Here is a 56322-nt window from a genome sequence, read left to right on the forward strand (position 1 = left end):
AGCGCGGCGTGGATCCTGCCTGATGTCCTCGCCATGCACCGCGACCTTTGGGGCCGCTACCGCGCCAATATCGAGCGGCGCATCACCGCTGTCGCCCGCGAGAGAGGCATCGTCCTCGATACTCGCCTCGCTGCGATCGCGCTGACCCAGCTTGGTGACGGTCTCTGGTACGGCTGGGTCATGGAAGAGAGCTATACGCGGGAGGACTGCCGCACGATATTGCGGCAGTGGCTGTGTCAACAGTTCGGGGAAGATCCGGCAAAATACCCGCTCACGCCTGATTTCGATCTGGAGCACTACGAAACCTCGGCTCCGCTTCCAAAACCCGAATAGGCCCAACGTCAACGAACCTGGCTCGGTCAAGGTGCTGTGGTCCGCACGCCAGGTGCAAACACGATACGAGAGCATGCAGACTTCCGCGACATCCCCGACCGCCCCGCGCATCAGCCCGGCCTTGAGACGCAATTTCCAGCGACTGCTTGCGCCGGCCACAATGGCCTTCATCGGCGGAACCCAGGCCGAGCGCACGCTGACAACCCTGCGTGCGCAGGATTTCCATGGCGAGGTGTATGCCGTCCATCCCAAGCGAAAGGAGATCGCCGGCTACACCTGTGTTCCAAGAATACAGGACTTGCCCATCCAACCCGATGCCGTTTTCCTGGCGGTCAATGCAGAGGCGTCGATTACGGCTCTCGACGATCTGCGTAAGATGGATGCCGGAGGAGCTGTGTGTTACGCGTCCGGATTCTCCGAGATCGGAGAGGCCGGAGCCGACCGAAACCGTCGGTTTATCGAAGCCGCCGGCGACATGGCCGTTGTCGGACCGAATTGCTACGGTTTGGTCAACTACGTCAACCACGGAAGTATCTGGCCGGGGCTCTATCCGAAGCTGAAGCAGAAACGCGGTGCCGCAGTCGTTTCCCAAAGCGGAAATGTCACCGGCCACTTTGTCTCGAACGATCGGTCCGTACCGTTTTCATATCTGATCAGCGCCGGAAACCAGGCGGTGCTAGGCTTTGAGGATTACATCGATTTCCTGGTCGACGATCCGAACGTCACCTGCCTTGGATTGTTCATGGAGGGCATCCGCAATGTGGCCTCCTTTTCCCAGGCATGCTTGCGCGCGCAGGCAAAGAGCCTGCCGGTGATCGTCTGTCGTTCCGGCCGCTCGGAACTGGGCGCCGCCATGGCGGCCAGCCATACCAGCTCGCTCGCTGGGCAAAATGAATATTACGACGCCCTGTTCGACCGCCTGGGCGTCATCCGCACGGATACGGTTCCACAATTCCTGGAGATGCTGAAGCTGGCATCCCTCGCCGAACCGTTGGCGGGCCCGCGAATTACCGTCTATTCGAGCTCGGGCGGGGACAATGGGTTGGCCGCCGACTATTGCTCTTTTGCGGGGCTTCAACTGCCTCAGCCGTCGGCGGCGCAGATCGGCGTCATCAAGCCGATGCTGCCGCAGTTCGGGCATGTTTCGAACCCGCTCGATTTCACGGCAGGCTACTGGGGCAACGAAGCTCTCCTCACGCCGATGTTCACGACGATGTTGTCGGGAGAGTGCGACGCCGGAATGTTGGTGATCGACTATCCGCCCGAAGGATCGCCCCGCGAAACCAGCGCCCAGGAGGCCATGGATCGCGCCTTGGCGGCGGCCGGCAAGGCGACGGGCAAGCCTGTCTTCCATGCTTCGGTGAACACTGGCGGCATCACGTCGGCAGCCAGCGAGGAGATGATCGCCCAAGGGATCGTGCCACTTCAAGGCTTGCATGACGCCGCCGAGGTCATTTCCAAATGGGCCGGCCACTGCGCGCGCGTCCGCGGCGATGCGACCGCCGATCCCGGCTCGCTCGTCGCCAAGGTTCCTTATCCGGCCAAGCCGCTGTCAGGTGCTGCCCGAACGGTGAACGAGGCCGAGTCCAAACGCCGCCTTGCCGCTCGCGGCCTGCCGATACCGCAAGGCAGCGTCCTTTCGCTGACCGAGATTGCCGATCTGCCGGACCGGTTCAAGGAGCCGATGGTCCTGAAGGTTCTTCACGACGACCTGCCGCATAAGACCGAGGTTGGCGGCGTCGCGCTGAAACTTGGCGGTCGCGACGAAGCGCTCAATGCCGCCAGGCAAATCGTCGCGAATGTGGCGCGGCACGCGCCGTCCGTGCGGCTTGAGAAGTTCCTGCTGGAACCCATGCAGGCGCCGCCGCTGGCTGAACTGATCGTTGGCGTCAAGCGCGACCCGCTCTTCGGGATGGTGCTGGTGATCGGCGCGGGCGGCATTCTTGTGGAGTTGCTCAAGGACGCGACGCCGTTGCTTCTTCCGGTCAGTCGCGCCGACGTCGAAGCCGCGTTGCGCGGTCTGAAGTGCTTTGCGTTGTTGAACGGGTTCCGTGGACGTCCTGCAGCGAACCTTGAACCCGTCATCGATGCCATCATGTCCATCGCGGCATATGCCGGAGACAATCTCGACACGCTATCCGAACTGGACGTCAACCCGCTGATGGTGAGCGAGAACGGTGCGATAGCCGTCGACGCCCTGATTGTCGAAGTTCCCGGCGAATCCAATGCAAGTGCCTCCTCCGGTCCGCAGGCAAGGCAATTCGTCGATGCCACATCATGATTGACAACAAGCAGACCGGAGCCGAAGCGCTCGTCCGCACGCTGATCGCAGGCGGAGTGGATACGTGCTTCGCCAATCCCGGCACGAGCGAGATGCATTTCGTCGCCGCGCTCGATCGGATTGCGGGTATCCGCTGCGTGCTGGGTTTGCAGGAAAACACCGTAACCGGCATGGCGGACGGCTATTTCCGTGTCACCGGCCGTCCGGCGGCAACGCTTCTGCATTGCGGTCCCGGATATGCAAACGGGATTGCGAACATTCACAATGCCCGCCGTGCCGGTAGTGGCATGCTCAATATCGTGGGTGACCACGCCATTTCGCATGTGGCGTTCGACAGTCCGCTGACATCCGATGTCGACGCGCTCGTGGGGTCGACGTCGCAGTGGCATTCTTTCGGAACCGAAGCAGGGCGCATCGGTATCGACGCTTCGCGCGGGCTCGAGGCAGCGGGCTATGCCTATGGGCAGGTCGCATCATTGGTCCTGCCGGCGAACGTCTCATGGAGCGAAGGCGGTGTCGAGGCAACTCCTGCTCCGCCGCGTCCTCCGCTCCAGCCTGACCGAAAGAGCGTCAAAGACGTCGCGCGAGCGCTCCGGTCCGGCCGCAGGGTCGTCATGATCCTCGGGACGCCAGCGGTCGCTGCCGATTTGCATCCGCTTCTTGCCGGCATCGCGCGCGATACTGGAGTTTCGCTCATGGGCAGCTCAACCATTGCCAAGATTCCGCGGGGACGGGGCCGACTTGCGCTGCAGGGCGTTCCGTATCCCGTTGATGATGCTGTCGCCACGCTTGCACCCTACGACATCGTGGTTCTGGTGAACTGCCCCCCACCGACGGGCTTTTTCCTTTACCCCGGTCGCCCGAGCCTCTTGCACCGTCCTGATGCCGATGTTGTCGTCCTCTCACGGGAGGATCAAGACGCGGCTGCCTCGTTGGAGGCCCTCGCCCGGGAGCTTGGAGTTGTCGCAACCGAGATCGCGGATCCAGGAATGAAAGAGGTGGCCAGGCTTTCCGGTCCAATTCATCCGGAGGGCTTCGCTGCCGTGGTGGCGCGGCAACTGCCACGGGACGCAATCGTGGTGAACGAGGCCCTGACCCTTGGCAGGGGATTCGGCGCTGTTATGCCCTATGCCGCTCCATGCGATTGGCTGACAGTAACCGGCGGAGCCATTGGCGGCGGGATGCCGCTGGCGACTGGAGCCGCGATCGGCGCCCGGGCCATGGGCTGCTCGAACCGCCGCGTCATCACCCTTCAGGCGGACGGTTCCGCGGCTTACACTGTTCAGGCCCTTTGGACCCAGGCACGCGAAGGACTGCCCGTAACCACTTTGCTCCTCAACAACCGCTCTTATGCGATCCTGCTGGGGGAGTACGCGAAGGTCGGCGCGCGGCCTGGCAAAACGGCCAGCGACATGATGAGCCTCAATCGGCCTGCCATCGACTGGTGCCAGATCGCGCGTGGCTTTGGTGTCGAGTCGAGGGCAGCGACTACTCTGGAGGAGGTCGACCTTGCATTGTCCGATGCGCTGTCGCTGCAGGGACCGATGCTGATCGACGTTCAATTCGGATAGAGGGCTGGCGCTGCGGCCCCGGGCAGCGGCAGATGTTGCAGGCGCGCATGGCGGACTCAGCGATCTGCTTGACACCCTGACGGCGACCCGATGCATGTCGCCGAAAGGTAGGTGACGAGCAAGGTTCAGTCGAAGAAGCCCGTATCCTCTTCCTTGAGATGCTTCCGGGCTGCTTCGGCATCGATATCGAGGCCGAGCCCCGGCGCTTCCAGCAGGTCCACCATGCTGTCCTTCACGATCTGCTTCGGCAGGCCGATGACAATGTCCTCCCACCAGGGGTCGGAGGCGCTCGGATATTCGAAGGCGATGTAGTTGGCGGGCAAGGTGGCGCAGACATTGATCAGCGCGCCGAGGCCGAGCAGGCCGTTCGCCGTGCCGTGCGGCGCCATCAGGATCGAGTGCATATAGGCGTGCTCCGCGACCCATTTGAGCTCGGCAATGCCGCCGATATCGGCTGGATCGGGGCCGATGACACGCACCGCCTGCATCTCGATCAGCTCCTTGAAATTGTGCCGCAGGTAGATCTGCTCGCCGGTATGGATCGGCGTCGAGGTGGAAGTGGTGAGCTCGCGATAGGCCTGCGGATTGACCCACGGCACATAGTCGCCGGTCAGCATGTCCTCGAGCCACATCAAATTGTACTTCTCGACCGCGCGGGCGAACCTGATCGCATCGGGCAGCATCCAGCCGGGGCCGCAGTCGAGCGCCAGGCTGACCTTGTCGCCCAGCACTTCCTTCATCGCGACCACACAGTCGAGCATGTGGTTGAAGCCGCGCTCGCTGATCACGCCCTGATCCATGGCGCCGTGATAGCCGGCCTTCTTCTGCGTCACGCCGTAGTGGAAGCCCTCGACGCTGTCCTTCATGTTGGAGTGGAACGAGATCCCCTGCTTGACCATGAAGAAGTTCTGCGGCTGCTCCATCATCCATTTGACGTCGGCGGCGTAATCCTCCGGCCGGTCGCCCGTGCGCTTGCGGCGGATCGAGCCGTTATAGACGCGCACCTTGTCGCGCACCTTGCCGCCGAGCAGCTTGTAGGCCGGCACACCCGCGGCCTTGCCGGCAATGTCCCACAGCGCATGCTCGATGGCGCTGACCGCCGCGCCGTAAGGCTTGAACGAGCCGCGCTGGCGGATCTTCAGCATCACCCGCTCGACATCGGTCGGATCCTCGCCGATCAGCGCCTCGCGGAAATGCAACACGAAGGGCTTGAGATAGGTCTTGGTGAACTCGACTTCGCCAAGGCCATAGAGGCCCTCGTCGGTCACGACGCGGACGATCGGGTGCTTGCCGATGACGGCACAGCGCAGGTCGGTGATCTTCATGGCGCAGTCCTATTTCACTGACGAGAAAGCTGTCGGCGTGAGCAGCTGGCTGCTGATATTGGCAACGATCTGCCCGTCGCGCTCAGATTCGTCCCGGGCCTTGTGCCATGACGGATCGGTGACGAAAGCCGCCCATTTCACCTCACGCTCGGCCAGCGATTCCCAGGCGAGGAAATAGGTCAGGCGATTGCTGTTTTCGCCGATCGCCGTGGTGAAAAACCCGGCCTGGCGGATGCCATGCCTCTCCCAGATGGCCAGCGTTTGGTCGGAAAACCGCTTGAGCAAAGCCGGCAGCCTGCCCGGCAGGCAGTCATAGATACGCAGTTCGTAGATCATGGTTTCGTCCGTTTTCTTTCTTCGCCTCTCCCTTGGGAGAGGCACGAATGGGTCGGTCGTTGGCTCTGTGAACCTGGGGGAATGAGGCAGGGGGTCTGGACTAACTCCAGGTCCGGTCCCAGCTATATTCATTGTCCCAATGCTCGGTGGATTGCCATATCCCCGTGACACCGGGCTGCAGATGCTGGCTGATCACCTCGTCGACGACGTCGTCGATCCCCAGGCCCGGCTTGTCGGGAACGGTGATGAAGCCGTCTTTCACCAGCGGCTTGGGAAGGCCTGTGACGATGTCGTCCCACCAGTCGACATCTGCGGAATGGTATTCCAGCGCCATGAAGTTCTCGGTCGCGGTCGCGACATGCGCTGCGGCCATCGCGGCGATAGGGCTTTCGGCCATGTGGATCGCCATGGCGACGCCGCGGTCCTGTGCCATGTCGCCGATCTTCTTGGTCTCGAGAATACCCCCGCTGGTGAGCAGGTCGGGGTGGATGATGGAGAGGCCGCCGCTCGCGAGCAGCGGCTCGAAACCTTCCTTGAGGTAGATGTCCTCGCCGGTGCAGATCGGCACCGAGGTCGCCTGCTGCAGCTGCCGGTATTGCTCGGTGTACTGCCAGGGAATGACATCCTCGAGCCAGGCAGGGACATATTTCTCGATGCGGCGCGCAAGGCGGATGCCGTCCTGCAGGGAGATGTGGCCGACATGATCGATGGCCAAAGGTATCTCGTAGCCGATGACCTCGCGAACCTCGTGGATATACTGCTCGAGCAGGTCGATGCCCTTCTCGGTGAAATGCAGGCCCGTGAACGGGTGCTGCACGTTCTGCGCGTCATAGGCGAGATTGCGGGCCTTGCGTTCCTCGAACGAGCCACCGCGGCCGCGCGGATTGCCGCGGAGCCCTTCGAGCACGCGAGCGGGCGCGACCACCGCGCCCGGGACATGGGCGATCTGCATCAAGCCGAGGTCCATCTTGAGGAAGGTGAACCCGCGCTCCATGCGCCGCTTGAGGCGCTTTCCCGTTTCTGTGCCGCTCGGCTTCTCGGCGTCCGTATCGCAATAGACGCGCACATGGTCGCGAAATTTGCCGCCCAGCATCTGGTAGATCGGCACGCCATAGGCCTTGCCGGCGAGATCCCAAAGCGCGATCTCGACCGCCGACACGCCGCCTCCCTGCCGGCCGTGGCCGCCGAACTGCTTGATGCGGCGAAACAGGCGGTCGACATCGCAGGGATTTTCGCCGAGCAGCCGGCTTTTGAGCATCAGCGCGTAGGTCGCACTGGCGCCGTCGCGCACCTCGCCGAGCCCGACGATGCCCTGATTGGTGTAGATCTTGAGCAGCGCCGAGGTGAACGGCGCGCCGACGATTTCGGCCACCCGCATGTCGGTGATGCGAAGCTCGGACGGCTTGGAATTCGTGTTCACGCGATTGATTGCCTCGTCGGCTCCACCCGTCTTTGGCATGACTTATCCTTGTTCCGGTCGATGGGTTATGCCCCGCGCGCCCGCGGACAGGTCGTTGCTAGCCCAGCTCGATCTCGTGGGCCTGCAGGTAGTCGCGGTTCATCTCGACACCGAGACCCGGCTTCGTCGTCAGCCTGAGGTTGCCGTTCGAGACATCGAGCGGCTTGTCGATGAGATGGTCGTACTTGCCGAGGTTCCACTCCGAGGTCTCAAGCTTGTAGAAGTTGGGAACCGTCATCATCACCTGCGCTCCCGCGACCACGTTGATCGGTCCGGCGGCGTCATGCGGCGAGACGGGAACGTAGTAGGCTTCGCACAGGGCGGAAATCTTCTTGAGCTCGGTGATGCCGCCGGTCCAGGTGACGTCCGGCATGATGTAGTCGGCGAGCTTGGCCTCGAGCACCGGCACGAAATCCCACTTGGTGTGGCCGCGCTCGCCCCAGGAGATGGCGGCGCTGACCTTCTCGCGCACCTGCTTGAGGGCGTTCAGGCTCTCGGGCGGGCAAGGCTCCTCGAACCAGTCGATCTGGCCCGCCTCCTCGAGGCTCCGGCAAAGGCGGATGGCGGTCGGAACATCGAAGCGGCCATGCGCGTCGATGAGGATGTCGACATCGGGCCCCGCCGTCTCGCGGATGAGAGCGGTGAGCTCGGCCGCCTCGCGCTCGTCCTTACGGGTCATGCCGCCGTCGAGATAGCCGTCGCGCCTTTCGCGGGCCACGCCGTCGACGCTGGGCCCCTGATGGGGGAAAGGATCGAACTTGAGGCCGGTGTGGCCGGACTCGACGATGTCCCGGATTTCGCGGACCACCGCCTCCTTGCTGGTGAATTTGGCCTGGTTTGGATGGGTATAGAGCGCGATCTCATCGCGCACCGCTCCGCCCAGCAGCTCGTAGATCGGCTTGCCGAGGACTTTGCCGCGAATGTCCCAAAGCGCAATGTCGATGGCGCTCACGCATTCGACCGCGGCGCCGCGGCTGCCCATATAGGTGAAGCTGCGGAAAATCTTGTGCCACAGATGCTCGATACGCGCCGGATCCTCGCCCGCCACGGCGATGCCGATCTGCCGCAGGATCGTGCAGAGCGCGCGGTTGGCGAGCTTTGTCGTGGTGGTGATCTCCCCCCAACCACTCACCCCCTCGTCGGTCGTCACTTCGACGAACAGGTATTCTCCCCAGTAAGAAGCATCGGACTTGATCAGCCACGGCCGAACGCTCGTGATTTTCATCTCAACTATCCTTGTCTGAATGGGGCCAGGTTGACGATGTCGCGGATCGGAGTTCTATCCGGCCCGTGCGGCGTTGCGGGCACGCATGTGTTCGAGGATGTGCCGGCCGGAGCCCTCGACGTGGCGAGCAACCAGCTCGGCCGCCTCGTCGGCATTTCCCGCTTTTACATGCGCGATGAGCTCGCGATGCTCGCGCATGATCGCGGCGCGGCGCGCGAGGGTGAAATTGAAACGTCGGCTCACGGCTCGCAGCACTTCGCGATGCTTCCACCAAAGCTCGGCGGCATGGCGGTTGTAGTGCCGCTGGTACATCACGGTATGGAAGGCGGTATCCAACTCGCTGTGCCTGAATGTATCGGCAAAGTCGTTCTCTTCGATCAGGCCTTGGATGCGTTCGAGCTCGGCGATGTCCTCCACGGTGGCCATATTGACGAACCATCGCGTCAAGGCCGGCTCGATCAGAACGCCGATCTCGTAGATATCGCGGACAAATTCCTGGTCTATGGGCCGGACGCGCGCCCCGCGGTTAGGGGTAAAGATGACGAAGCCCTCGCCGCGCAGCAGCTGCAGGGCCTCGCGCACGGGATTGGTCGAGGTGCCGTGACGCCGCGCGAGATCGGTGACCACGAGCCGTTCATTGGCGGCCAGCCGTCCCTCGATGATGTCTTCCCGGATCAGTTCGTAAACCGAGGCACCCTCGCTGGAGGCCCCGATCGGGTCGATCCCCACAGGTGGCTTGGCTTTGAAGTCGCTCGTTTCGGCCAAGGCCGGCTCCCCAATTTGTACACACTCCATCCGATTATCACGCAAAGTTTCCTCAAACAATGTACGATTTGGCGCGTTGACAGGAAATCATCGATCTGAAAACGTATAAAGTGATCGAAGGGATACATTAGGGCGGAGAAATATCCCTACGGTCGAACGACCAAGGACCGCTTGCCTCGACGCAGAGCGGCATGGGAGAACCTGGAGGAGACCTATGAGGAGGATCACACTCGGCGGTGCCGTTCTGCGCGGCACTGTCTCCACGGCTCTACTGGCATCGTTGATGTCGGCGCTGGCGCTTGCCGCGCCGCCGGTCGACCTGAGCAAGTGGTCGCCGGAATATGTGCGCTCGATTGCCGGCACACAGGATTTTGACACGGCCGGCGATTGCGCCAAGGTCACGCCGCTCGACTACAAGGGACGACTGACATTCTGGTATCAGGGCGTGTTCGAGGGCGACCCCGACCTCCTGCGCCAATACTACAAGGATTTCTTCGCAACCTTCCGCAAGACCTACCCGAACATTCAGCTCGAGGAGCAGGCCCTCACCTACAACGACCTGCTCGACAAGTTCCGCACCGCGCTCCTTGGCAATGCCGCGCCAATGGCGGTCCGCCTGCAAATCCTGGGCGGCACCGAGTTCGCCTCGAAGGGCTATCTGCAGCCGCTCAAGCCCGAGGACGTCGGCTATTCGACCGAGGATTTCTGGCCCGGCGCCATGAAGGCCGTAACCTGGGACGGGGTGACCTACGGCATTCCGACCAACAACGAGACGATGGCTTTCATCTGGAATGCCGACATCTTCAAGCGTGCGGGGCTGGACCCTGACAAGGCTCCAGCAACCTGGGACGACGTCGTCAAATATTCCAAGCAGATCCACGACAAGCTTGGCATCTCCGGCTACGGCCTCGTGGCGCGCAAGAATGCCGGCAACACGCCCTACCGATTCATGCCGCAGCTGTGGGCCTATGGCGGCGGTGTTTTCGACGAAGCGGCAGCGAACCCTACCTATAAGGACATCGAGCTCAACAGCCCGCAAAGCAAGGCGGCGCTGCAGGCTTCCTACGACATGTATGTTCGCGACAAATCGGTGCCGGTCTCGGCGCTCACCAACCAGCAGGCCGACAACCAGCCACTGTTCCTTGCCGGCCAACTCGGCATGATGATCTCGCACCCGTCCGACTACGACGTCATGCTCGACCTGCAGAAGAAGGCGACGGGCACCGACAAGGACAAGGCGCAGACCGTCATCGACAACATGCGCTACGGCCTGATTCCGACCGGCCCCGACGGCAAGCGAGCCGTCGTGTTCGGCGGCTCGAACATTCACATCCTGAAGCCCGAATATGTCGAGGGCGGCAAGGTGGACGAGCCGGCCGCAAAGGCCATCATCTGCATGTGGACGAGCCCGGAATGGTCGCTGAAGATGGCCTATGCCGGGTCGAACCCGGGCAACCTCAACGGCTTCAAGACCAAATGGATGAAGGAACGTCTGGGCAGCATCAAGTTCCTCGACGTCACGACCTCTATGCTGCCATACGGCATTCCGTTCCCGGCGCTGCCGCAGTCGCCCGAGATCATGAACATCATCGTCCCGGACATGCTGCAGAATGCCCTGACCGGCGCGATGACCGTCGACCAGGCGGCGGACGACGCGGCCAAGAAGGTGAAAGACCTGATGGGCGGCGGACTGTAGCCCAGGCATGACTGACATCCGACCGGTTGCGTCCGCGGGGCGCAGCCGGCCCATTCCTGAAAACAAGGGCACGCTACAGTGACGATCGTGACCGGGAAGGCCGAGGCTCACCCGAGATTGCAACCCGGCGGATCCGGCACGCTGCGCCAGATTTGGCAGCATCGCGCCGACTACGCCTATGTGCTGCCGGCGATCGTCGTGATGCTCGTCGTCATCGCCTATCCGATCTACTACACGATCGAGCTTTCGTTCTTCAGCACGCCGCCCGGCCTGCAGCTCCGCGACAAGATCTTCGTCGGCTTCAACAATTACACGACAATCCTCGCCAGTGAGGTGTTCTGGCAAGTCACCCTGAACACGTTGATCTGGACAATAGCATCCACCTTCTTTTCCTTCGTCCTGGGATTTGCGGCCGCGCTGGCGCTCCACCGCGACTTTGTCGGCCGGGGCATCTTGCGGGCGATCCTGATCATTCCCTGGGTCATCAGCGCGGTCGCCGCCTCCTATATCTGGAAGTGGATCTATCATTCGGATTTCGGGATCATCGGCGCGGTGCTGGTCGAGCTCGGATTGGCCGACCGTCCGCCGAATTTCATCGACAGCGTCAGCACGGTGCTGCCCTCCCTCATCGTCGTCAATATCTGGCGCGAATTTCCGTTCGCCATGATCATGATGATGGCCGGCCTGCAAACGGTGCCCGACCAGTTGCTGCGCGCCGCAAAGGTCGACGGGGCCAACGCATGGCAGCGCTTCTGGCACGTGACCTTCCCGCATTTGAGAAACGTCTCGACGGTGACGATCCTGCTGCTCGCGGTCGCCAACTTCAATTCCTTCATCATCCCATGGATCATGACCGGTGGCGGGCCGTCGAACGCGTCGCATATCTGGATCACCCACATTTATGAGCTTGCCTTCGGCCGGCAGCGCTGGGGCGTGGCGGCCGCCTATTCGGTGCTCCTGTTCCTCATCCTGATGACGCTTGGCTACTTCTACGTCCGCGCGCTGAGCGGCAACGAGCAGAAGGAAGGCGGCGCATGAGTATGGTTGCCAGCACGGACTCTCTAGGCCAGACCCGCCGCCGCGTGCGCATCGACGGGTGGCGGTGGGCCGGGCGCATCTTCCTCGCCTTCATGCTGCTTTACACCGCGCTGCCGATGATCTGGATGTTGCTCACCTCGATCAAGTCCGGCTTCGCGGCAATGCAATTTCCGCCGCAATGGTGGCCGGATCAGCCAAACCTTGCCAGCTATCAAAAGCTGCTCGATCCGCAGAACAGCGTCGGCCAGGATTTCCTTCGCTTCTTCTGGAACAGCCTTCTCGTCTCGACCGCCACGACGATCCTTTCGGTGATCGTGGCGGTCCCCGCGGCCTATGCGTTTTCGCGCTTCACCTTTCCTGGGCGGAATTTCCTGTTCTTTGCGGTGCTGCTGCGCAACATGTTCCCGGCGGTGATCTTTCTCGTGCCGCTGTTCATCCTGATGCGCGCGCTCGGGCTGGTGAACACGCACGGCTCGCTCATCCTCACCTATCTCACCTTCGGCCTGCCGCTGGCGATCTGGCTGCTCAAGGGTTTTTACGACAACATTCCGGTGCAGCTCGAGCAGGCGGCGCGCATCGACGGCGCAACGCGGTTCCAGGCCTTCATCCTCATTGTGATGCCACTCTCGACACCAGGCATCATCGCCACCGCGATCTATTCCTTCATCGGAGCGTGGAACGAGTATATCTACGCCTACACCTTCCTCTCCAAGAACGAACAGTTGACCCTGCCGGTCGGCATCCAGCGCTTCTTCTCGGAAAACACGACCGACTTCCCGGGCCTGATGGCGGCAAGCTTCATGATGAGCGTGCCGGTCGTCGTGCTGTTTCTCGTCCTGCAACGATACTTCGTACGCGCGCTTACGGAAGGCGCGGTCAAGCACTAGGGAGTTGCTGCCGATGGCCCACGTGGTCCTCAAAGATCTCGTCAAGACCTATGGCAGTTTCAAAGCTGTCAACGACGTTTCGCTGACGGTCAATGACGGCGAGTTCGTCGCGCTCGTCGGCCCTTCGGGCTGTGGCAAGACGACCACGCTCAATCTCGTCGCGGGTCTGACCTCGGTCACATCGGGCAACATCGTCATCGGAGAGCGGATGGTCAACGACCTCGACCCCAAGGACCGGGACATCGCCATGGTGTTCCAGAACTACGCGCTCTATCCGCAGAAATCGGTCTACAAGAACCTGGCCTTCCCGCTCCAGATGCGCAGACTCCCCAAGGACGAGATCGACAGGAAGGTCAAGGAAGCGGCCCGCGTGCTCGACATGACGCACCTGCTCGAGCGCAAGCCGCGCGAACTGTCGGGCGGGCAGCAGCAGCGTGTGGCGCTTGGTCGTGCCCTCGTGCGCGATCCTGCCGTCTTCCTCATGGACGAGCCGCTCTCCAACCTCGACGCCAAGCTGCGCGTGCAGATGCGCTCGGAGATCAAGCGTTTCCACCAGGACCTCAAGGCAACGATCATCTACGTGACGCATGACCAGCTCGAAGCCGTGACCATGGCCGACAAGATGGCGGTGATGAACGGCGGCTACCTGCAGCAATACGACACCCCGGCGCAGGTCTTCGCCCATCCGGTGAACATGTTCGTCGCCAGCTTCGTCGGCAGCCCGGCGATGAGCCTCATTCCGCTCGAGGCATCGACGGCGAACGGCAACACGGTGTTGACCGGCGCCGAGGGCTGGAGCCTCGAGCTGTCGTCATCCAATGCCCGGAAGCTAGCGAAGGCAACGACCCGGAAAGTCGTGCTCGGCGCGCGGCACTCGACGATCAAGCTGCATAAGAGCGCAGTGCCGGGTAGCGTCCCGGCCAAGGCCTACACGGTGGAGCCGACCGGAGACGTCACCTTCGTGCAGGCCTTCCTGTCCGGCGCGATCGTCAACATCAGCGTGCCGCCGAGCGTTGCCGTCGCGCCCGATGAGCGGATCTGGCTCGAGTTCGACCAGGAGCGGGTGCATCTGTTCGACGGCGAAACCGAAATGGCCCTCAAGACCGACTGAGACTGGGCCGACTGAGACTGGGCTGATTGAAATTGGCCGGCGGAGATGGGGATGCGTGAGGAACGTGGGCGGGAATGACGACCAAGCTTAGGATCACCGCGATCAAGCCCTATCCGGTGTGGGTGGGAACCCGCAACCAGATGCTGGTCAAGGTCGAGACCGACCAGGGCATCTTCGGCTGGGGCGAGAGCGGCTTGAGCGGCCGTGAGAAGGCCGTGGCCGGCGCCGTCGAGCATTATCGCGAATTCCTCACCGGTCGCGACGCCATGCAGATCGGCCGGATCTGGCAGGAGCTTTATCGCAGCCAGTACTTCGAAGGCGGGCGCGTTCTGCAGGCGGCTATTTCCGCCATCGACATCGCCCTGCATGACATCAAGGGCAAGGCGCTGGGCGTGCCGGTCTACGAGCTGCTCGGCGGCAAGCAGCGCGATCGCGTCCCGACCTTCGCCTCGACCGGAGACGAGCCCGAAGGCGATGCGGCCATCGAACGAGCCCATGAGTTGCGCGCTCAGGGATGGCAAGCGATCCGCTTCTTTCCCTCCGGGCAAAGCAGCAAGGATATCTTCGAGCCGCGCGAGTCGATCGGCGCCACCGCCAAAATGCTGAACAAGGCGCGCGAGGCGCTGGGCGACGATGTCGTGCTTGGCATCGACTATCATCATCGGCTGTCGGTGGCGGAAGCCGCGAGCTTTTGCGGCAAGCTCGGCCGCGGCGTGCTTGATTTCCTGGAGGAGCCGATCCGGGACGAGACACCAGAGGCCTACGAATCCCTGCGCAAGATGACGGACATCCCCTTTGCCATCGGCGAGGAATTTGCCAGCAAATGGCAGTTCCTGCCCTACATCGAGCGCGGCATCCACCAGTTCAACCGGCTCGATGTCTGCAATGTCGGCGGGCTCACCGAAGCGATGAAGGTCGCAGGCTGGAGCGAGGCGCATTATGTCGACCTGATGCCGCACAATCCGCTTGGCCCGGTGTGCACGGCCGCGACCATGCATCTCGCGGCAGCGGTACCCAACTTCGCCTGGCTCGAGACCAGGGCGGCGGAGAGGAAGCTCGGCTTCGACAATTCCGATTTCTTCCCCGTGCAACCACGGCTCGACGGGACGGATTATCCGGTCAGCGACTTGCCCGGGCTCGGCGTCGAGGTCAACGAGGCGGCGATCCAGGCACAGAGTTTCCGTTTCTGGGAAGCGCCTCACCTCAGGCGCCGCGACGGTTCCGTCACCAACTGGTAGTTCCATTCCAACCGGAGTCCATCATGACGCATACCCCCGACATCAAGCGGCCGCCCAAGGATCTGATCGACGCGCTGAAAGAGATCGGCGCCGCGACCGTTGCCGGCACGCTAGGCCACATGGGCTTCCGCAGTCCGCACATGGTTGGCCCGGTCGCGCAGAACCATGGCAAATCGATCGTCGGGCCGGCGCTGACGTTGCAGTTCCTGCCGCAGCGGCCTGATCTGTTCAACGAGGGAGAATATGCCGATCCGGAAACGCAACTGCACCGGCATGTGCTTTACCATGCGCAGGAGGGCGATGTGGTCGTGGTGGACGCGCGCGGTGATATGAGGTCGGGGGTCTTCGGCGATATGATGTCGACCTATTTCAAGGGCAGAGGCGGCGCGGGCATCGTCATCGACGGATGCATGCGCGACCGGCCCAACGTCGAGAAACTCGATCTGCCGCTATGGCTGCGCGGCTGGACGCCCAACTATCATGTGCAGACCAGCATCTATCCCAACGCGGTCAACGTCCCGATCGCCTGCGGCGGTGTCACGGTCATCCCCGGCGACATCATCGTCGCGGACGATGACGGCGCAGTGGTGGTTCCCGTCGCAATGGCTCACAAGGTCATCGAAGAAGCGAAGAAGCATCACGACTGGGAGGAGTTCTCTCGCGAGAAGCTGATGCAGGGCGCACCTTTGCAGCGCTACTACCCCCTGCATGACGATGCCCGCGGGGAGTATGAGGCGTGGCGTAAGACAAAACGCTTGGAGAACCCAAGTTAGCGCAAGGATCGCTAGGCGGCAGTCCGTCCGCGCCGACCAAACGAACGCCGACATGGATCGAGTCGTGCGGCTCGTGACCCGCAAGCCGATGCTTGGCGAACCAGTCCGTAAGCCTCAGATAAACAACGGCAATGGTGGGAGCACGCCGATGCTCGATATCGCGATCGAAGTCGGCTTCGAAAACGCCTCGCATTTCTCCCGAGTTTTCCGGCAGACCTTTGGCCTGCCACCCAACAAAATCAGGTCGACAGCGCCGAACTGATCTGGCTCCCAAAATGGCTGCGCCCAGCGCACGGCGCTGGGCGACAAACATCCGCTATTTGGCGCAGACGGGTCGAGCATCAACCATGGAGAATGCGCACCCCCGATCTTCGGCCGCATTGGCGAACCGGCGTTGCGCCGAAGAGGGCAAACTGCTAAGCAAGTAGACATTTTGGAAACATTATTTCATGGACCATTCGGGTACAGTCGTCATTGTGGCTCGTCCAGGCAGCGACTGGTCCGACAGCCTCGAAGTGCTGTCGGAACGTTATGCCTATCGGGTCTTGCTGGTCGGCACCCCGGCAGAGGCCCTGACGGCGATGAGCAGCATCCATGTCGATCTTGCGGTCGCGGAAGATCGGCAGGATGAGACCGTCGGCCTTGATTTCCTGACCCGCCTGCGCGTCTCGCATCCGGAAATCATGCGTGTCTATGTGACGCCGGCCCCTTCGTCGGTGTCCTATCAAGCGCTCGCCAAGGCTGCGATATATCAGTTTCTTCTGACGCCGCTCGATCCGGCGCAGCTCGGCCTGGTCGTCGAGCGTGCGCTGGAGGCACGCGAACTTCATCGCCGCCACCGCATCCTCTCGCGGGAATTCAAGATTTCCGGAGCTCTCATGTTCGGGGAGCGCCGAGAGCCAGCGTTCAGGCCGGAAAGCCACCAGTTCGAAAAGCTCGTCTACGCCAGCGAGAAGATGGCGGAAATGTGCGATCTGGCAAAGCAGGCAGCGGCAACGGAACTGCCCATCCTGATCCAGGGCGAAACCGGTACTGGCAAGGAACTCCTGGCGCGCGCCATCCATTACAATTCGCCCAGGCGCGCGAGTCCTCTCCTTGTCCAGAATTGCGGCGGCATGCCAGATGAGTTGCTCCAATCGGAACTCTTCGGGCACAAGCGCGGTGCCTTCACGGGGGCGATTTCCGATCGCCTCGGCCTGTTCCGCGCCGCCGATGGCGGAACAGTCTTTCTCGACGAGATTTCAGACGTGTCACCGTCCTTTCAGGTCAGTCTGCTGCGCTTTCTTCAAGAAGGCGAGGTCAAGCCGCTGGGCGCTGACAAGGTCATGCACTGCAATGTCCGCATCATCGCCGCTTCCAACAAGCCGCTGCAGGACCTCGTCGCACAAGGCAAGTTCCGCCAGGATCTCTATTTCCGGCTGAAAGGCTTCGAGTTCGAGGTGCCGCCGCTGCGCGATCGTCCGGACGACATCGGCCCGCTGGCGGAATTTTTTGCCGCCAAGCATGCCGACGCCATGGGCCGCAAGGTTCTGGGCATCACCGCCAACACGCTCGATAAGCTCGCGCTCTGCAGTTTTCCCGGCAACGTGCGCGAGTTGGAGAATGAGATCCGCCGCATGGTCGCCCTGACTAAGGACGGCGAATACATCACCACCCGCAATATGGCGCCGTCGCTGCTCGCCACTGCCTCTGCCCGCAAGCAGGGCGATGGCCTCAGGGGCTTCGTGCCGGAGGGCATCACACTGAAGGATCAGGTCGAAAGCCTGGAAAAACAGATTGTCGGGCGCGCGCTCATACGCAACCATTGGAACCAGAGCCGCACCGCCGCCGAACTCGGTTTGTCGCGCGTAGGGCTTGCCAACAAGATCAAGCGCTACAATCTCAACGAAAACGGTTGAGAGGCACATCATGAGCGACGACAAGCCGGAGCATGAGAGCGCGGACGTCATCCGCTTTCCCCAGTCGCGCGTGCTCCCGTCAGGTCGGGCGGAGCCGCCGCGATATCTGGGCCTTGGAGCAATGGCCAAGACGATCGGCGCGCCTGAACACCAGGCCACGGGCCATTGGTGCAGCCGCTGCAAAGGCATCTGGTACGGCTATCTGCTCGAGGTCACCTGTCCGGCATGCGGCAACCGCCACGGCTGAGCCGCGAACCAGTAGGGCGCGATAAACGAACTTTCCACCTGCTAAGATAGTTTGCAGGTCAACACGCGGGAAATGCTGCACCGCAAAATACGTCTGGCAACCCCAACCACTTGATTCAACGCCGGTTTTCTCGCCTCGCCCAACTTGGCACGACGCTTGCAACTTCCTTTCCGTAGACGCGCTGCACCCAAAGGTCAGTGGCGTAGCGGAGGAGGAATTCATGGCCAATCTTCTATGGCTCCAGGGCGGAGCCTGCTCGGGTAACACGATGTCGTTCCTCAACGCCGAGGAACCGAGCGCATGCGACCTGGTTACCGATTTCGGCGTCAACGTGCTCTGGCACCCGTCGCTGGGATTAGAGCTCGGCGAGAACCTGAAGAAGCTTCTGAACGCGCTGACCTCGGGCCAGATGCCGCTCGACATCTTCGTCTTCGAAGGTACCGTCGTGAACGCGCCGAACGGCACGGGCGAGTGGAACCGCTTTGCCGGGCGACCGATGCGCGACTGGGTAAGCGACCTGAGCAAGGTGGCGAATTTCGTGGTCGCTGTCGGCGACTGCGCGACCTGGGGCGGCATCCCCGCGACTGCGCCAAACCCCTCCGAAAGCCAGGGGCTGCAGTTCCTCAAGCGCAACCAGGGCGGCTTCCTTGGCAAGGACTACAAGTCGAAGGCCGGCCTGCCCGTCATAAACATTCCCGGCTGCCCGGCCCACCCGGACTGGATCACCCAGATCGTCGTGGCGGTTGCGACGGGGCGCGGAGGCGATCTGACGCTTGACGAGTTCCAGCGTCCGAAAACCTTCTTCACCTCCTTTACCCAGACGGGCTGCACCCGCAACATGCACTTTGCCTACAAGGTTTCGGCCACCGAGTTCGGCCAGCGCAAGGGCTGCCTGTTCTACGATCTCGGCTGCCGCGGCCCGATGACCCATTCGCCGTGCAATCGCGTGTTGTGGAACCGGCAATCCTCCAAGACCCGAGCTGGCATGCCCTGCATGGGCTGCACCGAACCGGAGTTCCCGTTCTTCGATCTGGCGCCGGGCACCGTCTTCAAGACGCAGACGGTCATGGGCGTGCCGAAGGACATGCCCTCCGGTGTCGACAAGACCGGCTACGTCAAATTGACCGCCGCCGCCAAGGCCGCTTCGCCGCGCTGGGCCGAAGAAGACATCTTCGTCGTCTGACCGCGCTTCACCGAACCCTATCGAACAAAGGTCAAGACAATCATGTCCGCTGCAGTTCAAACACTTGATATTTCGCCCGTCGGACGCGTCGAGGGCGATCTCGACGTACGCGTCGACATCCAGAATGGCGTCGTGGTCAACGCCTGGACCCAGGCCGAGCTCTTCCGCGGCTTCGAGGTGATCCTGCGTGACAAGGACCCGCAGGCTGGGCTGGTGGTTACCCCGCGCGCCTGCGGCATCTGCGGCGCCTCGCATCTGACATGCGCGGCCTGGGCGCTGGATACCGCGTGGAAGACAGAGGTGCCGCGCAACGCGATCCTTGCCCGCAACCTGGGGCAGATCGTGGAAAGCCTCCAGAGTCTGCCCAGGCATCACTACGGCCTGTTCATGATCGACTACACGCACAAGAACTACTCGCATTCGAAATACTATGAGGAAGCCGTCAAACGCTGGTCGCCATTCACCGGAACCAACTATGAACTTGGCGTCACCATCTCCGGGCGGCCGGTCGAAATCTACGCCCTGCTCGGCGGGCAGTGGCCGCATTCGAGCTATATGGTCCCCGGCGGCGTCATGTGCGCGCCGACGCTGACCGATGTCACTCGCGCCTGGTCGATCCTGGAGCACTTCCGCCGCAACTGGATGGAGCCGGTCTGGCTCGGCTGCTCCTTCGAGCGCTATGAGCAGATTCAGTCCTACGACGACTTCATGGCCTGGCTGGACGAGCGGCCCGAGCATGCGAATTCCGATCTCGGCATGTTCTGGCGCATGAGCCTCGACGTCGGCGTCGACAAATACGGCAAGGGGCATGGCAAGTACGTGTCGTGGGGCTACCTGCCGCATGAGGACAAGTACAACCGCCCCACCATCGAGGGCCGCAATGCCGCGGTCTTGATGAAAAGCGGCGTCTATGACGGCGCGACCGACACCCATAAGCTGATGGACCAGGTCTATACGCGCGAGGACCTCATGCATGCCTGGTACGACGAGCCCGGCGGCAAGCATCCTTTCGACCGCGTCACCAAACCAGTGGGCAAGAATCCGGTCGACCACGACAATCAGTATTCCTGGGCCACCGCCGTGCGCCACGACCAGAACGGCCGACTCGAGGCAGGCCCGCTCGCACGGCAACTCATCGCCGGCGGCCGGCATGGTGAAAGCTGGCAGCACTATGATCCGCTGGTGCTGGACATGTATAAGAAGCTCGGCGGCGCGAGCGTGATGCTGCGCCACTTCGCGCGCATGCACGAAGGGGTGAAGCTCTATCGCCAAGCCGAGCACGCGCTGCGGGAATTCCGGCTGAACGACCCATGGTATGTCAAACCAACCGAGAAGGACGGCCGAGGGTGGGGGGCAACGGAAGCCATTCGCGGCGCGCTTTGCCACTGGATCGAGGTGCAGGGCGGCAAGATCAAGAACTACCAGATCATCGCGCCTACGACCTGGAATGTCGGCCCGCGCTCCGACGGCGGCGAATTGGGCCCGATCGAGGAGGCGCTGATTGGAACGCCGATTGCCGATGTGAACGACCCTGTGGAGGTCGGTCATGTCTGCCGCTCATACGACTCGTGCCTTGTCTGCACCGTGCATGCTCACGACGCCAGCAGCGGCGAAGAGCTTGCCCGGTTCCGTACGGCATAGGTCATCCGCCGGCTCAACGACGCCGCTCGGTCGTCTGCGATGCGGACGACCGGCCCGCTACACAAATGTCGGGACGGTAGCCGATGAATAATGAGCAACAGCACGCGCTGCTGCGCAAGATGGCCCAACTGATGAAGTCGGGCCTCGAGACGCAAACCGAGCCTTTTCCGGAAACCGAGAAGGAGTTCGCTGCGATCCTCGAACAATTGCGCAAGCTCGAGCCAAACGACCTCGAGGGCAAGATGGTCATCAGCGGCTTTGTCGATCATCCTTACGGGCCCGACAGGCAGCGCTGCATGGAATGCATGTACTACCTCGTCCACCGGGAATGGTGCGACTTGCCGGAGCTTGCGGTGCCCGTCGACGCCGACTGGTGGTGCCGGCTCTGGCGCATCTGACAGGTCCTTACGCAGGCGCTACCCAAGAGGGAGGCTGCAATGGCAGTGATCGATGACGACGGGCAGTTGCGCGAAACCATTGAGACGCTATTGGCCCAGGCGCTGAACACGGAGGCATTTCCGCGAGCCGACAGCCATGAGGATGTGCTCGCCGTCATTTCCCGCCTGCAGGCGCCCGGAAACGATCTCAAGGCGAAGCTCGCGATTGCGGGCTTCACCCTGCATCCAGTCGAGCATGAGGGGATAGAACAGGCATGTGAGAGCTGCATGTACTATCTCGTCCACCGAAGGTTCTGCGAACTTCCCGAACTCGCCGTGCCGGTCGAGCCAGAGTGGTCATGCCGGCTGTGGCGGATATGACGGGTCGGCCTCCATGATCGCCGTCGTCGGCTGCGGCAATCTCAACAGGCAGGACGACGGTGCCGGGCCGGAGGTGATCCGCGCGCTACGCGCCGGCGGCCTGGAAGGGCATGACGTCAAGCTCCTGGACGCCGGAACCGATGGCATGGCCGTCATGTTCGCGGCCCGCGGCTGCACGTCCTTGGTCCTCGTGGACGCGGCCCGCACCGGCGTCGAACCCGGCGCCATCTATGAAGTGCCTGGGCACGAGCTGGCGCGCCCCTACACCCCAGGGCTCAATCTCCACGACTTCCGCTGGGATGCCGCGCTCCACGCCGGCCGAAAGATTTTTGGCGCAGCCTTTCCCGAGGACGTCACCGTGTTCCTGATCGAAGCGAAGCAGCTGGATTTGGGGATAGGCCTCAGTCCGAACGTCGCGGCGGCCACGTTGTCGGTTGCCCGGCGCATCGAACGGATCGTCGCGGAACGCCGGACGGACCGACCCGGATGAACGCTGGCGGCTTCATGGTTCGCGTGAGCCGGGGCGGCCTACACGTGTCCGCTGAAGACTATGAGCGATATTTCCAGGGCATAAGCGGGATCATTTTGATCCGCCGCGACAGCGACCTTCTCATCCTCCCGGTTCGGCTTGCGCAGGCCGGCGGCTATCTCCTCAAGCGCAAGAATCTGGCTGGCGACCGGGTCGCGCACGCGCCCGACTTCTTTCGTGCAAACGGGGTCCGCGATGATGACGAGCAGGATATCGAGGTAATCTGGGACGCCGTTGAAGGCGGACTGATCGGCCGCGGCGCGCTTTCTGCATACTAAGTTTACACTTAGTAATTTAAGTAGACAACCTGCGAAAAGCTGCTAGCATCAGTCCCAATAGAAGCTGCAACCAAGCAGCATGGGAGGATGTCGGGTGAGGCAGTCTCGCGTCGACGAGGAAGTGCGCGCCGCGCTGGCGGCCGCCGACGACCCTTCAGCCTCGCCCCAGGAACGGGCCGAGATGCTGATGGAGATCGCGATGGGTCTTCAGCAGCGCCCGAAATCTCCCGAGCAGATCGAGGCCGCGATCGATCTCTACGACCGGGCAGAAGCCGTCTGTCCGAGCGGCGAGCGACTGCTCGGCGCCCGCATCGCCGCCCGCCGTGCTACAGCCCTGCTGGCGCTACCGGAGGGAGGCGCCGATGCTCTCGAGAAAGCACGGTCCGGGCTGGAACAAGCAATCCGGCATTTCGCCGATCTCGGCCGACCGGAAGAGTTGGCGGAAGCGGAGATGAACCTCGGGCTGGCGATCCACAATCTCGTCGGCATGAACAGGGCGCGCATCACCGACGCCATCTCGGCCTATCAGCGGTCACTGCGGACCTTCGACCGGGCGAGGTTTCCAAAGGAATTCGCCATCCTGCAGAACAATCTGGCCACGGCCTTCCTGTCCATGCCCTTAACCGACAGCCGCGCCAAGATGCGCGAGGCGCTGGCCGTGCAGGCTTTTGAGGAAGGGCTGAAGATCGTCAATCTGATCGACCATCCCGCCGAATACGCCATGCTGCAGAACAACCTCGGCAACGCGCTGCAATATGCCTCGTCGAGCCATGTCGTGGAAAACAATCTGCGGGCGCTCGACGCTTATGACGAGGCGCTCAAGGTGCGTACGCGCACGGCTATGCCGTTGGAATACGCCAATACCATCGCCAACAAGGCGAACTGCCTGTGGAATCTTCCCGACGATCCGGCGGAGCCGGGCGACGGCAATCGCGCCAACCTGATCGCGGCGCGCGAATACTATCGCGAATGCCGGGAGATATTCAGCAGCTCCGGCGAGACCGACAAGGCGCGCATCGTGGCCGAGGCCTGCGAACAGATCGACCGGGAGCTGCTTTCGGCTCCGCCGGCGAAAACCGATGGCCTGGCTGGGGCCGTCCGGCACCATCTCAACTAAGCGACAACAGGGAGCACGACGTGACAGGTGTTGAACTGACTGCAGGCGGAGCGGCGCTGGCGCTGGTGATCGGCATCGTGACGTCAGGAATAGGCGGCGCCATCGGCGGTGTGGCAACCGGCGGCAAGGCGATCGGGAACCAGCTTGCGGCGATGATGGGCAGCTTCTACGGGCCGGTGGGCGGCGTGGCCGGCATCATTGTCGGCCTGATCCTGCTGGCGCTGATTGGGTGAGGTTCGATCATGTGGGAAATGGCGAAAAGTTCGATCCTCCTGTTCCTCAAAGGCAAGCTCTTTGCGGAGCCTTCCAAGGTCTACAGGCAGACGGCGATAGGCGCGCTGGTCACGGCCGCCCTGCTGTTGATCCTGGCGAAATTGGGCTTTCCGGTGAGCGCGGCCGCGGCGGTGGCTGGCCTCGTAGGGGGCGCCCTGCAGCCGTACTTGTTCAAGGACCTGCGGTATCGGTAGGGGAAAGGTGGGGACATGAACGCCGTCGATCTCGTTCCGACCCAGCGCGAGACGCTTGCCGGATACACCGGGGACATCCAGCGGCTGGAAGCACTGTTCGCTTCCTGGGACGAGACGCAGCGCGGCGTCGTGGACGCCTATCGGCGGGCGATAGAAGAGTTGCAGGGCGAGGCGTTTCGCCGCTTGATCCGCGCCCTTAAATCCGATCCGACGGCGATGCAGGCCATGAAGACTGCGGTGACGGACGAGATCGTCTACGCCGTGCTGCGGCATCATAACATCCTGAAGCCCAGTCTGAGTGAACGGGTCGAGGCCGCGCTCGACGGCGTTCGCCCCATGCTCGCTTCGCATGGCGGCGATGTCGAACTTGTCTCGGTACGCCCGCCTGCCATCGAAGTGCGCTTCACCGGCGCCTGCGACGGATGCCCCGCCTCGGCGCTGACCTTCCACGCCGGTGTCAAAAAGGCCGTGGAGGAAGCCTGCCCGGAGATCACGGACATCCTTCAGGTCAAGGGGTCCGGCAGCGGCGCCAACGACAGCGTACGCTTTGTCAGTCCATTTGCGCTCGGTGCCGTGGATGGCTGGCATCTTGTCTGCCGGTTGGACGAGATTCCACAGGGCGGCATCACGACGCGGGTTGTCGGCGGCGAAAACGTTATCCTGTCGCGGCAGGGCGCGGTCGTCTCTTGCTTCCAGAACGCGTGCGCCCATCTCGGTCTGGAGATCGACGGCGGCGAGGTCGAGGACGGCATCGTCACCTGTCCGTGGCACGGCTTCCGTTACGATCTCGCGACCGGCGAGTGCCTCACCGCCCCTGAAGTGCAGCTCCAGACGCACATGGTCAAGGTCATCGGCAACCGTGTCGAAGTGAGGCTCGCCAGATGATGCGTGTATCGGTGGCATCCGCGTTCCGGCCCGCATGGGCGCTTCCGTCACCGGCCGGGCCGCTGCTCGACCCGACCGGCGCAAGGGTCGTTCTCGGCGACCATGTCGCCGGCAACGGCCTGCCTGTGCCGATAGCGCCCGGCCCCTCGACCTTGTTTGGGCCGCGCGGCATCTGCTTCGCCCGATCGGACGGCCCTTTTCTGGTGGCGGACACCGGTCATCATCGGCTGCTCGGCTGGCGCCAAGTGCCGCAAACCGACAACGCACCGGCGGACTTTGTTATTGGCCAGCCGGACTTCTGCACAGAGGGCTGCAACGCAAAAAGGGCACTGGGACCGGCGACGCTGAACATGCCTACAGGCATCGCCAGCGATGGCCAAAGGCTGGCCGTGGCAGACGCATGGAACCACCGCGTCCTGATCTGGAGGTCACTGCCCGAGCGCTCCAATCAGCCGCCGGACCTGGTGCTCGGGCAGCCGGACTTCAGCTGCGGCCTCGCCAATCGCGGCGGCCGTCTGGCCGGCCCGGATACGCTCAACTGGTGCTACGGCGTGACAATTTCGGACGGACGCCTTTTCGTCGCCGACACCGGCAACCGCCGCGTGCTGGTCTGGAACTCCGTCCCTGAGCGCAGTGGCCAGCCGGCGGACCTCGTGCTCGGCCAGCCGGACATGATCGCGCATGACGACAACGCCGGAACCGGTGCAAGCGCCGTCGGCATGCGCTGGCCCCATGCGGTCGCCGTGGTCAATGGCAGGATCTTGGTCGCCGACGCCGGAAACAGCCGCGTCATGGCCTGGAACGGCATGCCCAACGCCGACGGCGCGCCGGCCAGTTTCATCCTTGGTCAGAAGCGTTTCGAGGAGCTCGATCACAATCGCGCCGCCTATGATCCGACGGAGCGGGCCCTGCAAATGCCCTATGGGATTGCCGTTCGCGACGGCACGTTGATATGCGCCGATACCGCGAATTCGCGGCTCGTCGGCTTCCCGCTCGACGGCATGGACATGGATGCCCCCGCAACAACCCTCGCCGGCCAGAACGGTTTCGGCGCCAAGGGTGACAATCGCTGGAAAGCCGCCACGCGCGATAGCCTCTGCTGGCCCTTTGCCGTTGCGGTCTGCGGCGACCTCGTCGCGGTGGCCGACACCGGCAACAACCGCGTGCTTCTCTGGGAGGCAGCGCCATGACGGCGATCCTCGCCCGCGAAACCGAGAACCTGCGGGACAGTGTGCAAATCCGCGTGCGCGGCCGGGTGCAAGGTGTTGGTTTCCGCCCGACGGTATGGCGCTTCGCTCAGGAAAGCCGTCTCCACGGCGAAGTGCTGAACGACGGCGAAGGGGTGTTGATACGGGTACGCGGACCGCGCAGTGATATCCAACGTCTGGTCGAGCGCTTGCGCAGCGAGCCGCCGCCGCTGGCGAGCATCGAGGCGATCGAACTCGCACCATTCATCGGACAGCTGGATGCAGGCTTCAGGATCGTTGAAAGCGCGACCGGCGAGGCCCACACGGAGATATCGCCGGATGCCGGGATTTGCGCCGCCTGCGCCGCCGAAGTGCTGGATCCCTTCGCGCGCCGTTATCGCTACCCCTTCACCAACTGCACGCATTGCGGCCCTCGCCTGACGATCGTGAGAGGCATCCCGTACGACCGTGCCTCGACCACCATGGCGCCGTTCCCGCTCTGCGTCGATTGCGCCGCCGAATATGGCGAACCGGCCGACCGGCGCTTCCACGCCGAGCCGATCGCCTGCCACGCCTGCGGGCCGAAGGCCAGGCTGGTCCGTTTCGACGGGCGCGCGGTGAGCTACGAGCAGCACTCGATGCTGGACGACGTCGATGCGGCGATGAGCCTGATCCAGAAGGGCGAAATCGTCGCGATCAAGGCGCTCGGCGGCTACCAGCTGGCTTGCGATGCCACGCGGCCCGAGGCTGTCGCCAGGCTGCGGCAATTGAAGCGCCGCGACGGCAAGCCATTCGCGCTGATGGCGAGGGACATCGACGTGATCCGCAAATACTGCGCGGTCTCCCGCGAGGAGGAACAGGCGCTGCGCTCCGCCGCAGCGCCGATCGTCTTGCTCGACGCCTCGGGTCCACAGCACCTGCCCGAAAGCGTCGCGCCGGGCATGTCGACCCTCGGCTTCATGCTGCCTTCGACACCTTTGCATGTGCTTCTGTTCCGTCGCATGGCTCGTCCGGTGGTGATGACCAGCGGCAACCTTTCCGACGAACCGCAAGTGACCGATGACGCCGAAGCGGCGGCGAAGCTCGGGCAAATCGCCTCCTTCGCCTTGACCCATAACCGGGAGATCGCCAACCGCGTCGACGACAGCGTCGTGCGTCTCGCCGTCGGCAAGATCCGGATGCTGCGTCGCGCGCGCGGCCATGCTCCTGCCTCGGTCCGCCTGCCGCGTGGATTCGAGACGGCGCCTCAGATCCTCGCTTTCGGTCCCGAGATGAAGGCGACCTTCTGCCTGGTCAAGGACGGCCGCGCCGTGCTCTCGCAGCACCAGGGTGATCTCGAGGACGCAGCAACCTTCGACGACTATTGTAAGAACCTCGTGCTCTTCCGCGAGTTGTTCGGCCACCAGCCGCGGGCTTTGGCCTGCGACATGCATCCCGAATATCTTTCAAGCAAGCTGGCGCGGGAGCGCGCGCAGGTCCGGCAGCTCGCACTTATCGAGGTGCAGCATCATCATGCGCACATAGCCGCCTGTCTGGCGGAGAACGGCAGACCGCTGGGTGCGCCGGCCGTGCTTGGTATTGCGCTCGATGGCCTCGGTTTCGGCCCAAGCGGAGAGACAGGGGGCGGCGCGATCTGGGGCGGTGAGTTCCTTCTTGCAGACTATCGCGATTTCGACAGGCTTGGCACCTTCAAGCCCGTAGCGATGCCAGGCGGCGCCCAGGCCTCGCGTGAGCCCTGGCGCAATCTCTACGCCCATCTGATGGCCGAGCTGGGCTGGGCACAGCTTGCGATGAACTTCAGCGAGCTCGAAATCTTCCGGGCACTTGCCCGCAAGCCGCGCGCCACCCTCGACGGCATGATCAAGGACAGCCTCAACTCTCCTCCGGCGTCATCCTGCGGCCGCCTGTTCGATGCCGTGGCCGCCGCCCTCGGCATCTGTTTCGAGCGCCAGGCCTATGAGGGCGAGGCCGCGATGCGGTTGGAGGCGATCGTCTGCCGGAAAACCATGGCCGAAGAAGGTGACGAACTCGCCTACCCGCTCGCCATCCCCAACCTGAAAGGCACCGGCATCCCCTATGTCGAGCCGGTAGCGATGTGGAACGCGATCCTGGGCGATCTCGTGCTGCAAACCCCCGTTGAGGTGATGGCGGCGCGGTTCCACAAGGGGTTGGCGAACGTGCTTGTCGCGATGGCTTTGAAACTCGCGCGTCGCGACGACGAGGCCGGCCCGCGCTTCGATACGATCGCCCTCTCCGGCGGGTGCTTCAACAACCGCATTCTGCTCGAGCAGACCGCGCGCCGCCTTGAGGAGAGAGAATTCAACGTCCTTACCCACGCCGAAGTGCCCGCCGGTGACGGCGGCGTCGCGCTCGGCCAGGCGGCGATCGCCGCCGCGCATTGCATAGATGCCGCAACAGCCCGGTAAGAAGGAGGAAGCCCATGTGCCTCGGTATTCCAGGACGGATCATAAGGATCGACGACGTCGGGCGTAAATTGGCGACTGTCGACGTCAGCGGCGTTAGGCGCCAGATCAACATCGCCTGCGTCGTCGATGCCGAGCACCCGGTGGAAAGTTGCGTGGGCGACTGGGTGCTGGTCCATGTCGGCTTCGCCATGAGTCGCATCGACGAACACGAAGCCGCCGAAACGTTGAAGATCCTCACAGAACTCGGCGAAGCGCAGGCCGAAATCGAGGCGATGCGCGCGTCCGCCGTCCATTAGGGAGATTGGCGATGTCGAACGAAGGTACTTTGAGCGGGCTCTACCCCTTTCTTCATGGCAAGACGCAGGACCCCGCCAAGCTGCAGGCCGCCCTGATGCATTCGGTGGCGGAGAAGGCCCGCGACTCGCGCGAAACGAATGAAGCGTTCTTCGGCGGCCAGGCCGAGATACTCGTTGCCGCCGCGCACACGCTGGCCGATGTCTACAACAATCACGGCCAGCTCTTTTCCATGGGCAACGGCGGATCGAGCTGCGACGCCAGCCATGTCGCGGTGGAGTTCGTCCATCCGGTGACGGCAGGCCGTCCGGCGCTCGCCGCGACCAACCTTGTTGCCGACCTCGCCATGATCTCGGCTGTCGGCAACGATCTCGGCTTTGATCATGTCTTTGTGCGCCAGCTCGTCGCGCACGCACGCAAGGGGGATGCCCTGATCGGCATCTCGACCAGCGGCAATTCGCAGAACCTGATCGCGGCCTTCGTCAAAGCCAAGGAGATGGGTGTTGCCACGATCGGGCTGACCGGCGGCGACGGCGGCAAGATGAAGTCCTCCGGCGCGGTCGACCATTGCCTGATCGTGCCTTCGACCTCGATCCACCGCATCCAGGAATGCCATGTCGCCGCCTACCACATCATGTGGGACCTCGTGCACACGCTGCTCGCCGACGAGCGCGGCTCCGCGGCAAAGAAGGAAAAAGTCCAATGAAATTCGCTGACGAATTCCGCGACCGCGATAAAGCCGCAACGCTGGTGCGCGAGATCGAGAAGCTGTGCGACCAGATCGAGGTAACCAGACACCGGCCGCTCAACATCATGGAGGTCTGCGGCGGGCACACGCATTCTATCTTCCGATACGGATTGGAGGGCATGCTGCCGCCCGCCATCGAACTGGTGCACGGGCCGGGCTGCCCGGTCTGCGTCCTGCCGATGGGACGGGTAGATGACTGCGTGGCCATCGCCGAACAGCCCGGTGTGATCTTCACAACGTTCGGGGATGCCATGCGCGTGCCGGGGTCGCGAAAGAGCCTGATGCAGGCCAAGGCCGACGGCGCCGATGTGCGCATGGTCTATTCGCCGATGGACGCGCTGGCGTTAGCGCGCAAAAATCCCGACCGTGAGGTCGTCTTCTTCGGCCTGGGCTTCGAGACCACCATGCCCTCCACCGCTCTGACGGTGCTGCAGGCGGAGGCCGACGGCATCGAGAACTTCTCGGTGTTCTGCAATCACATCACCATCGTGCCGACGATCAAGGCGATCCTCGACAGTCCGGATCTCCATCTCGACGGATTCCTCGGGCCCGGCCACGTTTCTATGGTTATCGGCACCGCCCCCTACGAGTTCATCGCGAACTTCTACCGGCGCCCGATGGTCGTCGCCGGCTTCGAGCCGCTCGACGTCCTGCAGTCGATCTGGATGATCCTGAGGCAGATCAGGGAAGGCCGCGCCGAAATTGAGAACCAGTACACGCGCATCGTGCCCGAAGCAGGCAACAACCCGGCGCTCGCCGCCGTGGCAAGGGTCTATGAGCTGCGCGAATTCTTCGAATGGCGCGGGCTGGGCTCCATCGACCATTCCGGGGTGAGGGTGCGTGATGAATATGCCCGTTTCGACGCCGAGCGGAAGTTCTCCGTTCCCAACATCAAGATTGCGGACCCGAAGTCCTGCCAATGCGGCGAGGTGCTGAAGGGCGTGCTCAAGCCCTGGCAGTGCAAGGTGTTCGGCACGCTCTGCACGCCGGAGACGCCGCTTGGCGCATTGATGGTGTCGCCCGAAGGCGCTTGCGCTGCCTACTACCAGTATGGCGGCGTCAAGCGGCAGGCGCACGCTGAGCCCGCCACGGTCGCGTCATGAACATCATGTCCCCCCCTCCCCGCACGCTCGGCCGCATCCACGTGCCCGCCGTCACGCTTGCTCATGGCGGTGGCGGCAAGGCAATGAAGGATCTGATCGACGATGTCTTTGTGAGTGCCTTCGCCTCCGACACGCCGCAGGCCCTTGAAGACCAGGCACGTTTCGATCTCGCTGCCCTGGCCGCCCATGGTGACAGGCTCGCATTCACAACGGATTCCTTCGTCGTCGACCCACTGTTCTTCCCCGGCGGCGACATCGGCAAGCTGGCCGTGTTCGGCACGGTGAACGACCTCGCGGTCGGCGGCGCGAAGCCGCTCTACCTGTCCTGCGCCGTCGTCATCGAGGAGGGCCTGAAGATCGACGAATTGCGGCGCGTCGCCCAGTCGATGGCCGCGGCAGCGCAGCGTGCGGGTGTCTCTATCGTCACAGGCGACACCAAGGTGGTGCAGCGCGGCGCGTGCGACAAGCTGTTCATCACCACAACGGGCGTTGGTGTGATCCCGGCGGGCATCGAGCTTGCGATCGGTGGCATCAGGCCAGGCGACGGCATACTGGTCAACGGGCTTCTCGGCGACCACGGCGCGGCGATCCTGGCGGCGCGCGGCGACCTTGCCCTGGAAACGGAGATCGAAAGCGATTGCGCGCCGCTGCATGGCCTCGTCGACGCCATTCTGAAAGCCGCCCCCGGGACGCGCACCATTCGCGACGCGACGCGTGGCGGCATCGCCACGGTGCTCAACGAGATGGCGGAGGCATCGGGCGTCGCTGTCGAGATCGACGAGGCGGCCACGCCACTGCGCGAGGAGGTGCGCGGCTTCTGCGAGATTCTCGGTCTCGACCCGCTCTACCTCGCCAATGAGGGCAAGATCGTCGTCGCGGTTCCGCCGGCCGAGATCGATGCCGCACTGGCAGCGATGCGCGAGCACCCGCTCGGCGCGTGCGCGATGCTCGTCGGCCACGCCTATGCGGGGGAGCCGGGGCGCGTGACCATGCAGACCGCGTTTGGCGGCAAGCGTATCGTCGACATGCTGGTCGGCGAGCAGCTGCCGCGGATTTGCTGAGGGACCATGCACGAGCTCGGCATCACCCGCAGCATCGTCTCGATCGTCGAGGAGGCGGCGAACGGCCGGCGGGTGCGGCGCGTCACGCTCGATGTCGGCCGGCTGGCGGGTGTCATCCCCGAGGCATTGAGCTTCTGCTTCGATGTCGTCTCGAAAGGTACCGTGCTCGACGGCGCTCGCCTCGACATTCGGGAGATCGCCGGCCGCTGCCGCTGTCTCGACTGCAGCGCCGAGTTCGAGACATCGACGCTCTACCAGGCCTGCGGCTGCGGCTCGCGCCATCTCGAGCGACTGGCGGGCGAGGAACTGAAGATCAGGGAAATGGAACTGGAGGAGGCTGCCTGATGTGCGCGACCTGTGGATGCGGTTCGAATGCCGACGCCAGGATATTGAATCTGCAGACCGGCCTTGTCCGGCCCTTGGGCGATGATCACGACCATGTCCACGCCCATCAGCACGACCACGGCGACCATCACCATTCGCATCCCGATGATCACGGCGATGGCCATGCGCACGAACACGAGCACGGCCACGGCCATCATCACCACCACGATCACGATCATGCTCACAGCCACGACCATTCCCACCCTCACGACGGCCGGCATGATCACGATCACCAGCACGACCATGACCATGGCCATGGCCATGGCCACGGGCACGGGCACGGGCACGGGCACGGGACGATGGTGGTGGAACTGGAGGCCCGCCTGCTTGCCAAGAACGACAAGCTCGCGGCGCGCAACCGAGGCTGGTTCGAAGGGCGCGAGATCCTGGCGCTGAACATCGTCAGCTCGCCCGGCGCCGGCAAGACCACGTTGCTGGAACGCACCATCCACGACCTGAAGGATGAGATCCCGATCTACGTCATCGAGGGGGATCAGGCCACCGCCAATGACGGCGAGCGCATTCGCGCAGCCGGGGCAGCGGCGGTTCAGGTCAACACCGGAACCGGATGCCACCTGGAGGCCGACATGGTCGCGCAAGGCCTCGAGGAGCTGAGGCCGCCCGCCGGGGCGATGGTGCTCATCGAGAATGTCGGCAATCTCGTCTGTCCCGCGCTGTTCGACCTTGGTGAGCGTGCGAAAGTGATCGTGCTGTCGGTGACCGAGGGAGAGGACAAGCCGCTCAAATATCCGCACATGTTCCGAGCGGCAGATCTCATGATCATCAACAAGACCGATCTCTTGCCCTATGTCGATTTCAGTCTGGACACGGCCGTTGCCAATGCACGTGCGGTCAACCCGGCGATCACTGCGATCGCTCTGTCGGCGCGAACAGGCGAAGGCATGGACCTATGGTACGGCTGGTTGCGCAGCCATGCCGAATCCGTCGGCCGGCCATCCATGACACCAACGAAAGAGCTTGCCGCCAGTCACAACAAGTAGCAGCAGCGGGAACCGAGGAGGTCAGTCGGTAGTGCCGCGGTCCGTGTTTGCCGTCGTCGTTTTGCGCGCGGCAACGCGTTCAGGAGGGGATGTAAGTGTGATTGCCAATCCTTTCGATGATCGGCCGGGGCTGTTCCGGTCCAAGGTGGCGCTGACTTATGCCCTTCTCATAGCGGCCAACGTCGTCGCCTGGGGCTGGGCCTGGGTCGCCTTCTCAGACCGTCCGGCTCTGCTCGGCACCGCCTTGCTTGCCTATACTTTCGGGCTTCGGCACGCCTTTGATGCCGACCACATTGCAGCGATCGACAATGTCGTGCGCAAGCTGATGCAGGAGGGAAAGGCACCCTGTTCGGCCGGTTTCTTCTTCTCGCTCGGCCATTCCACGATCGTCGTGCTGGCTTCCCTCGCGATCGCCGCCACCGCTGCAGCGTTCCAAGGCAGGCTCGATGAATTCCACGATGTCGGCGGCGTGATCGGAACCTCTGTCTCGGCCGTGTTCCTGCTTGCCATCGGCATGGCAAACCTCTTCATTCTCAAAGGCATCTGGCAGGCTTTTTCGCGCGTGCGGCGCGGTGAACCTATCGTTGAGGAGGATCTGGAGGCGCTGCTTACTGGTCGCGGATTTCTCGCCCGTATTTTCCGGCCGGTGTTTCGCGTCGTCGCGCGCTCCTGGCATATGTATCCCGTCGGCTTCCTGTTCGGACTCGGCTTCGACACTGCGACCGAGATCGGGCTGCTTGGTATTTCCGCCGCGCAAGCGGCGGCGGGCATGTCGTTCTGGACCATTCTGGTTTTCCCGGCTCTGTTCACTGCCGGCATGTCGCTAATGGACACCACCGACAGCGTGATGATGACCCGCGCCTATGGCTGGGCCTTCGTCAACCCGATGCGCAAGCTCTGGTACAACATGACGATCACCGCGGCTTCAGTGGTCGTCGCCGTATTCATCGGCGGCATCGAAGCGCTTGGCCTGATCGGGGACAAGCTGAGTTTGCACGGCGGAGTCTGGAATGTCGTCGGTAGCCTCAACGGCAGCCTGACCAGCTTCGGCTACGTCGTCGTCGGAATTTTTGGCTTAAGCTGGTTGATCTCAACCCTGGTCTACAAGCTCAATGGATACGACAGAGTAAGGGTGACGCCCGCTCCGTGACCCTCGCCTTCATTTGCTGGAGCATCGTCCCTGCCGCCCCGGCCTCTTCCTCTCTTCAATACGCCGCGCGCCTTTGCTTAGTTGATCCTCCTGCCACTCTCCGCGTCGAACAGATGTACCTTATGCATCATAATCTCCAGATTCAGCTCCTGATCCAGCTTGAAGGGTGGCCGGTCTCGGATCTCCGCCATCAGGTCGACGCCATCGGCAGTTAACGTGATTTCCTGCGCTTCACCGGTCGGCTCGACCACCTGGACTCTCGCCTTTGCATGGCTTCCTCCGACTGCGATGTGCTGAGGACGAATCCCGTAAACTACGCCTAACCTGTCCCCCACCTCGTGCGGCAAGGGCAAGCGTAGGCCCTGCTCCGCGATGAATGCACCACTCTGGATGCGACCGTTGATGAGATTCATCTCCGGCGAGCCGATAAAGCCTGCGACAAACAGATTCGCCGGGTTGTCGTAGAGTTCGGAGGGGGTGCCGATCTGTTCGATGCGGCCTTTGTTCAGCACCACGATGCGGTCGGCGAGCGTCATGGCCTCTGTCTGGTCATGCGTGACGTAGATGCTGGTTCGTCCCAGCCGTTGGTGAAGCTTCTTGATCTCGGCACGCATCTTCACACGCAGCTTGGCATCGAGATTGCTGAGCGGCTCGTCAAACAGGAAGGCTGAGGGGTCTCGGACGATAGCGCGGCCCATGGCGACACGCTGGCGCTGGCCGCCGGACAGTTGACGCGGCATGCGGCCGAGCAGGTCCTGCAGACCGAGGATTTCGGCAGCGGCCTTCACCCTCGTGACGATCTCTTCCCGGGGGACCTTGGCCAGCCGAAGTGCGAAGCTCATATTGTCGGCCACGCTCATATGCGGGTAGAGCGCGTAGCTTTGGAAAACCATGGCGATGTCGCGCGATTTGGCCGGCATCTCGTCGACGACGCGTCCGCCGATACGGATCTCGCCGGTTGTCTGTTCTTCCAGCCCGGCGATCATGCGCAGCAGCGTTGATTTCCCGCAGCCTGACGGACCGACCAGGACCACGAACTCGCCGCTGGCGATTTCGATGTTGACGTCGCGCAGAACTTCCACGGCGCCGAAGCTCTTGCCGAGCTGTTCTATCTCAATTGCGGACAACTATTCTTCTCCCCTATAGGCACGATCTCATCTTCGTTGAGCCTTCCGCCATGCGCGGTATTCAACCTCGCCCTCAGGGCTCAACGGATAGTATTTCCGCAGGTCTCCCCCTTGTGCGAGCCGCGAGCGCGAGAACTCTTCCCACTCGATATGCGCGCCGGCGAGCTCGACCAGTTTGGGGGCAAGGGCGACCGGCACGACGACCACGCCATCATCGTCGGCGACGATGATGTCGCCGGGGATGACCAGCACATTCGAGCAGGCGATCGGAACGTTGACCGCGAACGGGACGATGTTAGTCTGGGCATGGAAATTCGGCGTGACGCCCCTCACCCAGATGCCGATGTCGAGCGCCGCCGCCTGAGCGGAATCGCGAATACAGCCGTCGACGACAACGCCGGCGCCGCCACGCCCGGCGAAATAGGTCAGCATCATCTCACCGAAGATGCCGCTGCCCAGATCGCCGCGCGCATCGACCACCACCATATCGCCAGGCTGGGTGGGATAAAGCACGTGTCGGTGCAGCTGCCGCTCCGGCTCCTCATATTCCGTCTCGTTGTACAGATCCTCGCGTTTCGGCATGCACTGGAGGGTAAGGGCCGGCCCCGCCGCAGTGCTTCCAAGCCTCAATGGACGCGGTCCACGGATCTGTGGGTCGCGAATGCCCATCTTGTGGTAAAGCTCGCTGGCCAGCGTGGCCGAACCGATCGCCGCGAGCGCGTCGACCAGCTCTCGCGGCGGCCGGGAAATGTCCGATATCGCTGGTATCTGGTCAGTTCCCATTCCGTTTCCTCCAATGTGCGGTGAGGCGCTAACCTCATCGATCGTCACTCAGTCGCCCTCGGCGAAGCCGTCGAGCGCCCTGTGGTCCATGTCCGCCATTCAGCCGCGAACGGCGCCGGTCGTAAGGCCTTTGACCAGCAGCCCCTGGGCAAACCAGACAAACACCAAAGTCGGGATGACCATGAGCACGCCGGCAGCCGACATGGCGCCCCAGTCGATGCCGAACTGCGAGACGAAGTTGGTGAGCCCGACCGGCAAGGTTTGCGCTGCCTTGCTCGACGTCAGCGTCAGCGCGAGCAGCAGGTCGTTCCAGGTGAACAGGAAGGTGATGACGGCGCTGGCGCCGATGCCAGGCGCGATCAGCGGCGCCACGATCTGGACCAGCGTGCGCACAGTGCCGGCGCCGTCCGACTGGGCAGCCTCCTCGATCTCCTTCGGCACATCCCGGATGAAGCCCAAAAGCAGCCAGATGGCGACGGGCAGTTTGGCCGCCGTATGGCTGAGAATCAGCGCCCAGATTGTGTCGAGCAGTCCCAGAGCAGCAAACACGGCGAAAAGCGGGATGGCAAGCGCGATGACTGGGATCATACGCATGATCAGGAGCAGCCCGAAGATCAGCATGGCGCCCGGCATCCTGAAACGCGACAGCGCATAGGCGCAGGGAATAGCCAGCAGATGGACCAGGACGACCGTCGCCACCGAGACGATGACGGTGTTCCAGACATAGCCCATCGTGTCGTATTGCGCGAAAACGGAGACATACTGCGTCAGCGTCGCGGTCTCGGGGATGATGTGCACCGGGACCGAGAAGATGTCGGCCGAGCTGCGGATCGACGTCAGGAACAGCCACACCAGTGGGAAGACGGTGAGCGCGACGGTCAGGACCAGCGCCAAATACTGACCGGCGATCCCCGCCGTGAAACGGCGGCGCCGCCGCCTTGGCTTGGCACGCGCGCCGACGATGACGGCTTCGGTCATATCGCCCTCCGTTTCGCAATCAGCCACGGCACTCCGTAGAGGAGGCTGAGCACGAACAGCGACATGCCCAGCGCGATGTAGGAAACCGCGGCCGCGTGTCCGAAATCCACCGCTTGAAACGCCAGCAGGTAGGAATAGACGGTCAGCAGGTTGGTGGCGCCGCCCGGTCCGCCCTGGGTCATCAGCCAGACGACGTCGAAGGTGCGGAACGTGTCGATGATGCGCAGCATCAGCGCGATCATGATGACCGGACGCATCAGCGGCAGCACGATGTGCCAGAAGCGCTGCCATGGCGTGGCGCCGTCCACGGTGGCCGCCTCGAGCGGTTCCTGCGGCAGGGATTGCAGGCCGGCAAGGAACAAAAGCACCATCAGCGGCGTGTTCTGCCAGACATCGGCGACGATCACCGAGACGAGCGCCCAGGCCGGGTGGTTGAGCCACGGGATGTCGGGCAGGTTGAACATTCGCAGCAGCGCGTCGACCAGCCCGTATTGGGTGTTGAAGAGCCAGCGGAAGTTCAGGCCGACGACGGCCGGCGCTATCATCGGCGGGACCAAAAGCAGGGTGCGCGCAAGGCGCATGCCGCGCAGTTTGCCGTTGACGAGCACGGCGATCGCCATGCCGGCCACCACTTCGATCGTGATGGAAACGACGCTGAAAATCGTCTGGTTTCGCAGCGCCTGGTTGAACTGGCGACCGAAGAGCTCGTCGGTATAGTTTCCGGTTCCGATGAATGGCGCTGAGCCGCTCAGATCCCACCGGAAGAAACTCATGATGAAGGAATATCCGAGCGGATAGATGAGGATGGCCAGCATGACGAGGAGCGCCGGGCTGGCCAGGAGGTAGCCTCTCTGCCAGGTGTAGGGCAGCGGCGAACGTCGCCGGCGCCCCGACATCTGGCCTTTTGCGACGGGTGCCATCCTCAGTCGTAGGCTCCTGCCCGACGCATGATCTCTTCCGCTTCCGTGGCCGCCTGATTGAGCGAGTCGGCGGGCGAAACCTGGTCGGATAGGGCTTGCTCGATGGCCGAGAACATCAAGGTGCAGACCTTTGAGAACCCGGCAAGCTTGGGCCATTCCTTGCCGTTCGCGATCGTCGTCTCGAGCTGCTGCAGCCATGTGGCCTGCGGCCCCTTCGCCGCGCCGATCACTTCCTTGGCGACGGCCTGGCTGCTTGGGAAGTTGGTGAACTGATCGAACTGCAGCCGCTGGGCGTCCGCGCCGACCGTGTATTTGATGAACTCGACGGCGGCGTCCTTGCGTCCGGATTGGCCATTGAGCGCCATGGCATGGGAGATCGCGCATGAAATCGCTGCTTTGTCCCGCACATAGGGAGCTGTCGACCATTTGCCGACGATGCGCGAGGTTTCCGGATTGGACAGGGTGGCGAAGGCGCCTGGCCAATCGAAAGTGGCGTAGACGGTGCCGGACGAGAATTCGGTCGAGTTCTCGTTCCATTGATAGCCGACGGCGTCGGAAGGCACGATCTTATGCTTCTGGATGAGATCGCGATAGAAGGTGAGCGCCTTGATGCCGGCTTCGGAATTGAACGCCGGCTTGTTTGCCTGGTCGACCCAGTCCCCGCCGGCCTGCCAGAGCAGGTCGCTGAAGGTGCGCTGAGCGGGATCGCCCTGCCCCAGGACGACAAGGCCATAGTGACCGTTGCCGGTGAGTTTCAGACCGACTTCGACGAGGTCGTCCCAAGTCTCGGCCGGCTTCAGGCCCTTTTCCTGGTAGATATCGCTGCGGTAATACTGGACTCGCGCATCCATGTTGCGCGGAATCGCCGCCAGATTTCCGGTCTTGGGATCGCGCAGATATTTGACCGCGACGGGATAGAATTCCGCCAGTTCGGCGTCGCTGAAATAGCTGTTCAGTGGCGCGAAATGATTGAAGTAGGAGTCTATCTGCGCCGTGTGGGTGCTGTAGACGTCGTACTGGCTCGAGCGTGCCGCGCTCAACGTGACCACCTTCGCCGTCAAAGGGGTGAATTCCAGCAGATCGTAGCGAACCTTGATGCCGGTCTTGGCGGTGAAATCCTGAACGATCTTTTCCCAATATTTGGGGTAGAGCGGGCCGCCGGTGATCAGCAATGCGGTGATTTCGTTCGCCTGAGCCCTGGCGATCCATGGCGCGGCAAGCGAGCCGGCTGTCACTGCCGCGCTCGCGGCCAGGAATTTGCGTCTCGATAAGTTTCCGGACATCACAATCTCCTCCTTGGTTTGATTGGTCGGCCCATCCACGGAAGGCGGACCTCAGCCTCGGCAAATCCATGGCGGCCTGCTCCTCCCGCCGCGGGATTGCCTGGATTGGTTCCCGGACGACGCTTGCGGGCTCACCGGGCGATTGGGCACCTATGCTCCAACACGCCCGACGCGGTTGCGGAGGCGTATCGATCATGATCTCGGATGACGGCAACCGGGCGCGGCGGCTGTACACCGCTCGATCCGCCCTTTCCGCCGGCCGGGTTATAGGCTAGTGAGCAAATATGAGATAAGTTGACTGCATATCTATCTATCAGCCTATAAGCTTATCAGACAAGTGGATGTTAATGATGGATACCGTTGAGGTCAAGCTTCAAACTTTGCCCAAGCAGGTGGCTGGCGTGCTTGCGCGTCGCATCGCCGGCAGTGGTGTTGCGGGCGGCCTGGGACCGTCGGAGCAGCAGATCCTCCAGGAATTCGGGGTCTCGCGCGCGGTCGCGCGGGAGGCGCTGAAGATCCTGGCGTCGCTGGATATGATCGAGATCGCGCAGGGCCGGCGCGTGGTGCTGCGCCCGGCCGAAGAGTGGGATTATCTCAGCCCATTGCTCATCGACTGGCTGCCGCACGAGCAGATGCGCGAGATCCTGGCCGAAGCGCATGCGACGCGAATAATCATCGAACCGGCCATCGCCGCCATCGCGGCCAAGCACATGACCAAGGAAAAGCTCGAGCGTCTTGGCACCTTGCTGGCGGCGATGTCTGCAAGCGAGGACAATCCGGACGCCTATCTGAAGCTCGACCTGGATTTTCACATGGAGATTTGCCGGGCGGCGCGGAACAGGATCCTCGACCGCTTCATGTATTCGTCCCGGTGGTGGCAGATGGCGAGCAGGCGCATCAGCAATCAGATGCCCCATGCGCTTCCCTCCGCAACTGAAATGCACAGGGCGATATACGAGGCGCTCGTGGCGCGCGATGAAAAGCGAGCGGAAGAAGCGATGCGCCGACACCTCAAGAAGACCACCGCCGTCGGCCTGCCGCGGTGAAGGAGCGGCGCAGCCGGCATTTGCGCTGGCCGCGCCGCAGCGTGCCGGGAGGACACAGCTTGAGCTAGGCTCTTTTCGCTTGTTGTTCCTGGCGTTGGCGTGCGCGGAAACCGAACATGTCGCCCTTGTCCTTGATTTCTGCCCAGACCGGTGCGGTTATCCTGTCGATGGCGGCAATGTCCGCGTCGGAAATCCTCCAGCCGGCACTCTCGACATTTTCTTCCAGTTCCGTGACGGTGCGCGCGCCGACCAGTGGCGAACTGACACCTGGCCTGCTGGTGAGCCACTGGATGGCAAGCTGCGGAACCGTCTTGCCGTAGCGCGCAGCGATCGGTTTGAGGAGGTCGACGGCGGCCACAGCCCGCTCATAGGTGCCCGGTTGGAAGAGCACCGTCGTGCGCCGCTCATCGCCCTCGACGAATTTGGTGTCGGGCGACAGCGTGCCGGTAAGCAGTCCCTGGGCCAGACCGCTATAGGGCATGACACCGATATTGTGCTTGCGGCAATATGGCAGCGTCTCGGTTTCAACCTCGCGCCATAGCATGTTGTAGGGCGGCTGGAGCACGTCGATGACCCCGTGCTGACGGGCGCTGTCCATGTCGGCGACGCTGAAATTCGAGACGCCGACTGCCTTGACGCGCCCTGACGAGCGCAGCCGCTCCATCATCTCCATGGTCGGCCCGATCGGAAAATCCGAGTTCGGCCAGTGGACGAAATAGACGTCGACATAGTCCGTCTGCATGCGCTTCAGCGAACCGTCGAGCGCCGCCTCGATCGCGGCGGGTTCAAGATGATTGGGCGCGACCTTGGTCGCGATGACAGCCTTGTCGCGGCGACCAGACAGCGCCTCGCCGACGACTTCCTCGGCATGGCCGTGTCCATAGGCCTCTGCCGTGTCGATCAGCGTGACGCCAAGCTCCAGGGCGCGTCTGATCACACGGATCGATTCCTTGTCGTCGGCCGCACCCCAAAAGGCGCCGGACATGCCCCAGGTTCCCAGGCCGACCTCCGATACCTTCACCGGAGACGATCCGAGCTGTCGCTGTTGCATTCTGTTCCTCCCGATTGGCGGCGTGAATGGGTCAGGCCTCGCTGCAGCCAATTTATACGCTTATATACTCGTCTAACAAGTTATTTCTTTAGATTCGTGATTCCTGATCGAAAATCGCGAATTCATTAAATAATTCAATGTTTGTGGGTACCGCAAAGGCCCGTTCATGCAAAACCTTTCAAAGGGGGTTTACGGCTCGACATTCAATCTTGTATGCTTATTAGACAAGTTCGTTCTTAAGCAAAATTCCGCGCCTGTAAGCGCGGCGCCATTACGGGGAGAAGGATCCTATGAAGATCGTGGACATCAAGACGGCCGTCGTTGCCTACCACGGCAAAGCGACCTTGATCCGGATCGACACGGACGCCGGGATCTCAGGTTACGGCGAAGCCAATCCGGATGCCGGCGCCGCGGCCATCGTGGGGCTCATCTCGGAGCTGAAGCCGGAACTGATCGGCGAGGATCCGCGCAATGTGGAATATTGCTGGGACAAGATCCGTCGCGACCATGTGTTTTCCGGCGCCCAGGCCGGCGTCTTCCTGATCGCCCTGACCGGACTGGAAATGGCGCTGTGGGATGTGGCTGCGAAGGCCGCCGGACAGCCCCTCTATCGCATGTTCGGCGGCAAGTTCCGCGATCGCATTCGCCTTTACGCCGATTGCGGCGACGGCGATGACGAATCCGGCTCGCCGCAAGGCTGCGTGGCGCGGGCGCGGCGCATGGTGGAGGAAGGTTTCACGGCGCTGAAATTCGATATCGACAACCTTCGCCATCCAGCCAAGTTCGACGTTGTAAACCACACCATCAACGGCGCAGAGCTGCGCTTCATGATTGAGCGCGTGGCGGCGGTGCGCGAGGCGGTCGGCCCCGACATCGATCTCTGCATCGACCTGCACGCACGCTACGACGCGCTCAGCGCCAGCCGCATAGCGGCCGAAATGGAGCGCTTCAACCTTCTATGGCTGGAGGAGCCGATCCCGGCGGAAAACGTCGAGGCTCTGAAGCAGATCCGCATGCGGACCAAGACGCCGATCTGCGTCGGCGAAAACCTCTATCTGCGCTGGGGCTTCCGCGAGCTGTTCCAGAATTACGGGGCCGACGTCGTCATGCCCGACGTGCCGAAATGCGGCGGCCTGGCGGAGAGCCGCAAGATCGCGAATCTGGCCGAGATGTATTATGTGCCGTTCGCGCCGCATCTGGTGTCGACGCCGCTGGGCACAATGGCGACATGCCATGTCTGCGCCAGCGTGCCGAACTTCCTGGTTCTGGAATGGCATGCGCTCGAGGAACGGGAAGCGTGGGACGGCTATGTCCGCTTGCCGAACGGCGCGAAGTCCATCGTCGAGGACGGCCACATCGTGGTGCCCGATGTGCCCGGCATCGGCGTCGAACTCGACATGGACGGCATCCGCAGGCACGCCGTTCCTGGTTTCGCCATTTTTGAGTAGCGGATCGCGAGGCGTTGCCGGCCGGATGCCGCTATTCGACCAGAAGAATCCATCGTGAGGAAGCCATGGGCAAGCGGATCGTTTTCACCGGCGGCAGCGGCAAGATCGGCCGCCACGTCATTCCCTATCTGCTGAAACGCGGGCATCAGGTCCTCAATCTCGACCTGGCGCCGCTCGATGTGCCGGGTGTCGACACCGTCATCACCAACCTCGCCGACGCCGGCGAAACCTACAATGCGCTGACGCTGCATTTCGGCTTCGGCGAGTATTTCGGCGGAAAGGGCCGCGGCCCTGTCGATGTCGTTGTCCATTTCGCGGCGCTGCCGCGCATATTCCTGCGACCAGATAACGCCATGTTCGCCGCCAACGTGCAGTCGACCTACAATGTGATCGAGGCCGCGACCAAGCTGGGCATCCGCAAGATCATCACTGCTTCCAGCGAAACGGTCTATGGCGTCTGCTTTGCCGAGGGTGAGCGCGATTTCACCTCGTTTCCGGTGGATGAGGATTACGACGCCGATCCGACGGACAGCTATGGCCTTTCCAAGGTGCTGGGTGAAAAGATAGCGCGGTCTTTCGCCTCCCGCACAGGGGCCGATATTTACGCGCTGCGGATCGGCGGTGTCGTCGAGCCGCAGGACTATGCCCGCTTCCCGGATTTCCTGGCCGACCCTTCGAAAAGACGGCGCGACGGCTGGACCTATATGGACGCGCGCGACCTTGGCCAGATCGTCAATCTGTGCATTGAGAAAAACGGCTTGGGGTTCCAGGTGTTCAATGCCGTCAACGACAACATCGTGTCTGATCTGCCGACGGCGGAATTTCTCAACAAGCATGCGCCGGGCATACCGGTCACACGGGCGATGGAAGCGTTCGAAGGACCAATCTCAAATCGAAAGCTGCGCGACGTCCTTGGCTTCCGGCAAGAGCATGACTGGCGGGCTCAGCGATCTGCTTGACACCCTGACGGCGACCCGATGCATGTCGCCGAAAGGTAGGTGACGAGCAAGGTTCAGTCGAAGAAGCCCGTATCCTCTTCCTTGAGATGCTTCCGGGCTGCTTCGGCATCGATATCGAGGCCGAGCCCCGGCGCTTCCAGCAGGTCCACCATGCTGTCCTTCACGATCTGCTTCGGCAGGCCGATGACAATGTCCTCCCACCAGGGGTCGGAGGCGCTCGGATATTCGAAGGCGATGTAGTTGGCGGGCAAGGTGGCGCAGACATTGATCAGCGCGCCGAGGCCGAGCAGGCCGTTCGCCGTGCCGTGCGGCGCCATCAGGATCGAGTGCATATAGGCGTGCTCCGCGACCCATTTGAGCTCGGCAATGCCGCCGATATCGGCTGGATCGGGGCCGATGACACGCACCGCCTGCATCTCGATCAGCTCCTTGAAATTGTGCCGCAGGTAGATCTGCTCGCCGGTATGGATCGGCGTCGAGGTGGAAGTGGTGAGCTCGCGATAGGCCTGCGGATTGACCCACGGCACATAGTCGCCGGTCAGCATGTCCTCGAGCCACATCAAATTGTACTTCTCGACCGCGCGGGCGAACCTGATCGCATCGGGCAGCATCCAGCCGGGGCCGCAGGGCATGCCGGTCAACGAGCTGCTCGGCGGCAAGCAGCGCGACCGCATCCCGACCTTCACCTCGACCGGAGACGAGCGACGCGCTTTAGGAAGCCCGACGAGATAGAGCAGGATGGCAATTCTCGCTGGCACACTGGTGCAAGCTCGGAGATAGTGCGTTTCACCGTTTCCGCGGAACGGTGAAACGCACTAGGCTGCGAACTGCCTTCTGTCAGGCCTTGCCCACGGGCAGCGCGACGAACCGGCTCGAGTCGTCGCGGGTGATCTGCATCAGCACGGCCTTGCGGCCGGCCTTGGCGGCATCGGTCATCGCCTTGGAGACATCGTCGGCATTGCTCACCTTGGCCGAGTTGATGGCGGTGATGACATCGCCCGGCTGAATGCCCCGATCGGCAGCATCGCTGTTGGGATCCACATCGGTGACAATCAGTCCTTTGCCATCGTCTGATTTGGCGATGGTCAGGCCAAGATCGGCCAATGCGTCGACCTTGGCAGGCGCGGCCTGCTTGCCGTCATCGCTGGAGGCCTGCTTGTCGCTGGACGGCAGGGTGCCGAGATTGACCTTGATCGTCTGGCTCTTGCCATCGCGCCATACGGCAAGATCGACCGACTTGCCCGGCGCATAGGCGCCGATCGTGCGGGCGAGGTCCTTGGGCGAGGCGACATCCTTACCGTCGACCTGGGTGATGACGTCACCGGCGACGATGCCTGCCTTCTTGCCGGGAGCAGCGTCCTGAGCGTTCGAAACCAGTACGCCCTTGTCGGATTTCAGACCAAGCGATTCAGCAATTTCAGCGGTGAGCGGCTGGATCTGGACGCCGAGCCAACCTCGTTTGATGGAGCCTTCCTTCATCAGGTCTTTCACGACCAGCTTGGCGGTCGAGGCCGGGATGTCGAAGCCAATGCCGACACTACCGCCCGACGGCGAGAAGATGGCGGTGTTGATACCGATCACCTGGCCATTGAGATTGAAAGTCGGGCCACCCGAATTGCCATGATTGACCGGAGCATCGATCTGGATGAAGTCGTCATAGGGGCCGGCGCCGATGTCACGGCCGCGAGCCGAGACGATGCCGGAAGTGACGGTGCCGCCGAGGCCGAACGGGTTGCCGACGGCAACCACCCAGTCGCCGATGCGGATCTTGGAATCGTCGGCGAAGTCGACATAGGTGAACTTGTTGCCGCCATCGACCTTCAGCACGGCCAGGTCGGTGCGCGGATCGGTGCCGATCAGCTTGGCGTCGAGTTCCTTGCCGTCATTGGTGACGACGGTGAAGGACGAGCCTTCCGAGACCACGTGATTGTTGGTGACGAGATATCCGTCCTCCGAGATGAAAAAGCCTGAACCTTGCGCCACCGGGCGCGGCTTGCCGTCTCCATGTTTGAAGCCGGGCTGCTGCTGGTTGTCGGGCAGGTTGTCGAAGCCGTCCTGACCGTCGGAGCCGTCGTCGGCCGTCGGCTGGACCGTGGACTTGACCTTGACGCTGACGACTGCCGGCGAAACCTGCTCGACGACATCGGCGAAGCTCGGCATCTGCGGCGCCTGGACATGCACTGCGTCGGCCAGCACTGGCGCAGTACCGCAGACAACAGCGCCGACACCGACAGCACCTACAGCGGTCAGTGACGCTACAGCCGCCACCAGGCTCCGACGCGTCCTGGAATACGAATTGGGGACAATATTCATGGGCTCCATCCTTTTGAGTGAGATGCACTGAGCATCCTTGCTGGGATGGCTAAAAGAACCAACATTACGGCGTCATTTCCATTTCATGAAATTTTTGTCATTTTCTATCTCAGTATTAATATTCATACAGGTATCGTGCGTTTCTCGAAAATTGCGAATTTGTAACTTGTATAGTCGAGTGATGTTAAATTCTGTGACATTGAATTGGACGGATTTGCGATGTCACGAAAATCGAAATCGAGACCGGAAAAGGTGAATGTGCCTTCCGATTTATTCGGAATTTACGCTACGTTGGGTCGGGGATTGCGTGGCGGCGATTTCAGATCGAATTTCATCGCGAGCCCTCTGTATGTTGATTGCATGGCAGGCCACTTGAAGGTGGCACGCATGGCATTGAGCGCGCCTTTGTCGCCGGGACGCCAAGGGACCGCTCCAGACCGTGATTTTCCGCAGGGTGAGGACGGGGAATGATTATCGCCTAGAGGAACACTGTTGGCGCCCGCCGCGACATGCGTCATCGGCGGGGAGACATGCTGTTCAACCAGTCCCACTTGTTCCGGAAGCAAGAAATAAACGCTCGATCCACGTTTGGGATTCACGGCATATTTCAAGAAACGAGGTGCTGCCTTAACATTACTTGAATTTTATCTGGCCCGCAGCAGCAGGTCGTACGGGGGACGAAGTTTACGGAGAAACCTGTGAAGCGCATCATCGTCGCCGCGATCATCGCAAGCATGGCAGCACCCACCTGGGCAATGCCCGTCGGAGCTCTAAGGCTGTCGGTTTCCGATACGGTCACGAACGTCGACCTAAGGAGACCTCCTCGCCATCGACCGGGACATGGTGTACGGCGCCCGCACCATAGACCACCCCATCATCGGCCCTCCCGTCCCCCACGTCATCACCGGCATTCAAGGAACAATAGCGGCGCCGTCGCCGCGGGCCTCATTGGCGGAATGTTGCTCGGCGGAATGGCGGTCTCGGCTGCCCGCCAGCACAATCATAGCGCTTGGAATAACCATGTGAACTGGTGCTCACAGCGCTACCGCTCTTATCGGGTCTCGGACAATAGCTGGCAGCCCTATAATGGTCCACGCCGGCAGTGCATATCGCCCTTCTGAGCGACCTCTGGACTCCCTGGTCCTGGAGAGCCCACTGGGATTTGCTGCAACGGCTGAATTCAAACCTGCACGAGGGCACAAGCCGACCCTGGCGGAGGCCGGCAAAGCCATTGGCGTGAGCTGGCCGGAAGTGTCCCGCCTGTTCGGACGGCATTCCGCGAAGACGTTTACCGATCAGTTGAAACAGGTTCCCTGTTTCGTCCACGCCGATGCGCCAGCTGGGGGCCTATTGTGCTAAAAAATCTATCGATCGCGGCAGTTGGCACCATGATGATTGCAAGCTTCCAGTATTCCGCGTTTGGTACCTCGATCGGCGTGGGCAATCCCTATCCCGTCAGTAAATACAAATGCCAAGACGGCACGCGTCTGGCGGTGCGCCTCCTCGGTGATCGCGCTTCTGTATCCGTCAACGACGCGGCTGAAGTCGATCTGCCCTCCAAGGGGCCGGAAGGAACGACATATTCGAACGGCCAGTGGACGCTGACCATCGTACAGGGACGACTGTCGTGGGGCGTTGGCCGAGCCGCGCCGTCTCCATGCGTCGGCGGTTGAGCCCCTCACCTCGATAAAGACTATTCAGTTCGGCCGCGCACTTCATCGCAGCTTTCAAGATACCAGACAGGCGTTGGCTCCTCGTGCATTTCAGTGGTTCTGAACGCCTGCTGCCCCGGCGCGGCCGGCGGCAGGAACAATGCACCCATGGCGATCTCCATCCGTCAAACCACCGGTCAATCGCAAGAGATGCGCTTCCACAATAACACCGAAAACGCACGCGCTCAGATGGCAGTGCCTGAAATGCAAAGAATCCAAGAACTAGGCATTGTGTCTCGAAATAACGGAGCCGCCATGCAGACTTATTGACAACGTGCTTGCGTGCGCCTGATGTCGACTTCAGGTCACCAAAGAGGATGAAAGATATGCGAAGATATGCACTAGCTGCCCTGTTGGGCGCTGTGATCGGCCTTGGCATACCTCTTGCTGCTGTGTCGTCGGCCGAAGCCGTGACCGTAAACATAAATATCGGATCAAATCTTAACAACGGCCGCGCGATTACTTGCGCCCAGGGCCAGCGATTGATCCAGCGAAGGGGCTTCAGGGACGTGCGTCGCGTGGACTGCAGAGGACGGAATTTTGTTTATCACGCGCGTCGCATTGGCGGCAGCACTTTCGAGATAGTCCTGAATGCTCGCACTGGCCGCGTGGTGGACTTCCATCGCATTCGTAGATGACTCCGGCAGGAGGCAAGGGAATGGCACAGTTGTCGGAGGCTCAGCAGCCGAGACGGTCTGCATGGACGAACGCGGCGATCGGAATCATCCTTATCCTCGCAGGGGTCTTCGTGTTGGGCGATCTGGCGCTGGCGACGATCATCAGCGCGCTCGTCTTGGGTATTGCCATCATATGCGCTGGCTTTGTCGAGATTGCCCTTGCCATCTGGGCCGGCGGATGGCGCGGTTTTCTCTGGCAAACGACGCTCGGAATTCTCTACGTCATTTTTGGCTTCCTGCTTATCAGCTTGCCGGCGCTGGGATCCATGATCCTCATATGGCTGCTCGGTGTCGTGCTGATGATATCCGGGCTGGGAAGAATATCTTTGGGCCTGCGCTATCTGTCCACCGACCGATGGATGATGCTTGTCTCCGGCCTGTTCGGTCTGGCGGCTGGCTTCTTGATCCTCATCGGATGGCCATCGACCGGCGTTTGGGTGATTGGGGCGTTCGTGGGTATCGACCTGATCCTTCACGCCTGGGCTGGCTCGTTACAGGCTTGCGGTCAACGGATACTCCCCGGTGATCCAGCCATCTTCACCGTGGCCGGCGCCGCGATGGTCTTCAAGAGCGGCCGGCTTTCGCATGGGGAAGCTCGGGCGGCCCGGACGAGAGTTCGTCGCGACTGGGCCGGGCGCAACCGACGAAGCGGTCGACCACCAATGTCGAAACCACGGGATTGCCAGTCCGACAGGCGAGCAAAATGAGACGTGCTGCACACTATTCGGATTTCCGGCTCAATCTTTCACCTTCGAGGATGTGTATTACGTGCCCTTGAAGAAGTCTTAGCCTAGGAGTTCCCATGTCCGATCTGATCGTCATCGTCTATCCGAACGAGGCCAAGGCCGAAGAGGTACGTCAACGCCTCATAGGGCTTCAAAAAGAATACATCATTAAACTTGGTGACGCTGTTATTGCCACCAAGACCCAAGCGGGCGCGATAAAGCTCAATCAACTTGTGAATACGACAGCGGCAGGCGCCATATCCGGTAGCTTCTGGGGCTTGCTCATTGGTGTTCTCTTTCTCAATCCGCTTATCGGGCTTGCTGTGGGCGCCACTTCGGGAGCCCTTGGCGGCGCCTTAACGGATGTGGGTATCAACGATGCGTTCATGCGCGATCTGTCAGCCAGCATCCAGCCGGGGGACGCTGCCCTGTTCGTGCTTGCGCATCAGATGACGGCGGACAAGGTGCTCAAGGAAATCCAGGCCTTTGGCGGTGTGGTGCTTAAGACGTCGCTGGATGAGACGAAAGAGCAGGTCCTGCGCGATGCGTTGCAACGCGCGACGGCGACGGCCGACCAAGGCGCCGCCCCGACCACCTGACAGCGGTCGCCGAAACATCCAGAACCGGAAATCTGCTGGTCGGTAGGGCGATGGATGGCCAGAGAGCAGGTGGGCGATGCAAGCATGTCCGGCCTTGAGACAGCGGTCCCGCTTTTGATCGAAGCTCTCTGCGGGGCGGGCGGAGCTTTCGCCACGGCCTGGTTTTGGCGGATGGCTGCACTGGGCTGGAAATCTGTCGCGGCGGCTGGCGTCGTGGGAGGGCTGGCCCTGACACAGCTGGCCGGTCAGATTCCCGCCCTGGCAAATTTCGTCGGCAACGTGGAGAGTGCTGTCGATGCCACCGCTCGTGGTGTCGGCAGCCTCACGCCCGGCGTGCTGGTCGGTGTCGGCATTGCCGGCCTTCTTGGCGGCATCCTGTCGGTCTGTATCATCGGCCTGATCCGGAGCGTGGGATCCGGACGCCGCTAGCTAGGTGCGCGCCCAATCGCACTCCCGGCGGCCATCAAGCGTTCCGCCGATCGGCAGACCCAAGCAATTGGGCGATCCAAAGGGTCGACGACGATTGCGAGCAATATGTAACCAGCGCGATGGTGATGGGCACACCTATGAACGCGCCGAACACCCCCCAAAGAAACGACCAGAAGAAAACCGAAAACAGCACCACGAAAGGCGACATCGCCAACACGTAACCGGCAACCCGCGGCTCTATGTAGCTGCCGATGACGAACTGAATGATGTTGAGGCAGGCAAAAATCGAGACGGCGGCTTGTGGCGATCCGAACTGTGCTAGCGCATACAGGGTTGGCAGGAATGTCGCGACAAATGGCCCGATGAACGGAATATAGTTCAAGGTGAAGGCGATAACGCCCCACTCGGCAGCAAATCGTAGTCCGAAAGCCGCCGACAGCGCCCAGACCATCGAACCTGTTGCAAGGCTCATCAATGTCCGAACCAGCATGTAACGTCGCCATTTCGACGCCGTCTGACTGCTGCCATTGATCAGTGCGTCTGCCGCCTGAACACTCAACGCTGCGCGAGCGTTGCGAGCCGCCGCTTCAGCATCGAGAAGACCCAGAAGCACATAAACGACGACAACGATCCAGAACGAGATCACGGTATTCAACCTTGCGGTCACGCCCTGAGCTATCCGGACGAACCAGCCGACATTGAAATGCTCGGCCCAAGCGCCGGCCACCACGACACCGTGACCTTCCAACCACCCGGCGAGCTGACTGTAGAGCCCTTGAAAGCGGGCGCTGTCGGCGAGAACCGACCGGCCGATTCGGCCGAAGCCCCAACTGGCGATCGATGCAAAGGCGAAGAATGCCAGCACGACGACACAGACCACCATCGCTAGTGCGATCAGCTTTGGAAGAAAGCGCTGCAGGTTGCGCTGCAGCGGCCATACCAGCGCGATGAGGAAAAGAGCGCACACGACCGGCGCGAAAATTGAGGCGGCGGCCTGCAGCGCCCATATGGTGGCGATAACCGCCAGAATACAGGTAGGCGCAAAAAGCGTTCGCTTTGCCATGGTGTGGTCTGTTCCGGGCCACCTGAATGACGTTACAAACATAACTCCGACATTGGTCCGGGAACTGACTTGCCGCCCCCCGACCAATGTTCATTGGTATTGCCCAACCAGTTCGATTCATCCTGAATAGGGCTGATCTCGTGTATCGCGGCTAGCAACGTTCTCTGATGGGTCGACCGCGGTGGTCGCGAATCTTGTGGCCCCAGCGGTCACGAACCCAGCACTCGCGATGATGCCCGCGCGGTGCCGTTGCAGCGCCGACGACAGCGCCTGTACCGCCACCGACCGCCGCGCCCACAAGGGCACCTCGATTGCCGTTTGCAAGGCCGCCGATGAGCGCCCCTGTTCCGGCTCCTACCAACGCGGTGCCTGTTGTTCGCTGTTCGGCGGCAGTACAACCTGCAGCCATCAAAGCCAAAGCAGACAAAAGTATTATATTTCTCATGTTCTTATCTCCTGGATACATTTACATCTGCTCGCATACATGATGAGCATCCAGATATTTTATTATTTATTTCGGGCGTACAACGAGCATTCCGTCCAAGCAATGTGCCGATTGTCCCTAAAGGATTCGGAGTCACTCAAAGGCTCTTGGAACAACTCTGGGCAGACGGTTTTTACGCGACGCTGAAGGCCATCCGACAGCGATGGCCTTCAGACTGTTTGGGGGTCGACCAGCCGCCTATGACGAGCGCGGCCAGATTGCTATCAATAATCGACCGCATCACGGATGATTGGACAGGTCATGCAATGACCCCCGCCTCGGCCACGGCCGAGCTCCGCGCCTGAAATCGTGATGACTTCGATCCCTTCCTTGCGCAGCAGCGTATTTGTGTAGGTGTTGCGGTCGTAGGCGAAAACGACACCAGGCGAGGCGCAAACCAGGTTGGCGCCGCTGTCCCACTGGGTGCGCTCGCGCATGTAGTCGTTGCCGCCGGTCTGCACGACTCGCATCTTCTTGAGGCCAAGGGCGTCGCGCACGGTGTCGACGAAGCCGGCCTTGTCCTTGTGCAGCTCCACGCCCCCCTTCCCGTCCGGGCGATAAGAGAACGCATCAATGCTGTCGACGATATCTGGATAGATGAGGACACAATCGCGGTCGGCGAACGTGATCACCGTGTCGAGATGCATCGCCGCTCGCAGCTTGGGCATGGCCGCCACGATCACACGTTCTGCCGCGCCTTTTTCAAACAGGGAAGCCGCAACCTGGCTGATTGCTTGCCGCGAAGTGCGCTCGCTCATGCCGATCAGCACATTGCCGTTGCCGATGGGCATGACATCGCCCCCCTCGAACGTGGCAAGTCCCCAATCATGCGTCGGGTCTCCCCACCAGACATTGACCTTGCCGGCGAAGTCCGGGTGGAATTTGTAGATCGAAGTCGTGAGGATGGTCTCCTCGTGGCGCGCCGGCCAATAGAGCGAGTTGAGCGTCACCCCGCCATAGATCCAACAAGTGGTATCGCGTGTGTAGAGCGTGTTGGGCAGAGGCGGAAGCAGATATTCGTTGACGCCGGCGGCGTCGCGGATCAGAGCCAGTTGCTCCCCTCCGACAGCCTCTGGGAATTCATAGGTGGAGAGTCCGCCGATCAACGTTTCGGCGAGATCGCGATTGGAGAGCCCCTCGAGATAGGACCGGACTTCGTCAATCAGTCCCAGGCCGATCTGATTTGGCACGACCTGGTGATCGAGTATCCACTTCTTTGCGTCGGGGTTGGCCACCGTCTCGGCCAGCAGGTTGTGCATTTCGACCACTTCTATGCCCCGATCCCGCATCTTGGTGATGAAGTCGAAATGGTCACGCTTGGCAACATCGACCCACAGCACGTCGTCGAACAGCAGGGCATCGCAATTGCTTGGCGTCAGTCGCTGGTGAGCGCGCCCAGGCGCACAGACCATGACCTTGCGCAACTGGCCTACCTCGGAGTGCACGCCAAAGGTGGTTTCTCCTGTCATGACCGTAAAGCCTTTCTGTTCAAGGTGTGATGCTTCCCGTCAGGAGGCCGTAGGCTCCGATCAAACCTGCGATGAGCGTTACGGCGAAGACGGCGACTTCAACACGGGTAAAGAGCGGCAATTTCTGCTCGCGCCGCGCCCAGACGTAGAGGATCGTTCCGGGCACGAAGAGAACCGCGACCAAGAGGACATATTTGAGCCCGGCCGCGACAAACATGAAGACGGTGTAGATGCAGGCTAGCCATCCGAATATCTGGTGAGGGGTGCGTTCCCTGGGCGTGCTTTCATAGCCCTCGCCGCGTCGCGCGAGCAGGATTCCGTAGCCGGCGACAAGCAGGTAGGGCAGCAGCGCCGTGACGCTGGTCATGTCCAGCATGAAGTTGAACGCGTCGCGCGACCAGTAGGTCGAGATCACGAAGAGAGAGACGACAATGTTGGTCAACCACAGAGCATTGGCAGGAACCCTGTTGCCGTTCTGCCTGGCGAATATCCTCGGCATGTCATCGGACTTGGCAGCCGCGAAGAGCACTTCCGCGCAGATCAACGACCAGGCGAGGTATGCTCCCAGGACCGACACCAGCACGCCGATGGAAATGAACACGGCACCCCAATGTCCCACGACGAGCTCGAGGACGCCTGCGAGCGAAGGCTGCTGGACGCCGGCGATCGAAGCCCGCGGCATGGCCGCGTAGGGCAGCAGCGTCACCGCCACCATCAGGCCGGTGACGCCGACAAAGCCCAGTATCGTCGCGGTGCCGACATCCGAGCGCTCCTTGGCGAAGCGCGAATAGACGCTTGCCCCCTCGATCCCGATGAAGACGAACACCGTGATCAGCATGGTGTCGCGCACCTGCGCCAGCAACGGCTTTGCCGGCATGTCGACGCCGCCGAAGAAGTTCGCCGAAAATTGCGTGTGGTTGAAGGCGAAGGCCAATATCAGGATGAAGACGATGATCGGCACGACCTTGGCGATGGTGACGATGGTGTTGATGTAGGCGGCCTGCTCGACCCCGCGCAAGATCAGGAAATGGAACACCCAGATGCCGATCAGGGATACGATGATTGCCGTGGCGCTGCTTCCATCGCCGAAGATGCCGGGGAAGAAGCGGCCAAGTGTCGAGCCGATGAGCACCCAGTAGAATACGTTGCCCAGGCAGCTTCCCAGCCAGTAGCCGAAAGCGGAAAGGAAGCCCATGTAGTTGCCGAAGCCCGCCTTGGCGTAGGCGAAGACGCCGGCATCGATGTCGGGCCTCTTCTCGGCGAGGGCCTGGAACACCCGGGCCAGCATATACATGCCCGTCCCGGCGATGGCCCAGGCAATTATGGCGCCGAACGGACCGGTGGCGGTGCCAAAGCGACCAGGCAGGTTGAAAATCCCCGCGCCGACCATCGATCCCACGACCATGGACGTAAGCGCAAACAACGACAGCTTCTGATTGTCGCTTGAAGCCATAGTCCCCTCCGTGATTGTGCGAACTTGAGTTCGCGATCAGAAGTCTGTCGGCATGCGTCTGCCCTGATCACAAGCAGCAAATCCCCGAAGGGGCAACAGGTGAAACGACCCGCGGGCGACGTTTGGGACGTCGGGTGTATTGTTGGGATTCTTGGCCAATCGTGCGAACATAGAAGACGGGATAGATTGCACTGGCATTAGAAAGACTATCCGGCCCGCCATATCCAATGCAATTGCAGACAACCGAAACGGCTAAGACGTCCTTACAGCAGGGATTTTCAGTCTGGACCCTGTCGGCGATGGTCGTCGGATCGATGGTCGGCGCCGGTATCTTCTCGTTGCCGCAGACCTTCGCCCGCGAAACCGGTCCGTTCGGCGCCATGATTGCCTGGGGCATTGCCGGCGTCGGCATGCTGATGCTGGCCTTCGTGTTCCAATCTCTCTCGCTGCGCAAGCCGGAACTTGACGCCGGCATATATGCCTACGCCAAAGCCGGCTTCGGCAACTATCTCGGTTTCCTCTCGGCGGTCGGCTACTGGTCGGCCGCCGTGCTCGGCAACGTCTCGTATTTCGTGCTGATAAAGTCGACGTTGGGTCTTTTCTTTCCGGTCTTCGGCGACGGCAATACGGTGACCGCTGTTGCGGTCTCCTCCGCGCTCCTGTGGATCGTGCACTCGCTGATCCTGCGCGGCGTCAGGGAAGCAGCGGCCATCAACACGATCGTCACCTTCGCCAAGATCGTTCCGATATTCCTGTTTATCGTCTTCGTCGCCTACGGTTTCAAAACCGACGTTTTCGCGGCGAACTTCTGGGGCGGAACCGAAATCAGTTTCCGAAGCATCGCAGGTCAGGTCCGGGGCACGATGCTGGTCACTGTGTTCGTCTTCGTCGGGATAGAGGGAGCAAGCGTCTATTCGCGCTATGCCCGCAATCGACACGACGTCGGACTGGCGACGCTCCTTGGTTTTCTCGGAGTGCTCTGCCTGCTCGTGCTGGTTACAATCCTGTCTTACGGCGTTATGCTGCGCCCGGATCTGGCGGCGCTGCGCAATCCGTCCATGGCCGGAGTTCTAGAGAGCGTGGTCGGACCTTGGGGCACCAAGTTCGTCAGTTTCGGGCTGCTGATTTCCGTCGCGGGCGCCTATCTGTCCTGGGTGCTGCTGGCCGCCGAGATCCTGTTCACGGCGTCCCATCACGAGACCATGCCGCGCTTTCTCGCTCATGAAAACAAAAGCGGCGTACCCTCGAACGCCCTTTGGCTCACAAATGCCCTCGTCCAGGCCTTCCTGATCCTCACGCTATTTACCCAATCCGCCTTCAGGTTGGCTCTGGAGTTGACGAGCTCCATGATCCTGGTCCCCTACTTCCTCGTCGCAGCTTACGGATTCAAACTTACCTGGAGCGGCGA

Annotated in this window: 58 protein-coding genes and 1 pseudogene (2 of these 59 running past the window's edge); 41 read left to right on the top strand and 18 right to left on the bottom strand. The window is 62.1% G+C overall.

Annotated elements, in window-relative coordinates:
• The 3 genes from RFM41_RS14775 to RFM41_RS14785 form a co-directional block, all read left to right on the top strand.
• Positions 1 to 333, top strand: the 3' end of a protein-coding gene (locus RFM41_RS14775) for a TetR/AcrR family transcriptional regulator (protein ID WP_320249749.1). The gene continues 339 nt to the left of window position 1, outside the view; the window shows 333 of its 672 coding nt (coding positions 340-672); its start codon lies off the left edge, out of view; its stop codon occupies positions 331 to 333.
• 73 nt (positions 334 to 406) lie between these two features.
• Entirely contained in the window at positions 407 to 2614 is a 2208-nt protein-coding gene (locus tag RFM41_RS14780; RefSeq protein WP_320249751.1) for an acetate--CoA ligase family protein, read from the top strand.
• Positions 2611 to 4185: an acetolactate synthase large subunit gene (locus RFM41_RS14785; protein ID WP_320249753.1), complete on the top strand. Its 1575-nt coding sequence runs from the start codon at positions 2611 to 2613 to the stop codon at positions 4183 to 4185. The genes RFM41_RS14780 and RFM41_RS14785 overlap by 4 nt, the downstream gene beginning before the upstream one ends.
• Positions 4186 to 4310: 125 nt before the next feature.
• On the opposite strand, the gene RFM41_RS14790 is transcribed toward RFM41_RS14785, so the two are convergent.
• The 5 genes from RFM41_RS14790 to RFM41_RS14810 all read right to left on the bottom strand — a co-directional run bounded on the left by RFM41_RS14790 (position 4311) and on the right by RFM41_RS14810 (position 9295).
• Complete coding sequence (locus RFM41_RS14790) at positions 4311 to 5510, bottom strand: mandelate racemase/muconate lactonizing enzyme family protein (protein WP_320249755.1); 1200 nt, start codon at positions 5508 to 5510, stop codon at positions 4311 to 4313.
• 9 nt (positions 5511 to 5519) lie between these two features.
• Positions 5520 to 5846 carry an NIPSNAP family protein gene (locus RFM41_RS14795; RefSeq protein WP_320249757.1) on the bottom strand — a complete coding sequence of 109 codons (327 nt, stop codon included), beginning with the start codon at positions 5844 to 5846 and terminating at the stop codon, positions 5520 to 5522.
• 100 nt (positions 5847 to 5946) lie between these two features.
• On the bottom strand, positions 5947 to 7305 hold the full coding sequence (locus tag RFM41_RS14800) for a mandelate racemase/muconate lactonizing enzyme family protein (RefSeq protein WP_320249759.1): 1359 nt from the start codon (positions 7303 to 7305) through the stop codon (positions 5947 to 5949).
• A gap of 58 nt (positions 7306 to 7363) precedes the next feature.
• Positions 7364 to 8539: a mandelate racemase/muconate lactonizing enzyme family protein gene (locus tag RFM41_RS14805; RefSeq protein WP_320250148.1), complete on the bottom strand. Its 1176-nt coding sequence runs from the start codon at positions 8537 to 8539 to the stop codon at positions 7364 to 7366.
• Between the two features lie 45 nt (positions 8540 to 8584).
• On the bottom strand, positions 8585 to 9295 hold the full coding sequence (locus tag RFM41_RS14810; protein WP_320249761.1) for a GntR family transcriptional regulator: 711 nt from the start codon (positions 9293 to 9295) through the stop codon (positions 8585 to 8587).
• A 214-nt stretch (positions 9296 to 9509) separates the two neighbouring features.
• Between RFM41_RS14810 and RFM41_RS14815 the strand changes: the two genes are divergently transcribed.
• The 28 genes from RFM41_RS14815 (at position 9510) to RFM41_RS14950 (ending at position 34395) form a co-directional block, all read left to right on the top strand.
• Positions 9510 to 10991, top strand: a complete 1482-nt coding sequence (locus tag RFM41_RS14815) for an ABC transporter substrate-binding protein (protein ID WP_320249763.1) — start codon at positions 9510 to 9512, stop codon at positions 10989 to 10991.
• 78 nt (positions 10992 to 11069) lie between these two features.
• Positions 11070 to 12029: a carbohydrate ABC transporter permease gene (locus RFM41_RS14820; protein ID WP_320249765.1), complete on the top strand. Its 960-nt coding sequence runs from the start codon at positions 11070 to 11072 to the stop codon at positions 12027 to 12029.
• Positions 12026 to 12916, top strand: coding sequence for a carbohydrate ABC transporter permease (locus RFM41_RS14825; protein ID WP_320249767.1), 891 nt, complete (start codon positions 12026 to 12028; stop codon positions 12914 to 12916). Before RFM41_RS14820 ends, RFM41_RS14825 begins: the two co-directional genes overlap by 4 nt.
• Positions 12917 to 12929: 13 nt before the next feature.
• Positions 12930 to 14027: an ABC transporter ATP-binding protein gene (locus RFM41_RS14830; protein WP_320249769.1), complete on the top strand. Its 1098-nt coding sequence runs from the start codon at positions 12930 to 12932 to the stop codon at positions 14025 to 14027.
• A 74-nt stretch (positions 14028 to 14101) separates the two neighbouring features.
• Positions 14102 to 15265, top strand: coding sequence for a mandelate racemase/muconate lactonizing enzyme family protein (locus RFM41_RS14835; RefSeq protein ID WP_320249771.1), 1164 nt, complete (start codon positions 14102 to 14104; stop codon positions 15263 to 15265).
• Between the two features lie 23 nt (positions 15266 to 15288).
• Positions 15289 to 16038, top strand: coding sequence for a ribonuclease activity regulator RraA (locus RFM41_RS14840; RefSeq protein WP_320249773.1), 750 nt, complete (start codon positions 15289 to 15291; stop codon positions 16036 to 16038).
• A 52-nt stretch (positions 16039 to 16090) separates the two neighbouring features.
• On the top strand, positions 16091 to 16300 hold the full coding sequence (locus RFM41_RS14845) for a helix-turn-helix domain-containing protein (protein ID WP_320249775.1): 210 nt from the start codon (positions 16091 to 16093) through the stop codon (positions 16298 to 16300).
• 187 nt (positions 16301 to 16487) lie between these two features.
• On the top strand, positions 16488 to 17936 hold the full coding sequence (locus RFM41_RS14850; protein ID WP_320249777.1) for a sigma-54 dependent transcriptional regulator: 1449 nt from the start codon (positions 16488 to 16490) through the stop codon (positions 17934 to 17936).
• 10 nt (positions 17937 to 17946) lie between these two features.
• The gene (locus RFM41_RS14855; protein WP_320249779.1) at positions 17947 to 18183 is read left to right on the top strand and encodes a hypothetical protein; all 237 of its coding nucleotides are present in this window, start codon (positions 17947 to 17949) and stop codon (positions 18181 to 18183) included.
• A gap of 220 nt (positions 18184 to 18403) precedes the next feature.
• Positions 18404 to 19366, top strand: a complete 963-nt coding sequence (locus RFM41_RS14860) for an NADH-quinone oxidoreductase subunit B family protein (protein ID WP_320249781.1) — start codon at positions 18404 to 18406, stop codon at positions 19364 to 19366.
• 42 nt (positions 19367 to 19408) lie between these two features.
• The gene (locus RFM41_RS14865; protein ID WP_320249783.1) at positions 19409 to 21007 is read left to right on the top strand and encodes a nickel-dependent hydrogenase large subunit; all 1599 of its coding nucleotides are present in this window, start codon (positions 19409 to 19411) and stop codon (positions 21005 to 21007) included.
• 83 nt (positions 21008 to 21090) lie between these two features.
• Positions 21091 to 21405, top strand: coding sequence for a hypothetical protein (locus tag RFM41_RS14870; protein WP_320249785.1), 315 nt, complete (start codon positions 21091 to 21093; stop codon positions 21403 to 21405).
• A gap of 39 nt (positions 21406 to 21444) precedes the next feature.
• A complete protein-coding gene (locus RFM41_RS14875; RefSeq protein WP_320249787.1) occupies positions 21445 to 21765 on the top strand; it encodes a hypothetical protein in 321 nt (106 codons plus the stop codon).
• A 13-nt stretch (positions 21766 to 21778) separates the two neighbouring features.
• A complete protein-coding gene (locus tag RFM41_RS14880) occupies positions 21779 to 22255 on the top strand; it encodes a hydrogenase maturation protease (protein WP_320249789.1) in 477 nt (158 codons plus the stop codon).
• The gene (locus RFM41_RS14885) at positions 22252 to 22572 is read left to right on the top strand and encodes a hypothetical protein (protein WP_320249791.1); all 321 of its coding nucleotides are present in this window, start codon (positions 22252 to 22254) and stop codon (positions 22570 to 22572) included. Before RFM41_RS14880 ends, RFM41_RS14885 begins: the two co-directional genes overlap by 4 nt.
• 94 nt (positions 22573 to 22666) lie before the next feature.
• The gene (locus RFM41_RS14890) at positions 22667 to 23689 is read left to right on the top strand and encodes a hypothetical protein (RefSeq protein WP_320249793.1); all 1023 of its coding nucleotides are present in this window, start codon (positions 22667 to 22669) and stop codon (positions 23687 to 23689) included.
• A 20-nt stretch (positions 23690 to 23709) separates the two neighbouring features.
• Positions 23710 to 23922 (top strand): hypothetical protein, encoded by a 213-nt coding sequence (locus RFM41_RS14895; RefSeq protein ID WP_320249794.1) that lies wholly within the window; start codon positions 23710 to 23712, stop codon positions 23920 to 23922.
• 9 nt (positions 23923 to 23931) lie between these two features.
• On the top strand, positions 23932 to 24156 hold the full coding sequence (locus tag RFM41_RS14900; protein WP_320249796.1) for a hypothetical protein: 225 nt from the start codon (positions 23932 to 23934) through the stop codon (positions 24154 to 24156).
• 15 nt (positions 24157 to 24171) lie between these two features.
• Positions 24172 to 25041 (top strand): NifU family protein, encoded by an 870-nt coding sequence (locus RFM41_RS14905; RefSeq protein WP_320249798.1) that lies wholly within the window; start codon positions 24172 to 24174, stop codon positions 25039 to 25041.
• A complete protein-coding gene (locus RFM41_RS14910; protein WP_320249800.1) occupies positions 25038 to 26231 on the top strand; it encodes an NHL repeat-containing protein in 1194 nt (397 codons plus the stop codon). Before RFM41_RS14905 ends, RFM41_RS14910 begins: the two co-directional genes overlap by 4 nt.
• A complete protein-coding gene (gene hypF, locus RFM41_RS14915; protein WP_320249802.1) occupies positions 26228 to 28654 on the top strand; it encodes a carbamoyltransferase HypF in 2427 nt (808 codons plus the stop codon). Before RFM41_RS14910 ends, hypF begins: the two co-directional genes overlap by 4 nt.
• A 14-nt stretch (positions 28655 to 28668) precedes the next feature.
• A complete protein-coding gene (locus tag RFM41_RS14920; protein ID WP_320249804.1) occupies positions 28669 to 28950 on the top strand; it encodes a HypC/HybG/HupF family hydrogenase formation chaperone in 282 nt (93 codons plus the stop codon).
• Positions 28951 to 28961: 11 nt separating this feature from the next.
• A complete protein-coding gene (locus RFM41_RS14925; RefSeq protein WP_320249806.1) occupies positions 28962 to 29654 on the top strand; it encodes a D-sedoheptulose-7-phosphate isomerase in 693 nt (230 codons plus the stop codon).
• The gene (gene hypD / locus RFM41_RS14930) at positions 29651 to 30799 is read left to right on the top strand and encodes a hydrogenase formation protein HypD (protein ID WP_320249808.1); all 1149 of its coding nucleotides are present in this window, start codon (positions 29651 to 29653) and stop codon (positions 30797 to 30799) included. The genes RFM41_RS14925 and hypD overlap by 4 nt, the downstream gene beginning before the upstream one ends.
• Positions 30796 to 31860, top strand: coding sequence for a hydrogenase expression/formation protein HypE (hypE, locus tag RFM41_RS14935; RefSeq protein WP_320249810.1), 1065 nt, complete (start codon positions 30796 to 30798; stop codon positions 31858 to 31860). The genes hypD and hypE overlap by 4 nt, the downstream gene beginning before the upstream one ends.
• A gap of 6 nt (positions 31861 to 31866) precedes the next feature.
• Positions 31867 to 32205, top strand: coding sequence for a hydrogenase maturation nickel metallochaperone HypA (gene hypA, locus RFM41_RS14940; RefSeq protein ID WP_320249812.1), 339 nt, complete (start codon positions 31867 to 31869; stop codon positions 32203 to 32205).
• Positions 32205 to 33245: a hydrogenase nickel incorporation protein HypB gene (hypB, locus tag RFM41_RS14945; protein ID WP_320249818.1), complete on the top strand. Its 1041-nt coding sequence runs from the start codon at positions 32205 to 32207 to the stop codon at positions 33243 to 33245. The genes hypA and hypB overlap by 1 nt, the downstream gene beginning before the upstream one ends.
• A gap of 97 nt (positions 33246 to 33342) precedes the next feature.
• Positions 33343 to 34395 carry a HoxN/HupN/NixA family nickel/cobalt transporter gene (locus RFM41_RS14950; protein WP_320250149.1) on the top strand — a complete coding sequence of 351 codons (1053 nt, stop codon included), beginning with the start codon at positions 33343 to 33345 and terminating at the stop codon, positions 34393 to 34395.
• Between the two features lie 77 nt (positions 34396 to 34472).
• Here the strand turns inward: RFM41_RS14950 and RFM41_RS14955 are convergent, their stop codons facing one another.
• The 5 genes from RFM41_RS14955 to RFM41_RS14975 form a co-directional block, all read right to left on the bottom strand.
• A complete protein-coding gene (locus RFM41_RS14955) occupies positions 34473 to 35522 on the bottom strand; it encodes an ABC transporter ATP-binding protein (protein ID WP_320249820.1) in 1050 nt (349 codons plus the stop codon).
• 27 nt (positions 35523 to 35549) lie between these two features.
• The gene (locus RFM41_RS14960; protein ID WP_320250151.1) at positions 35550 to 36305 is read right to left on the bottom strand and encodes an RraA family protein; all 756 of its coding nucleotides are present in this window, start codon (positions 36303 to 36305) and stop codon (positions 35550 to 35552) included.
• 99 nt (positions 36306 to 36404) lie between these two features.
• Positions 36405 to 37283 (bottom strand): carbohydrate ABC transporter permease, encoded by an 879-nt coding sequence (locus tag RFM41_RS14965; protein ID WP_320249822.1) that lies wholly within the window; start codon positions 37281 to 37283, stop codon positions 36405 to 36407.
• Positions 37280 to 38203, bottom strand: coding sequence for a carbohydrate ABC transporter permease (locus RFM41_RS14970; RefSeq protein ID WP_320249824.1), 924 nt, complete (start codon positions 38201 to 38203; stop codon positions 37280 to 37282). The genes RFM41_RS14965 and RFM41_RS14970 overlap by 4 nt, the downstream gene beginning before the upstream one ends.
• Positions 38204 to 38205: 2 nt before the next feature.
• Positions 38206 to 39486 (bottom strand): extracellular solute-binding protein, encoded by a 1281-nt coding sequence (locus tag RFM41_RS14975; RefSeq protein WP_320249826.1) that lies wholly within the window; start codon positions 39484 to 39486, stop codon positions 38206 to 38208.
• 350 nt (positions 39487 to 39836) lie between these two features.
• On the opposite strand from RFM41_RS14975, the gene RFM41_RS14980 reads away from it, so the two are divergent.
• Positions 39837 to 40532 (top strand): FadR/GntR family transcriptional regulator, encoded by a 696-nt coding sequence (locus tag RFM41_RS14980; RefSeq protein WP_320319272.1) that lies wholly within the window; start codon positions 39837 to 39839, stop codon positions 40530 to 40532.
• 64 nt (positions 40533 to 40596) lie between these two features.
• Here RFM41_RS14980 and RFM41_RS14985 read toward each other — a convergent pair whose 3' ends face one another.
• On the bottom strand, positions 40597 to 41583 hold the full coding sequence (locus RFM41_RS14985; protein WP_320249830.1) for an aldo/keto reductase: 987 nt from the start codon (positions 41581 to 41583) through the stop codon (positions 40597 to 40599).
• Positions 41584 to 41873: 290 nt separating this feature from the next.
• On the opposite strand from RFM41_RS14985, the gene RFM41_RS14990 reads away from it, so the two are divergent.
• Together RFM41_RS14990 and RFM41_RS14995 are read left to right on the top strand one after the other, a co-directional pair.
• Positions 41874 to 43031: a mandelate racemase/muconate lactonizing enzyme family protein gene (locus tag RFM41_RS14990; RefSeq protein ID WP_320249832.1), complete on the top strand. Its 1158-nt coding sequence runs from the start codon at positions 41874 to 41876 to the stop codon at positions 43029 to 43031.
• A gap of 65 nt (positions 43032 to 43096) precedes the next feature.
• On the top strand, positions 43097 to 43990 hold the full coding sequence (locus tag RFM41_RS14995) for an NAD-dependent epimerase/dehydratase family protein (protein WP_320249834.1): 894 nt from the start codon (positions 43097 to 43099) through the stop codon (positions 43988 to 43990).
• Between the two features lie 53 nt (positions 43991 to 44043).
• Here RFM41_RS14995 and RFM41_RS15000 read toward each other — a convergent pair.
• A pseudogene (locus RFM41_RS15000) lies at positions 44044 to 44622 on the bottom strand (enolase C-terminal domain-like protein); the annotation flags it as partial.
• Positions 44623 to 44827: 205 nt separating this feature from the next.
• The gene (locus RFM41_RS15005) at positions 44828 to 46303 is read right to left on the bottom strand and encodes a Do family serine endopeptidase (RefSeq protein ID WP_320249836.1); all 1476 of its coding nucleotides are present in this window, start codon (positions 46301 to 46303) and stop codon (positions 44828 to 44830) included.
• Between the two features lie 971 nt (positions 46304 to 47274).
• On the opposite strand from RFM41_RS15005, the gene RFM41_RS15010 reads away from it, so the two are divergent.
• Entirely contained in the window at positions 47275 to 47424 is a 150-nt protein-coding gene (locus RFM41_RS15010; protein WP_320250153.1) for a BA14K family protein, read from the top strand.
• A gap of 267 nt (positions 47425 to 47691) precedes the next feature.
• Positions 47692 to 47976, top strand: a complete 285-nt coding sequence (locus RFM41_RS15015; protein ID WP_320249838.1) for a hypothetical protein — start codon at positions 47692 to 47694, stop codon at positions 47974 to 47976.
• A 20-nt stretch (positions 47977 to 47996) separates the two neighbouring features.
• Here the strand turns inward: RFM41_RS15015 and RFM41_RS15020 are convergent, their stop codons facing one another.
• On the bottom strand, positions 47997 to 48125 hold the full coding sequence (locus RFM41_RS15020; protein WP_320249840.1) for a hypothetical protein: 129 nt from the start codon (positions 48123 to 48125) through the stop codon (positions 47997 to 47999).
• Here RFM41_RS15020 and RFM41_RS15025 point away from each other — a divergent pair.
• The 4 genes from RFM41_RS15025 to RFM41_RS15040 all read left to right on the top strand — a co-directional run bounded on the left by RFM41_RS15025 (position 48124) and on the right by RFM41_RS15040 (position 50445).
• Positions 48124 to 48285: a hypothetical protein gene (locus RFM41_RS15025; protein WP_320249842.1), complete on the top strand. Its 162-nt coding sequence runs from the start codon at positions 48124 to 48126 to the stop codon at positions 48283 to 48285. The two genes, RFM41_RS15020 and RFM41_RS15025, sit on opposite strands and share 2 nt — an antisense overlap.
• A gap of 388 nt (positions 48286 to 48673) precedes the next feature.
• Entirely contained in the window at positions 48674 to 49399 is a 726-nt protein-coding gene (locus RFM41_RS15030; RefSeq protein ID WP_320249844.1) for an HdeD family acid-resistance protein, read from the top strand.
• A gap of 95 nt (positions 49400 to 49494) precedes the next feature.
• On the top strand, positions 49495 to 50016 hold the full coding sequence (locus RFM41_RS15035) for a DUF1269 domain-containing protein (RefSeq protein WP_320249846.1): 522 nt from the start codon (positions 49495 to 49497) through the stop codon (positions 50014 to 50016).
• Between the two features lie 84 nt (positions 50017 to 50100).
• On the top strand, positions 50101 to 50445 hold the full coding sequence (locus RFM41_RS15040) for a hypothetical protein (RefSeq protein WP_320319273.1): 345 nt from the start codon (positions 50101 to 50103) through the stop codon (positions 50443 to 50445).
• 34 nt (positions 50446 to 50479) lie between these two features.
• Here RFM41_RS15040 and RFM41_RS15045 read toward each other — a convergent pair whose 3' ends face one another.
• The 4 genes from RFM41_RS15045 to RFM41_RS15055 form a co-directional block, all read right to left on the bottom strand.
• Entirely contained in the window at positions 50480 to 51508 is a 1029-nt protein-coding gene (locus RFM41_RS15045) for an AI-2E family transporter (protein ID WP_320249849.1), read from the bottom strand.
• A gap of 151 nt (positions 51509 to 51659) precedes the next feature.
• Positions 51660 to 51974 (bottom strand): YMGG-like glycine zipper-containing protein, encoded by a 315-nt coding sequence (locus tag RFM41_RS34130; RefSeq protein WP_347344039.1) that lies wholly within the window; start codon positions 51972 to 51974, stop codon positions 51660 to 51662.
• A gap of 242 nt (positions 51975 to 52216) precedes the next feature.
• Positions 52217 to 53461, bottom strand: a complete 1245-nt coding sequence (arcA, locus tag RFM41_RS15050) for an arginine deiminase (RefSeq protein ID WP_320249851.1) — start codon at positions 53459 to 53461, stop codon at positions 52217 to 52219.
• 19 nt (positions 53462 to 53480) lie between these two features.
• On the bottom strand, positions 53481 to 54914 hold the full coding sequence (locus RFM41_RS15055) for a basic amino acid/polyamine antiporter (protein WP_320249853.1): 1434 nt from the start codon (positions 54912 to 54914) through the stop codon (positions 53481 to 53483).
• A gap of 314 nt (positions 54915 to 55228) precedes the next feature.
• Between RFM41_RS15055 and RFM41_RS15060 the strand changes: the two genes are divergently transcribed.
• Positions 55229 to 56322, top strand: the 5' portion of a protein-coding gene (locus RFM41_RS15060) for a basic amino acid/polyamine antiporter (RefSeq protein ID WP_430708736.1). The gene runs 274 nt beyond the window's last position; 1094 of the gene's 1368 nt are visible here — the first part of the coding sequence; the start codon lies at positions 55229 to 55231; its stop codon lies off the right edge, out of view.

The sequence above is a fragment of the Mesorhizobium vachelliae genome (assembly GCF_033977325.1).
GTDB lineage: Bacteria > Pseudomonadota > Alphaproteobacteria > Rhizobiales > Rhizobiaceae > Mesorhizobium > Mesorhizobium vachelliae.

Bases quoted from the DNA above. Each gene is read 5' to 3' on its own strand.
- RFM41_RS14780 (WP_320249751.1), top strand. From the start codon at position 407: ATGCAGACTTCCGCGACATCCCCGACCGCCCCGCGCATCAGCCCGGCC.
- RFM41_RS14785 (WP_320249753.1), top strand. From the start codon at position 2,611: ATGATTGACAACAAGCAGACCGGAGCCGAAGCGCTCGTCCGCACGCTG.
- RFM41_RS14790 (WP_320249755.1), bottom strand. From the start codon at position 5,510: ATGAAGATCACCGACCTGCGCTGTGCCGTCATCGGCAAGCACCCGATC.
- RFM41_RS14795 (WP_320249757.1), bottom strand. From the start codon at position 5,846: ATGATCTACGAACTGCGTATCTATGACTGCCTGCCGGGCAGGCTGCCG.
- RFM41_RS14800 (WP_320249759.1), bottom strand. From the start codon at position 7,305: ATGCCAAAGACGGGTGGAGCCGACGAGGCAATCAATCGCGTGAACACG.
- RFM41_RS14815 (WP_320249763.1), top strand. From the start codon at position 9,510: ATGAGGAGGATCACACTCGGCGGTGCCGTTCTGCGCGGCACTGTCTCC.
- RFM41_RS14825 (WP_320249767.1), top strand. From the start codon at position 12,026: ATGAGTATGGTTGCCAGCACGGACTCTCTAGGCCAGACCCGCCGCCGC.
- RFM41_RS14830 (WP_320249769.1), top strand. From the start codon at position 12,930: ATGGCCCACGTGGTCCTCAAAGATCTCGTCAAGACCTATGGCAGTTTC.
- RFM41_RS14835 (WP_320249771.1), top strand. From the start codon at position 14,102: ATGACGACCAAGCTTAGGATCACCGCGATCAAGCCCTATCCGGTGTGG.
- RFM41_RS14840 (WP_320249773.1), top strand. From the start codon at position 15,289: ATGACGCATACCCCCGACATCAAGCGGCCGCCCAAGGATCTGATCGAC.
- RFM41_RS14845 (WP_320249775.1), top strand. From the start codon at position 16,091: ATGGATCGAGTCGTGCGGCTCGTGACCCGCAAGCCGATGCTTGGCGAA.
- RFM41_RS14850 (WP_320249777.1), top strand. From the start codon at position 16,488: ATGGACCATTCGGGTACAGTCGTCATTGTGGCTCGTCCAGGCAGCGAC.
- RFM41_RS14855 (WP_320249779.1), top strand. From the start codon at position 17,947: ATGAGCGACGACAAGCCGGAGCATGAGAGCGCGGACGTCATCCGCTTT.
- RFM41_RS14860 (WP_320249781.1), top strand. From the start codon at position 18,404: ATGGCCAATCTTCTATGGCTCCAGGGCGGAGCCTGCTCGGGTAACACG.
- RFM41_RS14865 (WP_320249783.1), top strand. From the start codon at position 19,409: ATGTCCGCTGCAGTTCAAACACTTGATATTTCGCCCGTCGGACGCGTC.
- RFM41_RS14870 (WP_320249785.1), top strand. From the start codon at position 21,091: ATGAATAATGAGCAACAGCACGCGCTGCTGCGCAAGATGGCCCAACTG.
- RFM41_RS14875 (WP_320249787.1), top strand. From the start codon at position 21,445: ATGGCAGTGATCGATGACGACGGGCAGTTGCGCGAAACCATTGAGACG.
- RFM41_RS14880 (WP_320249789.1), top strand. From the start codon at position 21,779: ATGATCGCCGTCGTCGGCTGCGGCAATCTCAACAGGCAGGACGACGGT.
- RFM41_RS14885 (WP_320249791.1), top strand. From the start codon at position 22,252: ATGAACGCTGGCGGCTTCATGGTTCGCGTGAGCCGGGGCGGCCTACAC.
- RFM41_RS14900 (WP_320249796.1), top strand. From the start codon at position 23,932: ATGTGGGAAATGGCGAAAAGTTCGATCCTCCTGTTCCTCAAAGGCAAG.
- RFM41_RS14905 (WP_320249798.1), top strand. From the start codon at position 24,172: ATGAACGCCGTCGATCTCGTTCCGACCCAGCGCGAGACGCTTGCCGGA.
- RFM41_RS14910 (WP_320249800.1), top strand. From the start codon at position 25,038: ATGATGCGTGTATCGGTGGCATCCGCGTTCCGGCCCGCATGGGCGCTT.
- hypF (WP_320249802.1), top strand. From the start codon at position 26,228: ATGACGGCGATCCTCGCCCGCGAAACCGAGAACCTGCGGGACAGTGTG.
- RFM41_RS14920 (WP_320249804.1), top strand. From the start codon at position 28,669: ATGTGCCTCGGTATTCCAGGACGGATCATAAGGATCGACGACGTCGGG.
- RFM41_RS14925 (WP_320249806.1), top strand. From the start codon at position 28,962: ATGTCGAACGAAGGTACTTTGAGCGGGCTCTACCCCTTTCTTCATGGC.
- hypD (WP_320249808.1), top strand. From the start codon at position 29,651: ATGAAATTCGCTGACGAATTCCGCGACCGCGATAAAGCCGCAACGCTG.
- hypE (WP_320249810.1), top strand. From the start codon at position 30,796: ATGAACATCATGTCCCCCCCTCCCCGCACGCTCGGCCGCATCCACGTG.
- hypA (WP_320249812.1), top strand. From the start codon at position 31,867: ATGCACGAGCTCGGCATCACCCGCAGCATCGTCTCGATCGTCGAGGAG.
- hypB (WP_320249818.1), top strand. From the start codon at position 32,205: ATGTGCGCGACCTGTGGATGCGGTTCGAATGCCGACGCCAGGATATTG.
- RFM41_RS14960 (WP_320250151.1), bottom strand. From the start codon at position 36,305: ATGGGAACTGACCAGATACCAGCGATATCGGACATTTCCCGGCCGCCG.
- RFM41_RS14965 (WP_320249822.1), bottom strand. From the start codon at position 37,283: ATGACCGAAGCCGTCATCGTCGGCGCGCGTGCCAAGCCAAGGCGGCGG.
- RFM41_RS14970 (WP_320249824.1), bottom strand. From the start codon at position 38,203: ATGGCACCCGTCGCAAAAGGCCAGATGTCGGGGCGCCGGCGACGTTCG.
- RFM41_RS14975 (WP_320249826.1), bottom strand. From the start codon at position 39,486: ATGTCCGGAAACTTATCGAGACGCAAATTCCTGGCCGCGAGCGCGGCA.
- RFM41_RS14980 (WP_320319272.1), top strand. From the start codon at position 39,837: ATGGATACCGTTGAGGTCAAGCTTCAAACTTTGCCCAAGCAGGTGGCT.
- RFM41_RS14985 (WP_320249830.1), bottom strand. From the start codon at position 41,583: ATGCAACAGCGACAGCTCGGATCGTCTCCGGTGAAGGTATCGGAGGTC.
- RFM41_RS14990 (WP_320249832.1), top strand. From the start codon at position 41,874: ATGAAGATCGTGGACATCAAGACGGCCGTCGTTGCCTACCACGGCAAA.
- RFM41_RS14995 (WP_320249834.1), top strand. From the start codon at position 43,097: ATGGGCAAGCGGATCGTTTTCACCGGCGGCAGCGGCAAGATCGGCCGC.
- RFM41_RS15005 (WP_320249836.1), bottom strand. From the start codon at position 46,303: ATGAATATTGTCCCCAATTCGTATTCCAGGACGCGTCGGAGCCTGGTG.
- RFM41_RS15010 (WP_320250153.1), top strand. From the start codon at position 47,275: ATGGCGGTCTCGGCTGCCCGCCAGCACAATCATAGCGCTTGGAATAAC.
- RFM41_RS15015 (WP_320249838.1), top strand. From the start codon at position 47,692: ATGATGATTGCAAGCTTCCAGTATTCCGCGTTTGGTACCTCGATCGGC.
- RFM41_RS15025 (WP_320249842.1), top strand. From the start codon at position 48,124: ATGGCGATCTCCATCCGTCAAACCACCGGTCAATCGCAAGAGATGCGC.
- RFM41_RS15020 (WP_320249840.1), bottom strand. From the start codon at position 48,125: ATGGGTGCATTGTTCCTGCCGCCGGCCGCGCCGGGGCAGCAGGCGTTC.
- RFM41_RS15030 (WP_320249844.1), top strand. From the start codon at position 48,674: ATGGCACAGTTGTCGGAGGCTCAGCAGCCGAGACGGTCTGCATGGACG.
- RFM41_RS15035 (WP_320249846.1), top strand. From the start codon at position 49,495: ATGTCCGATCTGATCGTCATCGTCTATCCGAACGAGGCCAAGGCCGAA.
- RFM41_RS15040 (WP_320319273.1), top strand. From the start codon at position 50,101: ATGTCCGGCCTTGAGACAGCGGTCCCGCTTTTGATCGAAGCTCTCTGC.
- RFM41_RS15045 (WP_320249849.1), bottom strand. From the start codon at position 51,508: ATGGCAAAGCGAACGCTTTTTGCGCCTACCTGTATTCTGGCGGTTATC.
- RFM41_RS34130 (WP_347344039.1), bottom strand. From the start codon at position 51,974: ATGTATCCAGGAGATAAGAACATGAGAAATATAATACTTTTGTCTGCT.
- arcA (WP_320249851.1), bottom strand. From the start codon at position 53,461: ATGACAGGAGAAACCACCTTTGGCGTGCACTCCGAGGTAGGCCAGTTG.
- RFM41_RS15055 (WP_320249853.1), bottom strand. From the start codon at position 54,914: ATGGCTTCAAGCGACAATCAGAAGCTGTCGTTGTTTGCGCTTACGTCC.